Source organism: Ruegeria sp. AB7, assembly GCF_056542625.1.
In genome coordinates, this window is record NZ_JBQGAC010000005.1 from 168048 (window position 1) to 223243 (window position 55196).

Consider the following 55196-nt stretch of genomic DNA (forward strand, 5'->3'; position numbering starts at 1 on the left):
GCCCCCGGCAGGGCAGCCGGAACCTGGAACTTGCTTGAGTAGACCGCCCTAAGGGCAAGTATCCCGAAAAAACACGCAAAAACAGAGAGATTATTGCTGGATACAACCCTCAAACTTCTAAGGCACTGTAAATAAATATTATTATATGCCCAAATATTAGGCATACGCTTGGTATCAAACTGAAATTAGTAGTGGTGATCCGGGCTTAGCCCGGATCAGTGTTGTAGATCAGCCGTTCATCACAAGGGGCGATACGTAAGATGTTGGTGGTGCCAGGAACATTGAAAGGGACGCCGGCGGTGACCACAATCTGATCAGTCTCAGCGGCGAAACCACCCGAACGGGCGGCGCGAGCGGCGCTGACGACCGCACCTTTGAACCGCTCTTGTTCAGGGGTTAAGACGCAATGACAACCCCAGCTCAGGCAAAGCCTGCGGGCGGTGCCGGTGGCGGGGGTCATCGCGATGATAGGCACACCGGGACGCTCACGGGCGGTGAGCAAGGCGGTGGTCCCGCTTTGAGTGAAGCAGCAGATGGCTTTGATGTCAGTCTTTTCGGCAATCTCGCGTGCCGCAGCCACGATACCATCAGCGATGGTCGTACCCTTGGCGGTACGCGACGCGGCAATAATTTGAGTGTAGGTTGGGTCAGCTTCAACTTCGATGGCAACCTTGTTCATCGTCTGAACCGCCTCGATGGGATAAGAACCAGCAGCCGATTCAGCACTCAGCATGATTGCATCGGTACCCTCGTAGATCGCGGTGGCCACGTCTGAAACCTCGGCCCGTGTGGGCATTGGGCTTTCGATCATGCTTTCCAGCATCTGGGTTGCGACAATCACAGGCTTCGCGGCTGTACGGCATTTACGCACCAGACGTTTTTGGATCGGGGGGACTGCCGAAACAGGCAGTTCGACGCCCAGATCACCCCGCGCAACCATGATCCCGTCTGAGGCGTCAAGGATATCGTCAAAAGCTTCGACCGCAGCAGGTTTTTCGATCTTGGACAAGATCGATGCTCGGCCATCCGCCAGTGCGCGCGCCTCGAACACATCCTTGGCACGCTGAACGAAGCTCAGCGCCAACCAGTCCACACCCAGTTGGCAGACAAATTCCAGATCGTCGCGATCCTTGGCCGACAGCGCTGCCAATGGCAGCACCACGTCAGGCACGTTCACACCCTTGCGGTTCGAAATCGTGCCACCGACTTCGACCGTGCAATGTGCAAAATCCTGACCGCAATCCTGCACGATCAGACGAATCTTTCCGTCATTGACCAGCAGGCGCGCACCTGGCTCCAATGCGGCAAAAATTTCGGGATGTGGCAGGCAGACCCGGGTGATATCCCCGGCTGCCGGATCAAGATCCAGACGGAATGCGGCGCCCTCCTCCAGTTCTTCCGCATCATTTGCAAACACGCCAACGCGCAGCTTTGGCCCCTGCAGATCAGCCAGAATCGCGATCGGGCTTTCCAGATCCTTTTCGATCTGCCGGATTATACGGTGCCTCTCGCGAATCTCATCGTGGCTGCCATGGCTCATGTTCAGCCGGAATACATCGGCCCCGGCCTCATGCAGCGCACGGATGGTGTCATAGTCATTGGACGCCGGTCCCAGCGTCGCCACGATTTTCACATTTCTCAGGCGTCGCATTGATCAGGCTCTCCTCAAACGCGTAAATGTTACCGCAAACATTGCTCAGGCTGCTTATTGCGCAATTCCCTTTCCAACGCAACTGTCCTACACCTGCGACAAACAAGATGACAGGCTCATGACATACTCTCCGTTTTTTGTTCACGGCGCGGATCGCCCGTCGCGTTGGCTGATTACCTGTGACCATGCAACCAACATGGTGCCGCCCGAAATCAGCGGCGGAGACCTGGGCCTGCCGCGCGAAGATATGGAACGCCATATCGCTTATGACGTGGGCGCCTACGAGGTCTCAAAGCATCTGGGTGAGGTCCTGAACGCCCCCGTAATCGCAGCCAACTTCTCGCGCCTCGTGATTGACCCCAACCGGGGCGAGGACGATCCGACGCTGTTGATGAAGCTCTATGACGGCTCGATCATCCCCGGTAACCGACACGCAGATGCGACCGAGCGTGAGCGTCGTCTGACCATGTGCTACCGGCCCTATCACGATGCGCTGGCAGAGCTTGCAGCCCTGCCGCATGCGGTTATCGTCTCGATGCATTCCTTTACGCGCCAGCTCCGTGGCCGCGATCCTCGGCCGTGGCACATAGGCGTCTTGCACACACCGGATGAGCGGTTCTCGCGCCCGCTGATCAACCGGTTGAACGCCGAGGATGATCTGTGCGTTGGGGTAAATGAACCCTATACAGGTGTGCTACCCGGCGATGCGATCGACAAGCATTGCAGCAGTTTCGGCCGTCCTAATGCACTGATCGAGCTGCGTAATGATCTGATTGCGGATCATGACGGGCAACGCAGCTGGGCCGAACGATTGGCCGTTATTCTGCAGGATGCACTGAACGATAGCGGACTATGACGTAAGGTCACTTCATGCCGCTTCCGATCCTCGAAATATTGTGAGCCAATATACTGACACCCATATACTAAGGGAAAGGAGACGACCATGACTCAGGAATTCCTGACAACTGTCTTCGGCTGGATGACCGCCCTTAACATTGCGGTTTTGTTGTTCAGCACGCTGATGATCATCATCATGCAGGACTGGATCGCAGGCGTACATGGCAGAATGTTCCAAATGGAGCGGGCCGACGTTAAGAGGGCCTATTTCAGGTATCTTGCGAACTACAAAATCCTGACAATCATTTTTTGCCTTGTGCCGTGGCTGGCCCTCAAACTGGCATAAAGCATCCAAACCTGACGTTCCAAGGGGCCTTAAGGCCCCTCCTGTTCGTTGTAACATGGCCCACGGATTGCTAGGTCAGGTTCAGAACGCAAGACAATCATTCGGAGCCCGACAATGGACAAGCAAACCGAAATCGAACTTCAGGCCGCAGCGTTTCGCCGTTTGCAGCAGCATCTGATGCAGGATCGCACCGACGTACAGAACATCGATATGATGAATCTGACCGGGTTCTGCCGCAATTGCCTGTCGCGCTGGTATCAGGAAGCCGCCAATGCCAAGGGCATCGACATGGACAAAAACGAAGCGCGCGAGATTTTCTATGGCATGACCATGGATGAGTGGAAGGCCAACTACCAGACCGAAGCGAACGCCGAGAAACAAGCCGCCTTCAAGGTCGCGTTTGAAGAGAACGTCACGAAAAAAGGCTGACGCCCCGAAAACGAAAAATGCCCGCCATACTGGCGGGCATTTGGTTTAGATTGCAGCCTTTCGGCTTTCGTCCAGATAGATCTCGCGAAGGCGTTTGGCAATCGGGCCCGGCGTGCCATCACCCAGTGCCACGCCATCAATCTCAACAACCGGCATGACAAAGGCGCTGGCCGAAGTGGTGAAGGCCTCATCCGCCTCTTTCGCCTCGTCGATGGTGAACAGGCGCTCCTCAATCTCCATCTGCGCCTCGGCTGCCATGCGCAGAACCGCCTTGCGGGTGATGCCGTGCAGAATGTCGTTGGACAGCGGGCGGGTGACGATCTTGCCGTTCTTGACGAAATAGGCGTTGTTGCTGGTGCCTTCGGTGACATAGCCGTCTTCAACCAACCAGGCATCGTCACAGCCAGCCGCTTTCGCCATCATCTTGCCCATGGACGGATACAGCAACTGTACGGTTTTGATATCGCGTCGGCCCCATCGGATGTCGTCGATCGAAATAACCTTGGCCCCTTTCTTCGACGCGGGGCTGTCGGCCAGACCTGGCTTATTCTGCGTGAACAGAACAAGCGTAGGCTTGGTATCCGCTGACGGAAACACAAAATCCCGGTCGCCGTCACTGCCGCGCGAAACCTGTAGATAGATCAGACCTTCTTCGATGTCGTTCAGCTCGACCAGTTTGCGATGGATTTCCAGAAGTTCTTCTTTGCTGCAGGGTTCAGCCATCTGTAACTCGTCCAGCGAGCGTTTCAGCCGCACCGCGTGGCCTTCGAAATCGACCAGCTTACCATCCAGCACACTGGTTACTTCATAGACGGCGTCTGCAAACAAGAAACCCCGATCAAAGATCGAGACGCTTGCCTCGGTTTCAGGCAGGTATTCGCCATTCACATAAACGGTGCGGGTCATGTTCTTCTCCTCAGCCCCAAAGTGCCGCTTTGGGCGGATGCACTCCGGCGTCATCAAAAATCAGGGGTGTGTCGCGGTCTTCTGCCAACAAAAGCGGTCCGTCAAGGTCCGTCACCATCGCGCCCTGCGCCACCAGCGTTGCAGGTGCCATGGCCAGCGAACTTCCAACCATGCATCCGACCATGATGCCATAGCCCTCTGCCAGCGCGGCCTTGCGCAGCTCCAGCGCCTCGGTCAGACCGCCGGTCTTGTCGAGTTTGATGTTCACCACATCATATTTGCCTTTTAGCGCAGGCAAGCTGGCCCGATCGTGACAGGATTCGTCGGCACATACCGGCACCGGACGATCCATGCCGATCAGTGCATCATCCTCACCGGCTGGCAGAGGTTGTTCAACCAGAGCAACGCCCAGTCGCACAAGATGCGGCGCAAGATCGGCGTACACTTCAGCAGACCAACCTTCATTGGCGTCGATAATGATTTTGGACTCCGGCGCACCGGCCCGCACGGCCTCAAGCCGGGGCATGTCGTCCGGTGTACCAAGTTTGATCTTCAACAAGGGTCGGAACGCATTTTCTGCCGCCTGTGCCTGCATTGCCTCGGGAGTGTCCAGGGAAAGAGTATAGGCCGTAACTTCAGGCCCCGGTGCGGCAAGTTCCGCCAGCTCCCACGCCCGTTTGCCGGAGCGTTTCGCCTCAAGGTCCCAAAGCGCGCAATCCACTGCATTCCGAGCCGCGCCGGCAGGCAGCAGATCCATCAGGGAATAGCGAGAGAATACGTCGGGCAGGCCGGCAATCTCGGCCTCGACTGAATCCAGCGTTTCGTCATAGCGCGCATAGGGCACGCACTCGCCCCAACCATGATGCACACCATCCGAGATCCGAACCGTCAGGACCTTTGCCTCAGTCCGTGAGCCGCGCGAGATAGTGAATACCTGCGCCAGCCGAAATACATCGCGGGAAACGTCAATCTGCACGCGTTCAACCTTTCATCGAAAGTGGTGTCTGTTGCCGACAGCAAGGGGCGATCGGCAACCTGCTTAGATCACAGTGCGGCCAGCGCATCCACCAGTTTACCGGCACCAAACCGGTAAGGATCGGTTGCTGGGATACCCATCTCGGTCTCAACCTTGGCGATGTATGCGTGTGCGTCGTCTTCGCTCAGATGCTGGGTGTTGATCGACACTCCTGCAACCTGACACTCTGGGTTTGCCACGCGCGCCAGCGGCAGTGCTGTGTCGCGCAACTGCTCCAGCGTCGGCAGCGAATACTCAGGCAATCCTCGCATATGGGTCCGGGTCGGCTCGTGGCACAGGATCAGCGCGTCGGGCTGACCGCCATGAATCAGCGCCATGGTGACGCCAGAATAGGACACATGGAACAACGAGCCCTGCCCTTCGATGTGATCCCAGTGATCCGGATCATTGTCTGGTGTCAAATACTCAACGGATCCCGCCATGAAATCGGCGATAACCGCATCCAGCGGGACGCCCTGACCCGTGACCAGAATTCCGGTCTGACCGGTGGCCCGGAAGGTGGATTTCATGCCGCGTTTGCGCATTTCAGCGTCCATGGACATCGCAGTGTACATCTTGCCGGCAGAGCAGTCGGTTCCAACGGCCAGGCACCGCTTACCGGTACGCTTGCGGCCGTTTGCGATAGGATATCCTACGGTCGGTACACGGACGTCGTGCAATGTGCAGCCGTGAGTCTGCGCCGCAGCAACCAGATCGCCTTCGTCGCGCAGCAGGTTGTGTAGGCCCGACGCCAGATCATAACCCATTTCCAACGCTGCGATCAGAACCTCTTTCCAGGCCTCACTGATGACCCCACCCCGGTTGGCAACACCAATGACAAGAGTCTTGGCACCAGCAGCTTTACCTTCGGCAAGTGTCATTTCGGTAAGACCCAAATCAGTCTTGCAACCATCCAGCCTTATTTGACCCACTGCATTCTCAGGACGCCAGTCCCGGATACCAATGGCCACTTTGGCCGCCAACAAGTCGGGCGCATCGCCCAAAAACAACAGGTACGGTGTCTCGATCATTGCGGTGCACTCCTTTGATTCTGGCTTAAGCTAGAGAACCGTTTTGACGAGGGTTTCTCAAATTCTTCTTGCCTGCCCGCCCGCAGCGGGAAGTTTTTGCGCATTTAGGCATTCTTACACAAGATTGTTCGAAGTTTTTAAACTGATCAAACTTTAAGCACCCCATTTTGCCAGTATCTTCAATCATGCTGCATTCGCATTGCCGCATATGCACAATCACGCTTGCGCAGCATTGCGCAATTTAATATCCCATGACCAACCCTAAACGCAATTTCCTTACTCTCATGAGGTCCAAATGAGCTTCCGCATCCAACCTGCCGCTCCGGCCCGGCCCAATCGCTGCCAACTGTTTGGCCCGGGCTCGAACACCAAGCTATTTCCCAAGATGGCTGCATCAGCTGCAGACGTCATTAATCTGGATCTAGAAGATTCGGTGGCTCCTTCCGACAAGGATACCGCTCGCGCTAACGTAATCGAGGCGCTGAACACAGTCGATTGGGGCAATAAATACATGTCGGTTCGGATCAATGGGCTGGATACACCCTATTGGTACCGTGACGTGGTTGATGTGCTGGAACAGGCAGGCGACCGTCTGGATCAGATCATGATCCCCAAGGTAGGCTGCGCGGCGGATGTCTATGCAGTTGACGCGCTGGTCACCGCGATCGAGCGCGCCAAGGGCCGAACCAAGCCCATAACCTTTGAAGTGATCATCGAGTCCGCCGCCGGACTGGCGCATGTCGAAGAAATCGCAGCCTCATCCCCGCGCCTGCAGGCCATGAGCCTTGGTGCCGCAGATTTTGCAGCCTCAATGGGCATGCAGACAACCGGCATCGGGGGTACGCAGGAAAACTACTATATGCTGCGCGAAGGCAAAAAGCACTGGTCCGATCCGTGGCACTGGGCGCAGGCCGCAATAGTCGCCGCCTGCCGCACCCATGGCGTGCTGCCGGTGGATGGTCCGTTCGGCGATTTTTCGGATGATGAGGGCTATATCGCGCAGGCCAAACGGTCTGCCACACTGGGGATGGTCGGCAAATGGGCCATCCACCCCAAGCAAATCGCATTGGCCAATCAGGTCTTCACACCGTCGGATGAAGCAGTGTCCGAAGCGCGCGAGATTCTGGCCGCCATGGAACAGGCAAAAGCCAACGGAGAAGGCGCGACGGTCTACAAAGGGCGTTTGGTCGATATCGCTTCGATTAAGCAAGCCGAGGTTATTGTGGCGCAGGCAGAATTAATAGCGGCGGGTAGCTAAGAAAAAAGGGCGCTCAGCTGAGCGCCCCAATCGATCTGATCAGCGTCCAAATACATTGTTTGGTGTCCATGTGAAACGCTCACCCTTCTTTCCTGATTTCATCATCAGGCACGAGGTACCGTATTTCTGAAAATACTTGATTTTGATTGGATACCAACCCGCCTGCGGCACTTCGACCTCGGTGCGTTGGTTGGCTTCGCAGCCCTGACGGCCGTTGACATAGCCGATCTGCTGACCACCGACCCAGGCATCAATCCCATCGTTCGACCAGGTCTCAAGCTCGTAAACTCCGGGTGAATCAAACCGGATATATCCGCTGATTTCCGCGGCAACATTGAACGCCTGATTGTAGGTCAGGACAGGATCACCTTCGTTCGTGTCTCTGTAGTCCAAACCTCGGAGGGGCTGACCCGGCTTTGCCTTTTTCAGCAGATGATTGACCTTCGAGAGGTTCTGGATTTTGCGAGGCGGGTTACCTTCCCAACTGTATTTTACGTTCAAACCGGCTTTTGGGCTGGGCTGAGGGCTAGCTGGCTGTAACTTCAAAGGTGCTGCTGTCGCAGCGCCGGCAAACATTGCCAAGGCAGCCACCAGCGCTCCGGTGCGGAAAAATGTCATGGTCTACTCCCTGAATTTGCGCCTGCTTCGGGGTTAATCCCTGCCGACGATCCTGTTGAGATGACACTAGGCGCTGAACTTTGACCTCGCAAGATGGTTAAAAATCACTTTTTGATGGTCACGCACGCATATCCTTAGGCGATCCCATCACAACATATGAGGTGATCGAGGTCACATGCGGCAGTGTACCCAGCACCTCGGTGTGGAAGGTTTTGTAGGAGGGCAAATCGGCACATTCGACCCGTAGCAGGTATTCGATCGTGCCGGTGATATTGTGACATTCCACCACTTCGGGTGCTTGTTGCAGGGCTTTTTCAAACCCTTCCTGCGCCACCTTGGTGTGCTCGCCCAAACCAACGCCGATATAGGCAACGAAACCCACCCCCAGCGCCGCCGGGTTCAGCACCGCTCGGTAGCCGGAAATGACCCCTGCCCGCTCAAGCTCCTGCACCCGGCGCAGGCAAGCGGAGGGCGACAGGCCCACCCGCTCGGCAAGATCGAGGTTGCTGACGCGACCGTCCCGCGAAAGCTCTTGCAATATATGTTGGTTGATCTGATCAATCTTCGCCATTTGTTGCGACAATAGCCACTGAACGCACGAAAACGCAATTTCATTTGCCGGGTTCAGCGAGAAAATGCAGCCATGACCTACGATATCCTGATGGCCCTGATCGCGTTTGCTTTTGTCTCGTCGATCACGCCGGGCCCCAACAACCTTATGCTGATGGCATCGGGCGCGAATTTCGGCTTTCGCCGGACCATCCCGCATATGCTGGGCATTGGTTTGGGCTTTACCTTTATGGTGCTTCTGGTGGGGGCGGGTCTGGTTCAGATCTTTGACCGGTATCCGATCAGTCATACCGTGTTAAAAGTACTGTCGGTTCTGTATCTGCTGTATCTGGCCTGGAAAATCGCCCATGCAGCGCCCGCCAAAGGTGCCGATGCTGCAGGCACCCCGATGACGTTCCTGCAAGCTGCAGCCTTCCAATGGGTCAACCCAAAAGCCTGGGCGATGGCGCTGACCGCGACAGCCGCCTACGCGCCCGACCAAACGATCAACGCGATTCTGCTGGTCGCGCTGGTGTTCGGAGCCATCAACCTGCCCTCGGTCAGCACCTGGACGGTTCTTGGACAGCAAATGGCGCGAATCCTGACGAACCCGCACCGATTGCTGGCATTCAACTGGACGATGGCGGCCCTGCTTGTGGCCTCGCTCTATCCGGTGCTGTGGCCGAATTAGGTTACCTGAGCGGCAGGTAAATTTCGGTCAACAGATTCTCGGGGGCCGTTTCTCGTGGATCGTTGAGATAGATCTCATAACACGGATGGTCCGCAGGTTCTTCGCCAGACTCGGGCAACCAATTGCCAAATAATGTCTGATACGCGCCGTGAAGGCCGGAATAAGGGCCCTTGAAGGTCAGCACCGCTGTTTTGCCACCCGGAATTTCAAGGTCTTCCATCCCCTCGGGCGTATCATCACCGCAGAATTCAGCACCTGCAAAACTGCGCAATTCATCCTCGGGCACATCGTCCGGACTGTCGAGATACAGCCCGATCATCGGGCCGACTTGCGGCCACAGTTTGCGGGATTCGCACAGGGCACCAAAGGCCTCAAAGCTGCGGCCAATCTCGGCATACGCCCCTTTATGTGGCAGCGCTATGACTCGGCGAGACGGTTCGGTTCGGGTTGTTACGGGATGCATCGGATATCCTCCGGTTTTGAACATTGGATGGGCCGGCAGTATTTGCCCCGCACGTCGAAACGCGGTGGGGCTGCTGCCGTAGGCCTCGGAAAAGGCCCGCGCAAAGGATTTTTGGTTCGGATAGCCAATGTCGGTCGCGATCCGCGTAACCGGTCTGTCTGTTTGCACCAGCCAGCAGGCGGCACGGTGCAGGCGTATCCGACGGGTGGCCTGCGCGCAGGTCTCGCCAGTAATGGCGCGAAACACGCGATGCCAGTGAAACCGCGACATGGCCGCAACCTCGGCCAGGGCGTCCAGAGACAAGTCTCTGGCGGGGTTGTCATGAATGTAGGTCAACACACGCAGCACGCGATCTTCATAGCTGGCAGCCATCAGTATCCTTCCTTCACTTTGCCCAACGGTGATCGCATATTCCACAACCACAAATCTTGCTGAGTTGCATCCCGGACAAGCATTAGTCATATAGCAGGGAACTTCCGCGTTGAGAGGCGTCATGACCCAGTATCTGGATTTCGAAAAACCGCTGGCCGAGATCGAAGGCAAAGCTGAAGAGCTGCGCGCGCTGGCCCGTGCCAATGAAGAAATGGATGTGACCGAAGAGGCCGCCGCGCTGGATGCCAAGGCCGCCAAGCTTCTGGATGAGCTGTATGCCGATCTGACACCATGGCGGAAATGTCAGGTTGCACGGCATCCTGAACGTCCACACTGCAACGACTACGTGGACGCACTGTTCACCGAATTCACTCCTCTGGCTGGTGACCGGAACTTTGCCGACGATCTGGCGGTAATTGGCGGTCTGGCGCGGTTCAACGATCAACCCGTCATGGTGATTGGCCACGAAAAAGGCAGCGATACCAAATCGCGGATTGAACGCAATTTCGGCATGGCCCGGCCCGAAGGGTATCGTAAAGCTGTGCGCCTGATGGAGATGGCGGGCCGCTTTGGCTTGCCGGTGATCACTCTGATCGACACTGCGGGTGCCTATCCCGGCAAGGGGGCGGAAGAACGTGGCCAATCCGAGGCGATCGCGCGCTCAACCGAGATGTGCCTAAAGATTGGCGTTCCTTTGGTGTCCGTAATCATCGGCGAAGGTGGTTCTGGTGGCGCGGTCGCCTTTGCGACTGCGAACCGCGTAGCGATGTTGGAGCATTCGGTCTACTCGGTGATTTCGCCCGAAGGCTGCGCGTCGATTCTTTGGAAAGATGCCGAAAAAATGCGCGAGGCCGCCGAAGCGTTGCGCCTTACCGCTCAGGATCTGCACAAGCTGGGCGTTTGTGACCACATCATCACCGAGCCCAAGGGCGGTGCACATCGCAACCGCCCGGCGGCGGTCGAAGCCGTGCGGTCTGCAATTGCCTCGATGCTGGAAGAGCTTGATGGGAAAGACGCGGCAGCCCTGATCAAGGACCGCCGTCAGAAGTTCCTGGATATCGGTTCGAAAGGGCTGGCGGCTTAACCCGTCAGCCACCCAACCGCTGCAACAGAGCCACCGAAGGCTGGCCAGTCACGGACAACCCGTTGGCGCGCTGGTAGGCGCTAATTGCCGCCTCAGTATTCTTGCCGATAACACCATCTGCGCCTTGTGTGTCATAGCCCGCGGATGTCAGGCGGCGCTGCAGTTCTTTACGATCCTCCAGTGTCAAACCGGTCGCATCCGGCCCGAATGACGCTTGGAACGGCGCGCCGCCAGCAATGCGATCAGAAAGATGACCTACGCCGATCGCGTAGCTGTCCGAATTGTTGTAGCGCTTGATCACCTGAAAATTGCGGAACACAGCAATACGTGGGCCGGGCGTCTGCGGTTGCAGCACTGCCGCCGGCGTGCCCGAAACCGCGCCGACTTCACCGCCCCAAGGCTGCCCTCGCACCCAACCGGCGCGTGCCAGATAAGCCGCCGTTGACGCAAGTGAATCTGCTGGGTCATCGGACCAGATATCGCGCCGCCCGTCGCCAGTGAAATCGACTGCATAAGCAAGGTAGGACGTCGGAATGAACTGTGTGTGGCCCATCGCTCCGGCCCAGCTGCCGGTCATGTTAGCCGGGGTCGTATCGCCCTCTTGAATGATCTTCAGCGCCGCCACCAGTTGCTTCTCAAAAAACGCTCCGCGCCGCCCGTCATAGGCCAGAGTCGACGTTGCTGAGATCACCGGCACATCGCCCCGCCGTGCACCATAACGGCTTTCCAGGCCCCAAACAGCCACGACGACCTCCTTGTCGACACCGTATTGGGCTTCGATCTGCGACAGGGTTCCTGCATGCCGCACAAGCATTTGCTTGCCAGTGCTGATCCGTTCATCCGAGGCAGCAATCGCCAGATAATCCTCAAGCGAGCGTTTGAATTCGACCTGATTGCGATCGCGTTCGATCACGTCGGGTAGATATCCGGCGCCTTGAAACGCTCGGTTAAGGGTCGTCTGTGAAATGCCCTGCGACGCTGCCCGATTTTTGAAACTGGCCACCCAGGCATCCCATCCTGCGTTCGGAACCGCACGCATCCGCGAAGCCGGGGCACTGTTGGGTGCCGTGCCTGTGGAGCAGGCCGCCAACAAGGTTGACCCAAGCCCTAAGGAAAACACTCTTCGATTAATCATGGTTAAATCTGCTCTTGTTGTGATTTGCGCTTAGAATAGCGCAGCCCGGTCGCTCAAGCCAGCAAAGCGACATCCGAAATCAACTGAATTGGAAGATGGGCAACATGCCGCTCAGGTCACAAGCAGGCGCAAGCCCTGGGTCACATCCGAGCGCACTGCTAGTCGCAACCCAGGCTCATCCCCTGCCTTGAGTGCTGCGATGATCAGGCGATGGTAGTGCGGTGGCTCGGTCCTCCGCAACCGACCGTATAGGGCACGCATCGTGGGACCCAGCTGCAGCCAGACAGTTTCGGCCATGGCAAGCATCGCGGGGGCCTGTGCGCGTAGATACAGCGTGCGGTGAAATTCCAGATTTGCACGGATATATCCCACCGCATCGCGTTTCGTGACCATCTCGGCCACTGCCATGTTGATGCTTTGCAACCGGTCAATCAGCGCCATATGCGCGCGCGGCAGGGCCCGGCTGGCCAGTTCAACCTCAAGCAGCGCGCGCAGCGCCGCCAGCTCTTCGATCCGATCGCGCGTGAGTTCCGGCGTTGATACCCGACCGGAGGTGGACAGGAACAAAGCACCTTCTGCCGCCAGACGCCGCACCGCCTCGCGCGCCGGAGTCATCGACACACCGAATTCCTTGCCAATCCCGCGCAGCGTCAACGCCTGCCCCGGGGCAATCTCTCCATGCATGATGCGGGATCTGAGGGCGCGATAAACGCGATCATGGGTTGCCGTATGAGACTCGGCGGGGCGTGAGGTTAACATGAGTTTATGTGATCACAAATCGCGCTGAGGTCAAGCGACGGAGTCGAAGCGATATCTGTGCAGTTCAGCCCCGTTGTCTCGCAGCCAGCGGCGTGGTTCTTTGTAAGGGCCAAAAATATGCTCGACCTGCGCCCAGAACGCAGGTGAGTGGTTCATTTCGGCAAGATGCGCCACTTCATGCGCGGCCACATAATGGAGAACCTCTGTCGGGGCGAGGATCAACCGCCACGAGAACATCAACCCGCCCGCAGAACTGCACGACCCCCAGCGCGAACGCGTATCGCGCAAAGTAAGGCTACTGTACGACCGCCCCAGCATCGCCGCGTAATCATCGCACGCACCGGTCAGACGATCACGGGCAAGCTCTTTTAGAAACCGCGCTAGTCGCCGTGCTTCGGCACCGGGCGGAACCCCGATCGCATCGCCACTCAGCAAGACCCTCCGACCCGATGCAGAAACGATTCGCCGAGCCGTACCCTCGATCGGAATGAACTGCCCTACGCCGACTGCTTCAAGGCTAGGTCGATCCTGCAGGTGCCCGCGGATCCAGCCCTCTTTCTGCTGTGCGAAATCCAGCGCTTCGGCTTCAGCCACCCCTGTCGGGTAGGTCAGCGTAACCCGCCCATCCAATTGGGAAATTCGCAAACTGATCCGCCGTGCGCGCGCCGATCTGCGCAGTGTCAGTGGCACCGGAGGCGTTCCGGGCAATGCGTGTCGCCCCATAGGTGGGCCTCCTTTGCGCAAAGGCTTTGACAGTGCCTGCCGCATGTGGCAGGTGACCTGAATCATTGATGAGATTCACCTGATATCAAGGGGATTTGATATGCCCAAGGAAGAATGGGGCGTAAAGCGTGTCTGCCCGACAACCGGCAAACGGTTTTACGACCTGAACAAGGACCCGATCGTCAGCCCCTATACGGGCGAGGTCGTGGAGCTGGACACCGGAAAAAGCCGGATGATCGCCGCGGATGCTGAAGATGCCGCATCGGTCAAGGCGCGCGAAGCGTCGTCGGACGAAGACATCGTTCTGGATGATGACGACAACGTCGATGTCGAACTGGACGATGATCTGCTGGACGACGATGACGATGACGATAACGTTTCACTCGACGATATCAAGGACATGTCGTCAGAAGACGAAAACTGATGGATCCCGAGGCGGCCCCGCCGCCTCGACCCGGTCCGCGAAGTCGGTTTGAATTTTTTGCCGATTCCGATTTTAGGACTTGCACTCATCGACGGCGTCTCATAAACGTCCGTCCACCGTTACGACGGTACCTTTATGGGGCCTTAGCTCAGTTGGGAGAGCGCTTGCATGGCATGCAAGAGGTCAGGGGTTCGACTCCCCTAGGCTCCACCAAAACCTAACAGAACAACTAGATAGCAAGCATTAGAGCGGTGTGACACACAGGTGTGACACAAAATGAAGCTGCATGCGTATCTCTCACTGTCCAGACACGGCATCTATTACTTCCGTTGGCCACTGCCCGACACAAGGCCAAAACACCACAACGCGCATATTGTTTCGCCACTAGCCGCCAGCAACTCGCTCAACAGGGCAGATGCAACACGGTCCTCAAGTCCCACGATAGTCCAATCCTATGAGGAACTGCCAACTCTCCCATGGTCCAGCGCAGTAACAACGGATGAGTTCTTGGATGCCGGTGAATATTCTGAACTCCTCAATACTGCCTATGGGGTTGCTGTTGAGACCGAGATTTGGGTTCATGAATTAGCTGGAACCGTACCCTTTGGATCAGTGGTTTATCAAATTGGAAAGTACGCCGGGTTTCAAACCATCGCCGCGTTCACACAGAGTGAATATGCGACCCAAAGAGCCAATGAAGAGTTTCTCGGAATTGGCAATGCAATCATTAATCATGACATCGAGGCAATTTCGGAAATGGTTGCAGGCCGTGCTTACGCTGTCTTCATAGGCCAACTTTTGTCCCCACGAATAGCTGAGTGAAAACCACCGTCGTACGCCATACCTCCTTCCGATTGCGAACTAGTTTCACGACCTTGTAGTTTTCGTGCTGGTCGTAATTGCTTCCGCAATGCCCGAAAAGAAGGCCTCTATTTCGGTCCCGCCAATTGAGACCGACGCGGTTAGAGCGCAGCTGCTTTCCAAACGCCGTCACTTTTCAGTTGAGAGTTTAGTGCGCGAAGCAAGAGGGCTGCTCAAGCGGTGGAGCCCATATCTTTTGGCAATTGCCTTTCTTTCTGGCGCTGGTTGGTTGGTATCTCTTGTTTTCCAGAATGAATACTCTGGAGCGTGTAAACGAGTGCTTGAAACACGGATCGAACTTATGGAAGTTCAAGCATCTTATATAGGCAATGACATCGACCTAAGTGATCTCCACAGCTTCACCTATGGGCAGCTTGTAATCAAATACGGCGCTAACATTGCGAACAATCGTCATCGCTATGGTGACGTTGAACGAGACGCCATTTACGCCGAACAACGCCTCAAATGGCCTTACCTTTGCCCTTTGACATATCCATCGATGGTTTCTGATTGTGTCAGGCAGTCGCGCGGACTTGCAATAGGGTTAGTCTGCTGATGATCATCCCCAATTGAACCCCCGAAAGCCCTTTAGTATGAGCCTGTACTGTGCATGTAGTGCAGGTCATTGATTATCGATGCGTACTGATCTCATCGTACAGCAAATCGAACCAGTCATCCTCCGCATCACCGCCCTTTCGGCGCAACGGAAAAGGAGCCCAGCGCTCGTTGTGCATGATCGCGATCAATGCGCCAGCCGTCGCGGCCATCTGCGGCAGATCGGTCAGCCTCTGGCGCGGGTCATCAATGATGCTATCAAGTGATGCGCGCATGCGATTGTGGAATGGCGCGTTCTTGGACATCGTCCAACTTGGCGGGTTGTCCGGATCATCGCGCGGCTCCGACAGATACCCGCTGACGTCCTCTGCCTGAAACGTACAGGGCCACTGGTCGTGGGGCTTGCGGTCAATCTCGGCAAAGGGATCGCTGACACCCTCGTAAGCGACGTAGGGTTTGAAGCGACGCACATCGTCGCTGATCTGATCGTACAACTGCCCGGCAACCGCATCGCGCGTGCCTATCACATAGGCCGGATCGCTGGGGCCAATGGCCATCATGATGCCGGGACAGCTATTCCACACCATCTTGGTGAACCTGATGGTCTCACGGACAACCTGCGCTTTTCCCGTGGCCTCCACCTCGTTCATATGCGTGATGACAAAAACCGACAGGGCCTTAGCGCTGATCGTTTCCATCATGCCCGGCTGAGCCGTACCGATGTTCCGCTGCCACCACTGCCTCTGACCGCCCGCCAGAACAAGTTTGCCATCCCACCACGTCCAGTAGGAGCCAGTGATCGGAACCTGTGGCGGGGCCATCCAGCGGCCCTTTGACGTGACGACTGCATTGAAGCCCGCACTGATGCCCGCGCCGATGTCTGTGTTGCTCATTGGATAGGTACCTCCACATTTGTTGTCAGGCGATCCGGCCAGCGGTCGCGCATCCTTGCGATGTTGGCTTTCGTCCAAACCGTATCTGCCGCATGGACCGCCATGCTGACACTGTTCACGATGTCATCGAATTCGCTGAACGTGCTGTTTGGTTCATCAATCAGGATGCGACCAGATTTACTGATCTTCGTGGACAGGCTGCGCGCCTCTGCCTCCAGCGACGGCCCGTGTGCCAAATTGGCCGGGATGATTAGCCTGCCAGCCTCTGCTGCAGCGTTGAGACCCGAAAGGTGCTGCAATTTGCTCGCGTAGAACTGCATCAGGCTCTGGTCGAACCTGTCACTCAAACCATCTTGTGACCCTGTAGCTGTGAACCCCACGACCACGTTCTCTTTGAACGCCGCCTGCGCACTTTCGAACACACCTCTGCCGACGCCATTGCAATCGACCAGAATGACCGGTGGCGGCGTGTGTTTCTCTGCCTCCAGCCAACAGACGATCTCCCTCAGTCGACCGATGATATCTGCCTGCCGGACCTTCTGCGCGCGTTCGAGGTGGCTGACCTCGACAACCGGCTGCTGCGTCTCCTCGAACCACGTGCCCGCGTGGCTCAGCGCGCAGATCGCTGAATAGTCACCCGCGACCGCTGACGCCGGGTCGCAGGACAGGATCACGGGCCGACCGGCCCAGCCCTTGTGACGAGCCATCTCCTTACCCCCATCCCGGCGAGGACGGAACGCCCAGCGCCTCTACTTCATCTGTTACCGATGCCTTCAATGCGCTAATCGAAAACAAGCCACGGCCATCCGTCCAGAATTCTGGCGGCTGGTCCGTCAGCATTGCACCAGTTTCAGCGTCAATCGGGCAATATTCCGAAGAGAAAAACAGATCGCTCAGGATCGCACGTTGCTGGCTCAGGAAATCTTCGGTGATCCTCGGGTTTTCACTGACGCTGGCCTCGACCAGATTGCAGCGCATCTTCTGTGGGTCCTGCACGCACCTGTAGAATAACCCCTGCGGATTTCCCGGCGTTGACGCCAGTATCGTGTGTGTCGATGACGGGCAAAAACTCGACATCATCGGAAAAATCACACCCGTCACGTCCTCGCCGCCACCTTCCAAGTGACCCGCTTCATCCACGACTGCCAACTGGATGGTCTCGCCGCGCGCTGTCGAACTGGCAGGCAAGGCGAGAAGCTTACTGCCGCTCTCTGTCACAATCCGATCAGACGATGACTGCTCAAAACCAATATCCGCTGCAGTCAGGAAGTCCCGGCCATAGGCAAGTGTTTTCTCCGCCTGCCGAACGCCCGCAGCAAATACCGCACAGGTCGGCTGCAGGTCCGTTACTTCCCTGCGTGGAGGTGATCCGGGTATCTTGATCTGACGGATTGGAACCTTGTTGCAAGAGAACCATGCCAAGGCCAAACCGGATGTCTGGCTCTTACCCATTTGGCGGCTCGTCCTCCAGCAACTGAGATTGGTCAGCGCTTGGGTGATCGCGTCAACGGGAGGATCAGCTACCAAGCGCAGGGCATGCTGTTGCCAGCGATCCAACGCGAGGCCGGGGAACTTCTGGCCGGACCACGCAACCGGGTCACGCAACCCGCGCAGATAGCCCGTCAAACCGTGGTTTTTGTCGGGGTGTATGGGCTGCGCTGGCACGTTCATTTTTTTGTCTCTGCACCCAATTCGCCCTGAAATTTCAAGGGTGTCAGAGCTGGCTCTGTGGGGTTGAGAGCCGCGGAGCGGCCCGCTGAGTGGGGGTAACGGCTTTCAGGTGCCGATGTACCAGAAAACTTGGCCTCCCCACGCCCCTCGGCGAGCCTGCGGCGCGCTGGGTGCTTTCTGGCATGTCCCCTTGCACTGGTTCTGTCCGCTTCGCTCACGGATGCGACGGCGTTGCCAGCCAGATCATACCGCTGTGACGCGGGATCGGCCAACGCCGCCCGGTACTCTTTGCGACGGGTCCATCCCCGCAAAACATTGGACACCTGCTTTCGGGACGCGCCCAACTCCTCTGCGAGGATGCGGTGAGAGCCTTGGGCCAGCGGCTTGGGAGCCTTCAGGTCGAAGATGAGTGGGTACTTCTCCACCATTTTCCAGAACAGGCGTTTCTGGGCACGCTGGCGTTGCATACGGGCATCATGCGGGTTCTGTTTGCTCGCAAGCTTGTGACGCAGTTCCTCTGTCCTGCGTGCGCTGCCGAGAGACAATGTGCCGCCTATTCTTCGATCAGCCATATTGGCTCCTCCACTTGCGTCGGCGCGCGCCGGAGGGTGTCGTCTCCCTCCAACTCCAGACCGATGTAGTCCAGATGCCTGCGCTGCCGGTCCAGCACGATCTCGGGCATCTCCTCCGCGATCATGCCCATTGCCGCATCGCGCACATGATCGGGAATGCCGCTGTTCTTGGCCGCGACCCGGAGCAGGATTTCCAAGATCGTGACGTTGATGTGCTCGATCACACTGCCACACTGCACCAGATACTGCGCAACCAGCCGCACGCCGTCTTTCAACTGGCCGACATCCTCTGCCCGAATTATGTGATCCACCGCCGCTGTGGCCGTGGACCGGACCAGTTGGCCCTCATCCCTGTATTCGTCCTGCTGGATCATAGAAGGGGGCCTCCGTGCTTTTCACGCAGCCACGCGGTCTCTTTGCCGAACCGTGACCACTTACCGGGTTTCTGCTTGCGGAGGGCGCGTAGGTACCGTTGGGCTGGTAACTGGTTGAAGAGGGCGGAACCGGGAACAGGTCTTGGAGATTTTTGAATAGCGCTAATTATAGTATTCGCTTCGAGCAAAGAGACCATGGGGGTCATCCGCATCTGGGCCTCCAGACGTAGGTAGGCAGGTAGGCTTCCCGGCATCCACGTTGTTCTGGTCAATTCGGCAATACGTCTACTGAGCAGGGCACGTGTGACATGGTCCTTTTCCCCCTTCCTCAAGTCTATGAGTGCATCACGATCCAAGGCATTCGATATCTGTTCTGGTGTCACGGAGCCGCTGCCTGCCTGCTGCTCGCTGGTCATGATCAGCCCTCCTCATCGAGGTGCATTTGGGGGCGAGTGTGGGGGTATTGCCCAGCGCAGGATGCAATAGCCCAATGAAACAAGGGCGATGGTGCGTGGGGTTGGGTAGAGTATCCCACAATCGAACCCCACACTGTCAGGTATGGCTCTGTCATTCTCCGGCCTCCAACGCCTGCGCTTCGATGACATCGCTGTCCGGCGTGATGTCCTTGGCCGCGTCCCCGTCTAGCTTACTGATGGCACGTTCCAATGCCTCGACCGCGCCCGGTATCGGTGCAAGCTCGGCAACTGCGTATTTCAGCAGGCTCTGCAGCCGTGCGTCGTTGCCATCTGTAATGTTGACGTTGTCACTCAGCCAGCCGCCGATCTTGCCGAGCGTTAGTGCATGGTCATCCAAGGATCGCGCAGCAGCGATCAGAGCGCGCGTATCATCGTCGGATCGCGCCAGATCGAGTGCTTCGTGTAGCGCATCACCGGACGCATGTACTGCAGCTTTTGCCGCTTCTTTGCTGGCAACGTCTATCTCTATCGCGTGTTCCCGTTGGTAGAACTTGCGGAAGCGAGCAACAGCGCTTTTGTCCAGCCCACCGAACTGTCTCGCGATGTCTCTAACGGATGCATCGGACATAATGGCATCAATCAGGTTGTCTCGTTCTGGGTGTTTCAGAACGCTGAACGTGTGGGGCATTATGCTTTCCCCTTCATCTTTTTCACCCGTTTGACCAGCAGCCGCAGGAAGTGAGGCGACTTGATGAAGTAGGCCACATCCCTCCTGACCAGACCGAATTTGTCAGCCGTGATGGTGTAGTCTGGCTCATCCAGCAGTCCTTGGATGATTTGCTTGCTCTTGGGATGATCAAGGATCGGATTCCACAATTACCTCACCAACTTTTTCTGACGGTCGTGACACTTCGTCGAGAAGTTGCCGAGCGGCTTCCTCGATGCTTACACCTCGTTCCGCTGCGATAATTCGCAGACGTCCATAAACTTCGACCGATAAGTTTTTGACAATCAAATTCGCCATTGGAACCTCCACTTCGGAACCTACTAACATATCCTAGACGGCCAATCGAATGGCCGCCGGTGATTTTCAAAGAAATCATGGCGTTCGTAGTAGCGTTCGCGGGTGATTTCACAGCGACCGGAGAGACGCGGGCCATCCTGCCCTGGTCAAACAGGCACGATGTCTACCGGCCAACGTGTAAACTGCCAAGTGCGGTTTGGAGTCCGTCGACGGTGGTCAATGCCGAGAATGTAACACTCTTTATCAACCTCGGGAGAAGAAACGAAAGGACCAGCCTGATCGAAGTGCAGCGCCGTTAGTTTAAAGCTCTTGGGGTCAAGAAAGATTGCAAGCCAGCCTTCGCGGGGGCCTAGCCCTTGCCAAAGATCGTCTGGCAAATGGTTACAGTTGATTTGTGCCAAAAGTTGCGTCGGAGAATTGATTTCTGGCCAACTCAAACCAACTGGTAAACGAGCCCCCTCCGATCCAACCCGCCGCGGCATCCGCATCCCGTACTGGCACTTGGGGGACAAGACGAACGGAGATCGGCTCGTTCCCACGCGCGGCGCGCATATTCGTTTCGTGCTGAATTTGTGCCAACATTCCCGCGGCTGCGCTGCCGACGAAATTTTCGTCCTCATTCGATAACCTGTGACTATTGCGCTTACGGCCAAGTGCTTTTTGGAAGATATGCGTTAATCTCGATGTCATTAATTTTTCTCAGGCATAATGCTTTGTTGCCTCCGCCCAATCCGTGCCTTCGAGGTTGATCATTTTCGCCAACCTGTTCGGGCAACTTAACGCCAAGGTGGGTGTTCGTCGAGCGATGTGGGAATCTGAGCAGCGACCTAATAGAAAATCCAAATTTGTCAGGTTTGAAGGTCAACAACACCAAATTGCACGATCAAATTACCTGTTCTGGTTCAAGCATAGCTCACTGAACGGATAATACGACTATTAGATAAGCAGACACCACCACAGAAAAGTTGAACCCCAGATTTGTCCTGCATCTTGCCCATTCATACGACGCGCAGCAAAGGGAGCTCCATCCAGGAGCGGTCGTTCATGGATCTTGCGACGAAGGTGCCAGAAGAGCCCAACTTTGACGTTCACAAAATAGGAAGAAAAGCGGCTTCGTTCTCCTTATTATCCTCAGGAAATGGATCTATAAAGTAAATCTGCTCGAGCCGAAACGAGCCGTCCACGCTTTCCTTGTTATGTGCAATGTACTCATCAGACCAATCCCCGTGCACGCTTTTGATTAAAAACGGTTGCTTCAGACGAGAGCCTTCGATTCCCGCAGTTCCGCACGTCAGCCTGCTTGGGTCGAAGGATGCATCTGTTCCGAAAGATATCAATTGTAGCTCGATGTCGGGAGTGGCGTATTTGCCAACGAAATCAGAGTAAGCCTTCGATAACTCTGACATCATTTCTGGACGTTTGAGACACTCGGTTGCGGTGCTTATCGCCATGCAATGATCATTCCAGGCTTTGTAGTCCTGACAAAAGCTGCGTATAAATGCTTCCCTGCTCCTGTGATCAGACCCAGCGAATTCCGGTCGCTTGAACGTTCTCATAAGCCTTTTCCAAAGGGTCAAAACTACTCCAAGTACAGCTATGTGCGATTCACGCCCTTTTACACTGGACGACCCGTCGAAAGCGTTCAACGAATGAATGTTGGCTTCGTCCGCCCCTTGGTGATTGAGGTTGGTCGCGGCGAAAGGTCGGATTGAAAGCCGACTAACCGAATGGGCTTCATTGTCCGGTCTCGTGAAATTTTCTGCACCAACGAGAGGACGCTGCCGCAGATGCGAGGAAATGCTGCGTGAGCAAAAGCGGCGTCAACAAAAGGCGACTTTGTCCCGCAATCCAGACACTCCGCCAGATTCCCACAACCGCAGTGCAGAGAATGTTCGGTTTGAGCCCATTTTGCCGATTCCTGCAGTGTGCACGAATGACCGCATAACAGATGCGGTCAAGGGCCCAGCATTCGCTTGGCAGCTAAACGCAGTGCTTGATGGGTTAGTACGGTGTCCCCGAAAGCCAAATGCTTAGCGAAAATAATCAAACTAGCGGCTGATTAAACATAGCTTCGAATCCCACGCGCAATAGATTTAACCTAACATCGGAGACGCTATCATGACTGATTCAGGTGCAATTTTCTTTGGCTATCATGCTGACCCATCACGCTCCAGCTCATTGCAAGCCGCTGCCTACACCGAGCGCAAGTGGTTTGACGCAGACCTTCGCTCCATCGTCTCCAAAACTTGGCAATGGGTGTGTCATGTCGAGAAAACACGTGAGCCGGGATCATATGTAACGGTGGATGTTGCCGGTCAGCCTATTGCGGTCGTGCGTGACAAAGAGGGTAAGCTTCGCGCCTTTTACAATGTATGCAAACACCGTGCCCATGAACTGCTATCAGGCGAAGGCAATACCACACGGATTATGTGCCCCTATCATGCCTGGGTCTATAAGCTTGACGGGCAATTGGCGCGTGCGCCACATACTGAAAACCTCGAAGACTTCAACAAGGATGAGATTTGCCTCGACGAAGTGCAGGTCGAAGAGTTTTGCGGCTTTGTTTTTGTCAATTTGGATCCGACGGCTGCCTCTTTGTCAGAGCAATCCGGAAACCTGGAAACCGAGGTGCGCCATTGGGCACCGGATGTGGATCAACTCACTTTTGGCCACCGTCTGACCTACGACATCAAGTCGAATTGGAAGAACGTCGTGGACAATTTCCTTGAGTGCTATCATTGCCCTACGGCCCATAAGGATTTTTGTGATCTCGTGGATATGGATACCTACAAGGTTACAACCTACGGCATCTACTCCAGCCATATGGCTGACGCAGGCAACAGTCCAAATACCGCCTATGACGTTTCGAACGCCACGGTGAAAACTCACGCGGTTTGGTGGCTCTATCCAACCACTTGCCTAATGCGATATCCCGGACGGTCCAGCATGATCGTGTTGAACATCATCCCTGTTGGGCCAGATCGGACGCTTGAGACCTATGACTTCTTCCTTGAGACGCCGGAACCTGACGCGATGGAGCTGGATGCAATTCGCTATCTGGACGAGGTACTTCAGGTCGAAGATATCAGCCTCGTCGAAAGCGTACAGCGCGGGATGAAAACGCCTGCGTTCACCCAAGGTCGGATCGTCAATGACCCGGATGGGTCTGGCAAGTCCGAGCACGCCGTTCATCACTTCCATGGCTTAGTCTTGGACGCTTACGCAAAAGGTGCCACGTGACGCGGCCAAACATCCTTTTGGTCATGGCGGACCAATTGGCTCCGCATTTCACAGGGGCGTACGGGCATAAGGTCGCCAAGACGCCACATCTTGACGCGTTGGCCGCGCGCGGCATGCGCTTTGATGCAGCTTACTGCAATTCCCCTCTTTGTGCGCCTTCACGGTTTTCCTTTATGTCGGGTCAGCACATCAGTCGCATCGCAGCTTACGACAATGCATCCGAGTTCAAGGCTTCGGTGCCGACATTTGCGCATTATCTGAAATCGCTGGGCTATCGTACATGTTTGGCAGGCAAGATGCATTTTGTCGGACCGGATCAGATGCATGGATTTGAGGATCGTGTGACAACCGACATCTATCCTGCTGATTTCGCGTGGACCCCGGATTGGGAGGCCCCGGACGAGCGGATCGACAAGTGGTATCACAACATGCAAACGGTGAAGGAAAGCGGCGTTGCCCACGCGACTTTCCAGATCGACTATGACGACGAGGTCGGTTTTGCTGCCAAACGCTGGCTGTTCGATGCGGCCCGAGACAAAGCGCTTGGCAATGACGCGCCTTTTGCGATGGTTGCAAGCTTCATTCACCCGCACGATCCATATGTAGCCCGACCAGAATGGTGGAACCTGTATGCGGATGATGAAATTGACTTGCCCGCGTTTGTGCCCGCGTTGGAGGATCAAGACCCCTTTTCACGACGTTTATTGGATGGGATCGAAGCGTCTTATGTGCCACTGACCGAGGAAGAAATCCTGCGCGCGCGCCATGCCTACTTGGCAAACGTCAGTTACTTCGACAGCAAAATCGGAGAGCTGGTTCAAACCCTCGAAGAAACGGGCGAGTTGGACAGCACCATTGTGATTGTCACAGCCGACCATGGCGACATGCTGGGTGAACGTGGGCTGTGGTACAAAATGAACTTCTTCGAGCACTCAGCACGAATTCCATTGGTCATGGCCGGACCAGGCATCGCTGTTGGGGCCGCTCAAAATGCAGTGTCACTGGTTGATCTATTGCCGACATTTATCGACATCGGTGGCGGTGATGAGACGATGATCGGAGAGCCGATCGACGGTCGTAGCCTTATGCCTCTGGCTCGGGGTGAAGATGATCCAGTTGATGAGGCGATCGGAGAATACTGTGCCGAGATGACGGGCTATCCTGTGATCATGATCCGGCGCGGGCCCTTGAAATATATTCATTGTGATAGCGACCCACCGCAGCTCTATGACCTGAGTGCTGACCCGATGGAAACGAAGAATTTAGCTTCGGACCCAAGCTACTCCGACGCGAAAACTCGTTTTGCAGCTGAAGTCGTCGAGCGTTGGGACGGCAGTGCTTTGCGAAAGAAGATAATCGCCACACAAAAATCGCGCCGTGCATTACATGCCGCGATGGAGGCCGGTGCCAGCGAGCCTTGGGACTACAACCCGCCGTCCGATGCAAGTCAGCAGTATGTACGCAACAATATGGATTGGACAGTGGCTGCACGCCGCTACCGCTATCCGCCATTGAAGGATTGAAACCAATGATGCTGAACGGAAAAGTTGCTCTCGTGACTGGTGCCCGCGGTGGAATCGGGCGCGCGATTGTCGCTCGGTTTCTAAGAGAAGGCGCAACGGTATTTGCCGCTGACCTCACACCGGAAGGGTCGTTAGATCAGCACGACGATGATGGCAGTCATTTTGTTAAGCTGGATGTGACTCAAGAAGCAGACTCGGTTGCGGCGATGGATCATGTGCGCGCCGCACACGGAAAGTTGGACATCCTAGTGAACGCGGCGGGGATCGAGATCGAAAAAACGGTTGAAGAGACCACGTTGGAGGAATGGAATCAAAGCTTTGCGGTTAATTCCACGGGCACGTTCCTGACCTCGAAATACGCCATCCCATTGATGCGCGAAGCGGCGAAGACAGGGAATAGCGCAAGCCTTATCAATTTTGGCTCCTACGACGGGTTCATCGCAGATCCAGGGCTTGCGGCCTATTGCGCGACCAAGGGTGCAGTTCACGCTTTGACCCGCGCAATGGCTTGCGATCATGGCCCAGAAGGTATCCGGGTGAATGCCATCTGCCCTGGCTATATCGACACTCCAATGCTGCAGAGCTTCTTCAACGGCGATGGATCCGGCGGAGGAGGTGGCAACATTGAAACGCTGCAAAAGGCCGTGCGTGATGTTCATCCGATGCGCACCTACGGCACGCCCGAGGATATTGCAAATTTGGTCAACTGGCTTGCCTCGGACGAGGCGCGCTATGCCTCTGGCCAGTTGTGGGTTCTGGACGGGGGGCTGTCTGCACAAGTGCAGCAGATGAAACTCTGATGCCAAAGCCAGTCATTATCACTTGCGCGCCGACCGGAGGCATCCATACGCCGTCAATGTCACCGCATCTGCCGATTACACCGGCCGAGATTGCGACGGCCAGTATTGAGGCGGCCCAGGCAGGGGCATCAATCATTCACCTGCACGCACGGCACCCGGAGACAGGAAAACCCGATCCCCGACCTGAGCTGTTCAAGCAGTTTCTACCCGTAATCAAGCAGTCCACCGATGTTGTGATGAATGTCTCGACCGGCGGCGGCTTGGGGATGTCGATGGATGAGCGGCTGCTGGCGGCGACATCTACCAGCCCAGAGATGGCATCGCTCAACATGGGATCCATGAACTTTGGTATCTTTCCGATGCTGCAGAAATACACCGAGTTTCAGCACGACTGGGAACGGCCATTTTTGGAGATGACGGAAGACTTTATCTTTCCCAACACTTTCAAAACAATTCGTTACGCCATCGAAAAACTTGGTGGAGATCACGGCACCAAGTTCGAGTTCGAATGCTATGATCTTGGACATCTCTACAACGTCAAATGGTTCGTGGATCAGGGCCTGATCAAACCGCCATTTTTCATTCAGATGGTATTTGGCATCTTGGGTGGCGTTGGCGCAGATGCGGACCATCTGACTCACATGCACAACACAGCCGATAAGCTGTTCGGAGCAGAGAATTACGAATGGTCGGTCCTTGCCGCTGGTCGTCACCAAATGCCATTTGCGACCCAAAGCGCCATGCGGGGCGGTAACCTGCGTGTCGGTCTCGAAGACAGCCTGTTCATCGGCAAGGGTGAGTTGGCAAAATCTAACGCGGAACAGGTCACGCGCATCCGATCAATCGTTGAAAACCTTGGCCTTACGGTCGCGTCGCCAGCAGAAGCCCGCATGCGGCTCGCACTAAAAGGCGGCGATCAGGTTGGCTTCTAAGGAGATGCATATGCAGACGAACATGTTGATCAACGGTGAAATGGTCGAAGGGATCGGAGAGGCCTTGGACGTCCTGAACCCTGCAACAGGCGAGGTAGTCGGTGCTGTAAAAGAAGCCAGCGATGCACAGGTCGAGGCGGCGGTGCGCGGCTCAGCAGAGGCATTTGAGACCTTTTCGGTTACGACCCCTGCAGAACGCGCTACAATCTTGCTTCAGATAGCTGATGTTATCGAGGCGAACAGCCAGGAGTTGGCAGAACTTGAGAGCCTAGATGTGGGAAAACCCTGGCCATCGGCTCATGATGATGAAATGCCGCTGACGATTGATGTCTTTCGCTTTTTCGCCGGGGCTGCGCGCACCATGATGGGGTCTGCCTCTGGAGAGTATGTCGCGGGTCATACGTCGATGATCCGGCGCGACCCCATTGGCCCTGTCGCCGCCATCGCCCCTTGGAACTACCCGCTGATGATGGCGTCCTGGAAGATTGCTGCACCAATTGCGGCAGGATGTTCGGTGGTGTTGAAACCGTCCGAGATCACGCCGCTATCTACTCTGCGACTTGCAGAACTGTTACAAGATGTTCTGCCAAAAGGCGTGCTAAATGTGATCCATGGTCGCGGGCCCGGCGTGGGGAATGCCCTGATGAACAGCCCACAGATGGAAGGGATCAGTGTTACGGGTTCTCCGGCGACAGGCATGGCTGCAATGCGGGCTGCTTCCCAGAAAATTAAACACGTTCATCTGGAATTGGGCGGCAAGGCGCCAGTCATTGTCTTTGATGATGCTGATCTCGATGCTGTGGCCGAGACGATCCGATATGGCAGCTACTTCAATGCCGGTCAGGACTGCGCACAGCCTTGCCGCGTGATGGTTGCAGACAGAGTTTACGACAAACTTGTGGCCGCGATTGCCGGTCAGGTTGGCCAGATCCAAATCGGTGCACCGAAAGCTGAAGGAACGGAAATGGGCCCGCTTGTCTCTGCGGCTCAGCGGGATCGTGTAGCGGGTTTTGTTGATCGCGCACGCAGCAGCTCTGAAATCGTTTCCGGTGGGGCGTCTGGCGAAGAAGACGGCTTTTTCTACCAGCCGACAGTCATCGCCAATGTCGACAATACAGCAGAGATTGCCTGCAATGAGGTTTTTGGACCCGTTGTAACTGTCTCTCGGTTTTCTGAGGCAGAAGATGCGTTGAAGACCGCCAACAACGGACCTTACGGGTTGGCCTCATCGGTTTGGACACGAGATGTTGGGAGAGCAATGCAAATGACGTCCAAGTTGCGCTATGGATTCACCTGGGTAAACACGCATGGGGTTGCGACCCCCGAGATGCCATGGGCCGCGATGAAGGGCTCGGGCACGGGCAGCGATATGTCGGTCTATGCGCTGGATGCTTACACCGCAGTCCGTCACGTTATGGTGGCACACTGATGCGGTTAGCTGGGAAACGCGCCTTTGTTACAGGCGGCAAACAGGGCATCGGTCGCGGCATCGTTGAGGCCTTCATGGCTGAGGGCGCGGCTGTCGCCACTTGCGGGCGCGGCCCTAAGCCAGATGATCTACCGGACCAAGTAACCTGGTACACGCTGGATGTATCCAATCCCGAAGCGGTTGCACGTACTGCCCGAACAATCGGCCTGGTAGATATCCTGGTAAACAACGCCGGCGTTCAGGTCGAAAAAACAGTGACCGAAAGCTCAGACGCGGATTGGGATTTGGTGATGGGAGTAAACGCACGAGGCGTTTTTAACTGTTGCCGCGCCTTTGTTCCGAAAATGTCTCAGGGTGGTTCGATCATCAACATTGGTTCGATCTCGGGCAATGCCGCTGACCCGTCGATGGCGCTCTACAATGCTTCAAAAGCGTTTGTGCATGGGCTTACACGCTCTATCGCAGTGGACCATGGACCTGCGGTGCGCTGCAATGCAATCTGCCCGGGATGGATTGAGACGGGCATGCTGGACGCAGCATTCGAACTCGCCCATGACCCGGAAAAGGCTAGATCAGACGCGCTGGCACGCCATGCGGTCAAACGCTTTGGTAAGCCCGCAGACATTGCTGCGATGGCTGTTTGGCTAGCTTCTGACGAGTCGTCTTTTGCGACTGGCCAACTGTTCACTGTGGACGGTGGTATGACTGCGGCATCCCCCCTGAATCCGGGACTGTTCTGATGTCGGAAATCGAAAGAACCGCCATTCTCGGAGCCGGTGTCATCGGGGCAAGCTGGGCAGCGCTGTTCCTCGCGTCGGGTCGCAGTGTGACTGTATTTGATCCCGATCCGAACGCTGAGGCATCCGTCCGTAAATACATTGAAAAGGCGTGGCCTGCGTTGGAAGAATTGGGCCAAGTTGGCCACGCCACCCGAGATGCGATCACCTTTGCACCGACCGCAGCTGAGGCCGTGCGAAACGCGCAGTTCATTCAGGAGAATGTGCCGGAGCGGTTGCCGATCAAACATTCCATCTATGCGGAAGTTGAGCCAGAGTTAAGCGCTGATGCAATAGTTTCAAGCTCAACATCCGGCCTAACACTCGATGCTCTCCAACAGGGATGGCGCGATCCGAGTAAGCTCATCTTAGGTCATCCGTTCAACCCGCCACATCTCATTCCGCTGGTCGAGTTGACGGCGAACGACGCCACCGGTTCAGATGTTCTGAACCGAACGGAGACGTTCTACGAAGACCTGGGCAAAGTCACGATCCGGATCAAGAAGGGCATGCCCGGACACGTCGCAAACCGCTTACAAGCTGCAGTATGGCGCGAGGCCGTCCATATGGCGATTGAAGGCGTTGCCAGTGTCGAAGACATCGATAAAGCGATGTGGGCCGGCCCCGGATTGCGGTGGGCCGCGATGGGTCCGACGACGCTTTTCCACCTGGGTGCAGGCGACGGCGGTCTGCGGGCCTTCTGTGACCATTTCAGGGATACATTCAATGGCTGGTGGGACGACCTGGGCAACCCTCGTCTTGATGAGGATGTCATCAATAAACTGGTCGATGGTATTAACGATCAAACTCAGGGGCAAAGTACCGAAGAGTTATCAGCGCAACGCGACAAGATGCTTACGGCGATGCAAAAAGCTACCCAACACCTTCGGACTTAATATCAGGCTTGAACATTGGCCAAGCGCGGAACTCGAATGGCGTGCGGCCTTCAATACGGTCTGCAGTTGGTGTGAGGCCAAAACGGCTTCGATATGCCCGGCTGAAATGAACTTGCCCGTTAAATCCTGATGCTTCTGCAATCTCGCTGAATTTCAGCTCTGTTTGGGTTACTAGTCCACGCGCGCGATCAAGGCGTATGTCACGGTAGTACTCGATCGGCGACTTCTGGACATATTGCCGAAACAATCTGCTAAGTTGTCGTTGCGAAATCTTCAACCTCGCTGATATTTCAGGGATCGACAAAGTGGCTTCCAAATGTGCCTCCATCAAGTCGATCGCGTCCCTTACCACCCCAGAGGTGACATACCCCAGTGGCTCCACGTCTTTGGGGTTCTGTGATTGGCCCTCACCGCGTACATTGTGATGAAAAAGATATCGCGCAGATGCATTGGCGATACTCTCACCATCGACAGAGTGCACAAACCGCAAACCCAGATCAGTCGCTGCGGAACCCCCGCAACAAGTGAACATCTTTCCATCCATAACAATCATGTTCTCTGACACTGTGGTATCATGGGCCATTTCAGCAAAGGCATCGATGTGCTCATAGTGAACCGTCGCTGTCTTGCCTTTAAGCAGTCCAGCAGCCGCAAGAACAATCGCACCAGTATCCAAGCCGCCAACGATTGCTCCGCACGCCTCCCACTTCTGAAGGGCCACCTTAAACTGAGATGTTCCGAGACGTTCAGGTGACCAACTTGTACTCACCAGAACCAACCAGGGCTTGCGCCCCGTCACGGCCGCCAATGGGGCAGTGTCAACGACAAGGCCGCTGCTAGACTCAACTGGTCCACCGAGGTCCGAGACATAGGTCCAAGAAAATCGAGCCGAACCTGTCAGGTAATTGGCTATTCTGAAAGGATCCACGAAAGACGTAGTCGCCGAAACATTGAAATGCGGACTCACCAGGACAACGATATCTAACTTGCGATCAATTGGATGGATCATGGCCGATTCTGTAAAATGGCGTCCAAAATTGTCAATAATGAACTTATCACTGGTTCAAAAAAGTCCAATTACTAAGGCAAACACAGCATAAACAAGGGGAAAATACCGGGGGAGATCAGCGCTCATTAAGTTTCTGAAATCCAAAAACCGACATTCGTTCTACCGCGGCGAAAGTCCGTTTTGGCCGCTAGAAACTTAGTGTTGTTGCGAGACAAAGAGATTACAATTCGGGATTCCGCGTCCAAGCGCAGTCATATCAATCTTTCACAGGCCAAAGCTTCTGATTTGCAAGGCATTCTGCAAGGCTCACATCATTAGCGCCAACCCATCAAATCTTAACTGGTCTCCCATCCGCCTGGATCATCTCATCACCGCCTGAGAGGCCTTCAACAATTACGCTACTTGTGGCTGTTTCGATTGCTGTTCCATCGACAAAGCATACGTAATTCATCTTTTTCGGATTGTTTGTGCTTATGCTGGCTAATGCAAGCGGAACGCCTTCTAGCAAGGCCCGGTCGTCGAAAAGAACCAGCTACTTGCCCCGCCATAATAGTCACCCGCTGTCGTCGATACCTCTAAAGGGTAGAGGACATAGTTATCAGTACCGTCTATAGTGGTGAACGTGGCCTTATAAAAAACTCGTTCTCCGCCAATCGTTTGCTGGGTTGTATCGCTTGAGATCTGCTGAGGTAAGTCACCGGATAACTTTGCACGATTTGCCCGATAGTTTGCACACGCACCATTTTGGTGCCAGATCAAATCCTTCCGAAAGTCTCTTTGAGTTCTGCGACTTGTTCTGCATCCAGTAGGCGGGTTGGCAGGCCGCGCAGTGTCACGAGCAGCTTGGCTGTTTCTTCCAGCTCTTCTGCTGCAGAGACCGTTGAAAACAGATCCTCTCCCGATACGACGGGACCGTGATTGGCCAACAGAACCGCACTATATTTGCCATCCAGATCGCGGATCAAATCACCAGATTTCGGATCGCCCGGCTTGACGTATGGAACCAGTTTGACTGTGCCGACACGCATAACCACATATGGCGTAAGCGGTGGAATACAGTCGTCTGGATCGGTGTCTTCCAGACACGACAGTGCAGTGGCCCAGGTCGAATGCAGATGCACCACTGCACCAGCTTCTGGCCGCGTCTCATAAAAGGCTTTGTGCAGAAAGACCTCCTTGGTCGGCTTGTCACCGGAGACGTGGTTGCCATCCAAATCAATCTTAGCGATGCGCTCGGGGTCAATATCGCCCAAGGTGGAATTGGTTGGTGTCAGGAGGATGCCGTCGTGCAGACGTGCAGAGACGTTGCCCGCAGTGCCGACGGAAAATCCGCGCGCAAACAGAGATGCACACAGGTCCGACATCTGCTTTCGCAGCGCCTGTTCTTCGGAACTCATTTGCCAACCTCCATCATTCTGAGGGCCTTAGTGAAGAAGTCAGGAGCGCCAAAGTTCCCAGACTTTAAAGCCAACGCAATGGGTTCAGTTTTTCCAACGCTTAGGACTGGCACGCCCGGGTCAATCTCTGGCCCAATTGACATGGCCGGTGACCCCAGTGCCTCAGAGACAGCCTTGGCGACAGCTCCCGACGTCTCCCCTCCGGCAACCACCAATCGCTTGTAGCCCTTTTGGACAAGTTCTCGGGCGGTATCTTCAAAGAGACTATCCAGTTTTTCTGCAACCGCTTCCTGACCGAATTGGTCTTGGATCGCCCGCACATCCTCCGGGCTTCCCGATGAATACGCGAGCGGTGCCTGACATAAATGCGTTTCAAAGAAATCCAGAAGCGTTTGCTTAGTCACATCCCCGGACATTACACCCGGAACGTCAATGGCGAAGGTCGGATGGGATTCCGCATGAACATCGATCTGACCACGGGTCGCACCTGAGCAAGACCCTGCAAGGATAGCGGCAGGCCCAGCGATACCTGTAAACACACTGCCACCTCTTTTGGACGAAGCTTTTCTGACGAAGTTCTTGGGTAGCCCCAGCGCTATCCCAGATCCCCCAGTAATGAGCTGGGCATCCTTCAGAGCCTCGCCCCAGGCCAGCAAATCCTCGTCCGAAATCGCATCACCGATCACAAAGCGTTCGTCGACGTTCCGCAAAGCAGTAGCAATCGCCTCTGGTCCTTGCGTCACGGCGTCAATTGAAACCAACCCAACCGCTTCTTGGGTCTGATACTGCAACCAACGCTTGATGTCGGCATCCGTCATCGGAGTAAGAGGGTGATTTTCCATCCCGGACTCGTTCAACAGCTTGCCGAACACAAATAGATGGCCGTGATAGATGGTGCGCCCCGTCGTCGGAAAGGCTGGACAGAAAACCACCTTTTGCGCGCCCAGTTCGTTGGCCAACGCTTCCGCAACCGGGCCGATATTTCCCTGCCTAGTGGAATCAAAAGTCGAGCAATACTTGAAGATGAACTGGCGGCATCCTTGATCTTTAAGCCATCGCAGGGCTCGCAGGCTGTCCGCAACAGCTTCTTCGACAGGTGCAGTGCGGCTCTTGAGTGAGACGACACCCGCTTCGATCTCTTTGTCGGCTGGGGTATCCGGAATACCTGGAAACTGCGCGGTTCTTAACCCACCTTCCGGCTCGACGCCCTTTGCTAAGGTGTTCGCAATGTCGCTCGCACCAGTGAAATCGTCCGCTATGACGCCGATTAGCATATTTTAATGTCCTTCGTCGGCCCTGGATCCAGCCTATGGATGTGCGGTGCTGCTCCGACGGGAAAAATCTCGCGCACAAGTGGATCATGGCCGGGCACGATAAGTCGAGGATGTGAGGCTAACTTCTCGAGTGTCTCGAAACCATCCATCATGTCCTGCAGGTCGACGACGATGGGAAAGGCTTTGCGCGCCATGAAATTCTCGTAATAGTGTGAGGCATCAGAGGCGAGTACCATCCACCCGGCTGCTGTTCTTACACGAACACATTGCAACCCCCGCGAATGCCCGCCGATACAGTGTACGGTCACCCCATCTGCTATCTCGGCCTCTCCGTCGTAGAACACGACCTTGCCTGAATAGAGACGCTTTACAACCTCGCAGATATGGCCCGCCGAGAAAGGCGCGCGTAAGTGGTCGTGGCACATGCAGGGACCTGTGGCGAAGGCCATTTCCGCCGATTGCATGTGCAACTTCGCATTTGGGAACATATGCAGCCCCCCAGCGTGGTCATAATGAAGATGGGTCACGATAACCTCGGTCACCGCTTCAGGCATGATGTCTAATGGGCGCAAAGCCTCGCGTGGGTCCATCGCAATGGGACGACCACGGGCGGCTGCCTCGTCGCTGTCGTATCCGGTATCGACCAGTATAACTTTGTTGCCACGCTTGAGCACCCAAACGAAATAGTCCATCGCGTGAGGTGCATCGTGATTGTCATCCAATATGAAGCTGTCGCGTCGAGTGCGGGCATTGCGATCCGCGTATTTCACGGCGTGAATTTCCCAATCGTTCATCGGATGACCTCGGAATACTGTTGAACAGTCTTGGTGGCGATCATATCAGCCACAGCCGTATCGAAGGACTGGAAATGCGCGCTTTCCAGGTGGGCGGAGAACGCCACGCTGTCATCATAAACCTCATAGAGAAAAACTGTCTCGGGATCGTCGCCGAAGCAAACGTCAAACTGCTGGCATCCGGGTTCTTCACGCAAAGAGGTTGAAGCGTTTTCGACCATTAGCGGCAAAAAGGTTTCTCTCGTACCGGGCTTGAGAGTGAAGGTGACGGTAACCACAAACATCAGACGGAAAGTCCTTTCAAACGTGAGAAAGCGCGCTTTGCCATGGGCAGTTGGCTGAGGATCAGACCAACGTTGAGCACAAGTAGAATGGCCGCACCGGGTCGCGAAAAGAAGACCGAAAGATCCCCGTCCGACAAGAACAGCGATCGGCGGAAAGTTTCGTCAAACAGGCTTCCCAGTATAACCCCAATGACCAATGGAGCGATTGGGTACTTCATCAGGTTCATAAAATAGGCGACGGCGCCGACACCAAGCATCAGGTAGAGATCATTGATGCCACCACCGACGCTGAAGGACCCGATTGTTGTCAGAACCATCACAACCGGCAAGAAGATGGTCTGCGGGATCGCGAGTATCTTGATAAAAACCCGGGCCGTGAAAAGCCCCATCAGGAACATTGTCAGGGATGCCAGCACTAGGATTGCGACTACGCGCAGAATAATCTCGGGGTCTATCGTGGGACCTGGGATCACGTTGTTGATCTTGAAAGCCCCCATCAAGGCGGCGGCGGGTGGCGAACCGGGAATGCCCAACACCAAAAGTGGGATCAGCGCGCCTCCAATGCAGGCGTTGTTTGCTGTTTCAGAGCACAGCAGACCTTCCAATGACCCTTTTCCGAACTTGTCGCCCTCGGCAGATACGGTCTTGCCGACACCGTAGCTGACCCAACCGGCGACATCTTCGCCGACGCCAGGTAGCGCTCCTACCCCGGTCCCAATCACTCCTGACCGGCCAATGGTGGGCAGGTAGCGTCGGATGGAGCGTAGGTTCGGAAGGATGCGACCTTTCAGGGCCAGAACTTTCCCGGCCTCAACATGCCTCAAGCCGTCGATGATTTGGGGGATGGCGAAGGCCCCCATCAAAACGGGCACAACCTGAAACCCGCTCAACAGGTAAGACCAGCCGAATGTATAGCGCGGCTCAGACAGAAGCGGATCGAGCCCCACCATAGACATTGCAAGCCCGATCAGACCGGCGATCCATCCCTTGATCACCAGATCCTCGCTCATAAGCGTGCCAGATAGAAGGATGCCAAACAAAGCCAAGAGTGCTTTTTCCTGACTCGCGATGTTCTTCGAAACCAAAAGCAGTGCCCAGACAAAAATCAAAAGCGTGATAGTCCCGATAACCGTACCGATAAAGCTGGCCGTTGTGGTCAGACCAAGTGCTTCGCCCCCTCGACCTGCTTTGGCCAGAGGGTAGCCATCCATGGCCGTCGCCGCGCTGGCTGCTGTGCCAGGTATGTTCAGCAGAATAGACGGGTAAGAGCCGCCGTAAATCGCGCCGACATAGGCCCCGAGCAAAGCGATAAGCGAATAGTCCAATGGAATCTTGTTGCCGAAAAATCCCGTCAGGATCGTCACTGCCAGCGTTGCGGTCAGGCCGGGCAATGCGCCGAACGTGATGCCTAGGAACACGGATGCAATCAAATACAGATAGGTCAGCGGGTCCACTGCCAGACCAACGAATGCGGTCCCAAACCCAGCCAGTTGCGAAAGGATAAAGTCCATCCGGTCAGTCTTTCCAAAACGGACGAAGCGTCACGTAGTAGTGGTATTCGATTTGCTTGAAGATCAGCCCCCCGCGCGCGGGCACGTTCTGTCGGAAAATAAAGGCCATCGCGCAAACGAGGATCAGCGGGGCCAATATTGCGACGACTGGCACAAACCGCAAAACGCGTTCGGAAGCCGCTTTGGTCAACACCACAAGTGATAGCGAGACCCATAGGGCCAGTGTAAACCAATCATCACTGTGTGCATTCCATTCCGCCTGCGCGGGAAATACGGCGAACGCAAAAAGCCCGGCAGAAACAACTGCGATACAAGCTACCAAAGCACGCCGCGCGTGACCGCCGTAGTAACCGTAAGTCAAAGCTGTAATCAGTAACCCCGAGCACAAAATAAAGTCCACTCTGGGAACCAGTCCGACGACGTATGCAAGAAGGATCAGGCCTATTGTTGATGCTCGATAGGCTTCCGACTTATCCCATCCGATCCCCAAAGCCGTGAGCGCGTTCTGGGCTCCACCTGAGCGGATCGAAATAGCCAGCAAGACGAAGGACAACACAAGCAATCCACCGAAGATGAACAACGGTACAATTGCAGCCGAGTTATACCAGTCCGACCCACTTACACCTGCGCGGTTTTCACCCCAAAGTGGGATGTCCAACGTCTTCCAAAGGAAAAAGACGGACACTGTTATTAGAACAATAGCAGCCCAGAAATCGCGGGTCCGCATGACCAGTGTTTCGTCGATTTTGTCCATGCCTGCCTCCTGGAGGAAAGGGCGCGATCAAACGCGCCCTTCCAAAATTGATCGGATTAGGGCTTCTCGATACCCAGCGAGGCTGGATCGACCGTGGCAGCACCCAAATCTTGCAAGGTATAGGCAAAAGTAGCCTCAAGGTTCGCAAACAATTCTTGAGCTTCTTCGCCGTGTTGACCACCGACATCATAATTGTTTGCCTCAGCCCATTCAGCGACGGTATCGGATGCAATCGCCTGCTCGAACGCATCGCCGAGGGCCGCCTTCACATCATCTCCGGCCGAGCTGTGAACGGCAAATCCGATGGCTTGTTTTAGCGGCAGATACTTGTCGAGACCGTCATAGATGCTAAAGGCAGATGGCACTGTAGCTCCGGCAATCTGCGCATCTTCCGGTGTCAACATCGCAAGTGGCTTCAACTGTCCGCCTTCGATCAAAGGAGCTTGTTCAGCCAGCGAAGTCACAACCAACGCAACCTCACCTGCTATCGCCGCTTCCTGCCCGGGCGCTGAGCCTTTGTATGGAACAAACTTGAACTCTGCACCGGACCCTTTCTCGATGGCGAGAAGATTCAAGTGGTGGATCGAACCCGCGCCGGACGCGGCAGCGGGAATAGTGCCAGGAGCGGCTTTGGCAGCGTCGACCAGTTCTTCCAGAGTATTGTAAGGGCTGTCCGCCGGAACCGAGATCAGATCGGGTGATCCGCCAACAATAAACGGATACCAAAAGTCAAATTTCTTATCCCAACCACCCTGCACAGCAGCGGTGACGTTCGATTCAGACAGACCAACCAATGTGTAGCCATCGTCTGGTTGGTTCATGACGTAGACCATGCCGTTGGAGCCTGCGACCCCACCGGTTTGGTTGATCACATTGATCGAGACTGGAAGGTGTTTTTCCATTTCGGCCATGATCATTCGGTTGATCGTGTCCGTGCCGCCACCGGCCCCCCAGACCACAGCTGTGGTGATATCACGGTAAGGGTAATCCTGCGCGGTAGCAGCCCCTGAAATCCCGGTTGCAATCACGGCTGAGGCCGCCAACTGCCCTAACTTCAGTTTCATTTCCAAGTCCTCCCAAACATCTTTGCGTTTATTATTGCATTTATTTGCGTATACATTAAAGAATGCGTTGTCAACGGACTGTAGTGAAAGCTGCTATCGCGCTATGAATGCGAAACGGGAAGGAAGCGGGCTAAGATGAAGAAAAGTTATGATGTGGCAGTGTTCCACGGGGACGGAATCGGCCCGGAAATTATGGCCCCTACGCTTGAAATTCTGCGTCAGCTCTCGCGCGGCAGTCCTTCCTACGAACTGGTGTTTACAGACGCTCCGGCGGGCGCAGCCCACTACGCCAAAACTGGAGAATCGTTTCCGACTGGTTCACTTGAAACTGCACGCAAGGCTGATGCGATTCTGCTATCTGCAATGGGTTTGCCGGATGTTCGCTACCCTGACGGAACCGAAATTTCACCACAGATCGACCTGCGGAAGCAGCTCGGCCTTTTTGCCGGCGTGCGTCCGGTAAAGGTTAGCAGCGGACAAATGACCCCGTTGGCGCTGCCTCCCGGAAAAGAGATCGACTTTGTCTTGATTCGTGAAAGCACTGAAGGGTTGTTCTTCACTCAAGGCGCGGGGGAAGTCACCGAAGACGAGGCACGTGAAACCCTTTTGATCACGCGCGAGATATCTGAAAAGCTATTCCGGTTCGCGTTTGAACTTGCCAAAAACCGAAAGGCTTCAGGGCGTGGCAAGGGGCGGGTTACCTGTGTCGACAAGGCCAATGTGTTCCGCGCCTTTGCATTCTTCAGATCGATGTTTGACGCTGAAGCCGTTCGCCATCCCAAATTGCGGGCAGACCATGCTTATGTTGATGCCACTGCGCTTTGGATGGTGCAGAAGCCTTGGGAATTCGATGTTTTGGTGACTGAAAACATGTTCGGCGACATCCTTTCTGACCTTGGCGCCGGCCTTATGGGCGGTCTTGGATTGGCTCCTTCAGCAGATATCGGGTTGAACCACGCCGTGTTCCAACCCTGTCACGGCTCTGCTCCGGACATTGCGGGACAAAACACTGCCAATCCTTTCGCGATGATCCTGTCTGCAGCAATGATGCTTGAATGGTTAGGGTTGACCCATAATCATCCAGAACTGTCCAAAGATGGCGAACGTTTACGGGAAGCCGTGGAAAAGGTGACTGAGAGCGGTCAAAACCTGACGCGTGACCTTGGTGGCACCGCCGGAACGCAGGACGCAGCCTCATCGGTATTGGAAGCATTGCTGGCATGAATACTCAACAAGCCATCACCGTCGCGTGCGTAGGTGCGGGGTATTTCAGCAAGTTCCACTACGAAAGCTGGTCTCGAATGCCCGGAGCGGTTCCGATTGCATCCTGCAACCGTGACATTAAAAAGGCGAAAGAAACAGGACTGGCCGCTTACGATGATCTATCAAAAATGCTGGAGGCGGAACAACCAGATCTCGTGGACATCATCCTTCCGCCTGTTGCGCAGGCCGATGCCATCCGAACGGCGCTGCACTCTGGAATAAAGTGGTTGATCTGCCAAAAACCTTTCTGCATGTCGTTGCATGAAGCTGAGAAAATTGTTTCAGAGGCCGAAGCGGTAGGAGCAACTATTGTTGTACACGAGAACTTTCGCTTTCAACCTTGGTATCGCGCGATCAAAGAGGCGATGACCGAGGGTCGAATTGGTACACCTTTGCAAGCTACTTTCCGGCTTCGGCCCGGCGACGGACAGGGACCACGAGCCTATCTTGACCGGCAGCCGTATTTTCAGGACATGCCGCGTTTCCTGGTTCATGAAACAGCGGTTCACTGGGTCGACACATTCCGATTCTTGTTCGATGCGCCCAGCGCAGTTTATGCGGACTTGCGCCAAGTGAACCCCATTATCGCGGGTGAGGATGCCGGCTATATCCTGTTTGATCACCCCAACGGTTTGAAAGCTCTGTTCGATGGGAACAGGTGTCTTGACCACAGCGCCAAAAACCTGCGTCAAACTATGGGTGAAGCCCTCATTGAAGGAACAACAGGATCATTGGTTCTTAACGGCGATGGTTCAGTTGAACTCCGCGCTTTTGGAAAGCAGGCGCAGCAGCAAATTCTACCTCCAAGCGATCATAATGGATTTGGCGGCGATTGCGTCCACGCCTTGCAAAGTCACGTCGTTTCAGGCCTTGTAAAGGGCACGCCGCTGGAAAACACGGCTCGAGACTATTTGGACGTGATCCGCATCGAAGAGAGCATCTATCTCTCGGCTGCGGAGGGACGAAAGATCAACCTGGAGACGCCGTGAAGGGTCAAGACGCAAAAACTCTTTCCAATACGCAACGCGCCGTTAGGGATTTGCGGCAGATGATCCTGTCCGGCGAACTTGCAGCCGGAACTGACCACCTGGAGTCGGAACTTGCCGAAACCCTTGGTATGTCCCGCACCCCGATACGGGAAGCTGCGCTGATGTTGGAAAGCAAGGGGTTGTTGGAGATGCGGCCCCGCAAAGGCGTGCGGATACTGCCGGTTTCATCAGACGATATGCGTGAAATCTACGACATCCTGACGGAGCTCGAGAGCCTCGCTGCACAACGCGCTGCCGAAGCGGGTTATTCAGAAGATGAACTTTCGGTACTTGCTGGATCAATTGCGAAGATGGATCGAGCCATCGAAGCCGAAGATCTTGAAGCATGGGCCGAGGCCGATGAGTTATTTCATCAAGAGCTCGTTCGGTTGGGCGGCAACAAACGGGTCGAAGCGATTGTCGCCATGATGAGCGACCAGGTGCGCCGCGCGCGCGCAACGACCTTGTTCATCAGACCCCTGCCCGTCAAATCCAATGAAGATCATCGGGTTGTTTTCCAAGCGATTAGTGAAGGTCGTCATGATGTCGCCCGTGAACGTCATCGAGAACACAGGCTGCAAGCCAAGGCTATGCTTTGCAAGATACTCGAAAAGCATCGGCTCAACAGCCTCTGATCTTCTCGTATCCGGCCATTAATCATCTAAATTAACTGCTTATTTCCGGTACTAAAGGCGCTCCGAATACTTGTCGATAACGGCAACCCGCAGTTGCCTCCGGCTGCTCTGATTTTCTTTTTTCTAGTCGCTCAAACAATCACTGCATCGATTGGGGTTGAAATAGTACGATTTCGTATTATTATAGTTCGATATCGTACTATTGGAGAGTCAAGATGCCAAACCGAAGACGTTTTCTCAAGATTCTAGGCGGAGGCACAATACTGGCGGCAACGGGCGCGGCTGGGTTTCTCGCGACACGTACGCCCTATGAAGCTTTAGCTCCGTGGACGCCAAAACCGTATGATGACCCACGCAAGGCTGCTTTGTCCTACGCAATTCTCGCCCCCAATCCGCACAATTTGCAACCTTGGCTGATCGAGTTGGTTGGGCAAGACAAGGTGCGGATCCACCGTGATACAGATCGCGAGCTTCCGGAAACCGATCCTTACCACCGCCAGCTCTATATTGGCCTCGGTGCATTTGTTGAAACGATGGTTCTGGCAGCAGGTGCTCACGGGTTTGATACTGAGGTCGAGTTACTGCCAGATGGGAATGACGGACCTATCGCAGAAGCGATGTTTGTATCTGGCGGGGCATCCGATCCACTCTCAGATCAAATCCTCAACCGACATTCAAATAAAGAACCGTACACTGAACAGCGGCTCTCTGAGGCGGAAATGTTGGTCCTTGAAAACTATGCCACTCTGATTTCCGATGAGGATCTAGTGGCCCGTATTCGAGACCTCACAAAACGCGCTTTTGAAATCGAAATGCGAACTCCACAGACCCTTAGAGAATCCGTCGACCTGATGCGGATCGGCAAAGCAGAAATCAACGCAAACCCAGACGGGATTGAACTGCGTGATCCCATGCTGGAAACGCTGCGACTTACCGGCCTATTGGACAATGAGACCCTGATGAACGTTGACCACCCAGGCACTCAATCACACATGCGAGGATACTTCGCCATGCTAGACGCGACGCCGCAATACGCAGTCCTCGCGACAGCCACAAATACGCGAAGCGATCAACTTGATGCAGGACGTCAGTTGATGCGTTTCTACCTGAAGACAACCGAAATGGGCCTAGGCGTTCATCCGGTCAGCCAGGCACTTCAGGAGTATCCTGAGATGGCCGATGAATACGCTCTGGCGCATGAGCTTCTTGCGTCACCGGGCCACACGGTGCAAATGTTGCTGCGTTTGGGGTATGGACCTGAACCAATTGCCACACCCCGCTGGCCGCTGGAGACACGAATTCTGAATGAAGCCTGAAGATGAGACCAAAGAAGTTTACCGGTTCTTCACCGAAATCGGGATCATCAATCAGTTGATCTCGACCAAGCTGGAAGCGTTCTTGCCTGGTAGAATGACGGCGACTCAATTCGGAATTTTGGGCCATCTCGTACGGCGTCCCGAGGGTGAAACTCCACAGCAACTTTCGAACGCGTTTCAAGTGCCTAAAACTTCGATGACGCACATGCTTTCCAGTCTTGAAAATCATGACCTGATTACTCTTGAAGCCAACCCCAATGACAAGCGTTCGAAAATTGCTCGGCCTACACCGCAAGGCGCGGAGTTTTTGAAAGCTTGTATGGAGCGGATGTCGGAATCCCTGGCTCCAGTTTTGTCCGAACTCGGGCCTGAACCGTTCCATGAATCATTGCCTAATCTGACGCTCATACGCGAAACTTTGGACAGCGAGCGCGACTAGCCGAAACCTGCGCCAGCCGAATCAAGCAACCAAATTTTCAGAACATCATGCAATCCGCGCCCGGCGGGAGCGGCGGCGATCCTTCAGGCAAAGTGGGCGTGTAGTCAAATGTCACAATCTTCGCGCCACCGTCGAATGCAACGAACAGTTGATTGGACCCCGGCCTAATGGCGATGCCTTCTGGATCGGTTCCGAATTCCAACAAACTTTGCTGGGCGAGAAGTTGGCCATCTGCCGTGAACTCATACAGGCTGTTTGACCCTTCCCAGTCATCAACAATCAACATGTGGCCGGTACGCGGATCAATCGCGATGCCCTGCGCCTCACTCAAGGGAGGAGAGAGCTTCATGGTATCCAACCTCGCCGTCAAAGCACCCTCTGAAGTGAACCACGACAACCGTTCGGGGTCATCCTCTACGGTCACGATCTGTCCCTTGGCGTTGATCGCAATTCCTTCCGTATCCGCGAAACCACCTTCCAATTCGAAGGGTGCTCCCAGGCGTGATCCGTCCTTGGTGACACGTTGAAGACTGCCGAGACCATCGCCCAGCAACAAGTGATCCCCTTCAACAGCAATTGCTTTGATCCGAAAGAGATCGCTGGATATACGGCGCAATTCATCACCTTGCAATGTAACGAGAATTGCCTCGGGCCCCTCGTTCGCAATCCACAACCCACAAAAGGTCGGATCGTAGTCAAGACTTGCGGGCTGATTAAGTTCATAACGCCCTGTTTCGCGAAGCTGCAATGCCGTGGCCGGGGTCGACACAGCAAAAATCAATAAGGCGGTTGTCCTCACAAACACTCTGGATGCTCCGAAAATCTGCGTCAAAACTGTGGGGTGGAATCGTAACACGTCAATGCTAAGAGCACCTAAACTTCCAAAATCAGAGCATCATTTTACCTGATCAGAGACCTATAACACGGAAACTGGTTACGAGCGGTGTGGTTCGACGCATCTGGGTACTGCCATAGTCCGTTGGAACTAGGGGTGTGCCGAAATCGCAAACCAACAACATGGCGCTTGTGAGAGTTACGAAATCAACACTAGCGAACGAAACAACCTCAGGCTTCATACAACAAACTTGCAATCGCGTGCTCGGGCGTAGTCACCTAGGGCATAGGGTTGGAGAAAGCCAATGGCGCTGTGGAAGTTCGTGATTAGTGTTTGTTGCGCGCTGTTTCTTGTCGCTTGTGCTCCGAAAACCCGCACGTATGAAAAGACTGTATCAGCTGCGCTACCGGCAAATTCCAGCACGGCACTGGGTCAGGCGGCCAATCGCCTTGGGGATCCTAAAGACGGTCGGTCAGGCATCAAGCTGATCAGTGATGGAGAAGAAGCGCTCGTATCACGGCTGTTGTTGGCCACGGCGGCCGAGCGAACGATAGACGCGCAATACTATCTTCTGCACGACGACCCAACCGGTCACCTGTTCGCTGCCAGCCTCTTGCAAGCGGCGGATCGAGGTGTTCGTGTCAGGCTGTTGTTGGATGATATGGATACGTCCGGCTACGACGCGATGACCGCTGCGTTGGACAATCACAAAAACATTGAAATAAGGCTGTTCAACCCGTTCTGGCGAGATCAGAGCATTTTGATCGCGGGTCTGACTGATTTCAAACGCATCAATCGCAGAATGCACAACAAGTCCATGACAGCAGACAACGTGTTCACGATTGTAGGTGGGAGAAACATCGGTGCCGAGTATTTTTTGGCGCGGGAAGAAATGAACTATGCTGATCTGGATGTGCTGGCCGCAGGCCCAGTTGTACGCGAAGTGTCACGTAGCTTTGACGCTTACTGGAACAGCGAATTCGCTGTTCCGGCTCGCGTTGTTGTCGGAGAACCCGAAGAATTTGACCTGAGCGATGCACGCAGCAGGTTGAATGAACTCGTCGAGGAAGCGAAGCAAACGCAGTACGGCGCAGCGCTCAGAAAGTCGGCAAAAGAGAACTTCGCGGATGGCGCCCTGTTACTGGATTGGCTGCCAGCGAAACTTTATGCTGATCCGCCTTCAAAGGCCGCGGGCCTCGAGAACTCAGGTCCCGTTCTTGCATCTCAATTGCTTCCGTACTTTGAGAATGCCAGCAGTGAAGTGAACATCGTGTCCGCCTACTTCGTGCCGCGCAACAACGGTGTGAAATGGCTGACCGAACTCGAGAACCGTGGGGTCGACGTAAAGGTTGTAACCAACTCACTTGCATCTAACGACGTCGCACCCGTTTACGCACACTACGCCAAGAAACGCCGAGCACTACTACGCGGTGGAGTAGAACTCTACGAGCTGCGACCCGACGCTTATCAAGTCCAACGCCGCGGTATTAACTGGGCTCAATCCAGGTCAGGCCTGCACTCCAAGGCATTTGCAATTGATGACCAGTACTTGTTCGTGGGTTCATTCAACTGGGATCCGCGATCTGTCAACATCAACACCGAGATGGGAATTCTGATTGACTCGCCAGCATTGACTGCGCAGACGATGGGAGCCTTGGACGACGCACTACCCGCATACACATATAAAGTGACGCTCGAGCAAGCTGGCCAGCTTAAATGGACGACAAGAGCCAATGATGGCACCATTCTTGAGTACCAATTCGAGCCGACAGGATCGGCCTGGGATCACATAGTTGCCGGGTTATTAAGTATTTTACCAATTGGGTCCCAGCTTTAGGTTTCTGCAAACTACCTGATCGCTTGGCCGTCACCGACGCCTGCGAAGATGGCGGCAGAAAAGACATAGGTCATCAGTCGCAGATATTTCCCAATATCCAATTCTTAATACAGACTAGATATTCATTTTATCAACTGCTGGCGGGAAAATGCCTGCTACCAAAGTCAATGGCCATGTTCATCATTCCAGGGAAGCTGAACGACAACGGGCAAGTCCCGTTTTCCGGTTACTCAAACAGTTACGTTCAGCTTGCCGTGCCTTAGTGGATTTTTGCGCTTTGTGTTTCATTTCTAGCGATCATCTAATGTCGTAAGATGCCGAAGGTAGATTGTTTTGAATAACTATAGCTGATTATTGTGCATCTTCAGTGAGAAAGAACAATTCAATGGGCTGCGCAAGGCCACGTATTTCGTGATCCCCACAGCTAACGAACATGCTCGGAGCAGCACTTGCAACGGCTGACGTCGCCAACACCCTCCGACCAATTGCTTTTGTTAAACCTTCAATTCGGCTTGCAACGTTCACCGCCCCGCCCAGAACTGTGAAATCAAGCCTGCCGGGGCTGCCGATATTACCATAGCTGACCTGCCCGACGTTAATTCCAATACCAACATCCAAAGGCGGTTTTTGAAACCCGTCTCGTCTGGTGTTGAGATCGTTCAAACCACTCAGCACACTCTGCGCTGCAAGAGCCGCCATTCTGCAGCGGTCGGCATGGTCTTTTTGCGCTTCAATAGTAAAGATCGACAGGATGCCATCGCCCATGAACTTGAGGACGTCTCCACCGTTGTCCTCTACGGCTTTAACCACCAGATCAAAATAGTCGCTAAGCGTGTCGAAGATATCTTCTTCCGGAGAGGTCTCGGAAAGTGCTGTAAAGCCTCGCAGATCAGAGAACATAACCACGGCATCCAAAGTTGTTCGCTCTCCGCGCTTTATATTGCCGCTCCAGACGGCCTCGGAAGGTCCATCTCCTAAATAAGTTCGAAGCAGACCTTTAGACGATTTTCGCATCGTGACAGGTTCCAAGGCGGAAGAAAGGGCCGGTAAGGCCGCTTCAATCAGCCTAAGATGTTCGGGCGAGAATCCATCCTTTGCCTGAGTAACGAACGTACATCCATGCAGCGATCCATCGCCGTAATAGAGCAAAGTAGCGTAGTAGTCAGTGCCACCCTGCTCTGCAAATTCAAGATAGGATGAATGCTCTGTTTCCGAGTCCAGTCGCCGGAGACTTTTGTGAAGTGGCTTTCTGTTCGCAAGAATATACTCGAATGAACTCCCGACATAACCATCTGTCAACATCGTCTCATGCGTGACGTCGTAGCTGTCGGTGCCTTCAGGCGTCCAAACTACCCCCCAGGCAATAAGCAATGGGTTGGCAAAGCGCTGGCCAATGTTTGCCCGCCATAGCGGCACTCCGGCTTCGATCAAGGAGGAACAAAACTGTGACACCACCTTTACAGGATCACCGGAGCGACGACCTTCTGTAATCATCCATTCGGTCAGTCGAGTGACTTCTTCCATGGACCCAATTTAGTCGTTGGGAAACGATGAGCAAAGACAATTGGATTGGCAATGTCGGTTGCTGTTGTTGAGCAGGCTAATCAGACCTGTCCAAGTTGATGCTTGGGCATCTACGGAAGGTATGTCATCGGGAAGATGGTTTGGTAAATTTAGATTCCGCGCGGTTCCAAACAGACCAATTTGAAGATTGCAGCCCTCTCTTGGGAAACCTTCAATAGAAACCAATCTCGTTGACATCTACGCGGGCCTCGTGATCTCTCCCGTAGGCTACAACTCCAACTGAGGTGATTTCGTCAGCAACGGGAATACCGCGCAACATGGCACCTGAAGCCTTGAAGCCTGAGAGAGGTAAAGAGACTTCGGTCCAGTTGTCAGAAGTTGCGAATGCGGCCTGATAGTATTGCCATGGAAGCACCGTGCCACGTGTTCTGAGGTGAACGAAGTATTGCTCGCCGTTCCCCCGTACCAATAGCCTGACGCCTGATACACCCGCATCTGGTCGATCAGGCAACTTGCGTCGGAACTGGATGAAGCCCCCGTTGTTTTCTGTACTCACGGTTCCGGTCAGCCGCGCGAATGCAACATCACCTTCCGAACGAAACTGCACCTGCCCTGAAGAAACCCCTCCCATGACGGTGTCGGCAACGTAGTCCCAACTCGTCTCCGGAGACTTGGAGAAGTCTTCTGCAAGATTTTCATCAGCCTGTGCCATTGTGCATCCGATGATTACAAGACTTGAAACAAGTCCAACAAAGTTGGCACGCATATTGTTCCTGCTCAGTTCAGTATCGCAATGGAAAGGTTCAACGCAGCGGCAAATGCAACCCACGCAAAGTACGCAAGGAAGCCCAGTACGGAGATCCGATCTGAGTTCCTAACCTGAGCAATGAACATGACGATGACAGCCAGCAACGCGGCAATTACCACAAACGCAAACCACGGTAGTTGCAGTATGAAAAAGATTGGGGACCACGAAAAGTTTAGACCCATCTGTGCCCACCACAGCTTCATGGCAGTCGAGCTTCGGTCTGTTTCAAACTGACGCCAACCCGCCATGGCGATCAAGACATAAAGCACCGTCCAAACCGGCCCAAAAATCCAATTTGGTGGATTGAAAGCAGGTTTAGAAAGCTGCGCATACCAATCCCCGGGCGCGGTCAATATCCCAATCAGGATGCCGCCTCCCAACACGAGCGCAAGAAATGCTATGCGGACCATCCAATTCGACATTGTGGGATAGCTTTCAGCAGCCTTTGGTCGTCACGTTGACAAGCGCTTCGGAAGAGAAGGTCGCAGTACTGGTCTCATCCGCGTCGGTATATGACACCGTGGCGCCTTCGATCTCCGACTCCGTTACGGTGATTTCGCGTTTCCCGATCGTGTCGTCCACATCGATGGTAAAGGCTAGTTTGTCCCCGGCTGCGAGGGAAACGATCTCAAGTTCAATTGTATTCTGCCCGTCCACGACCGAAGGAAATTGACGCAGTGCATCCGCACCCTCAACGAATTCGAGCGGTTGGAATACCTCTACACCCGCACCTTTTTCGGTAACATCGAAAATCAAACGTCCGGCAGATTGCGACAAGTCAATTTTGACGGTCGAGGTTTCTAATTCGCACGATCCGACATTTGTCAGAACAAAACGGTCTTTGGGTGCGCCTTCTATGAAGCGAATTTGAACTCCGGCTTGAAGCGAAGTAGCTACGAATAATCCAAGGGTCGCCGCAAGAATGCTGGTCGGGAGCATATTTATCTCCTTCCTTATTGGTTCTTGATAGATACGCTTCGGCGGATCTCTTGGATCAGACTTATGCCCTTTGACTATGGTGGTTTAGCTGACAGGCCCTTTCGAAGTTCCATGCACCGCTGTCAGAACGACGAAGTCAAAACATACCATTGTCATTCTCGCTGTTTGCTGGAACTTCCTGAAGAACGTCCCAGTGTTCGACAACCTTGCCATCAGCATCCAGGCGAAAAATATCGATCCCTGCGTACTCGAGACCATCGGGCCAGATTTGATGGCAAAGCAGAACAACGTGATCGCCTTCAGCAAACGCACGTTTGATGTCCACACGCTTTCCCGGGTATTCGGCGGCCATGCGCTCGAAGTACTCAACAAAGGCTTGCTTTCCGTCGCCAACATGCGGGTTGTGCTGCGTATAGGTATCACCAACAAAGGTTGCTATGGCCTCCGCAGGTCGACACTCGTTGAACATCATTTCGTAGAAAGCGATGACGTTTTTCTTGTTTGTTTCGAGGTCCGGCATGCTGATCTCCAAATCGACGTTTGTACCACCCAAAAATGTTGGCCCACGCAATTCCGGGGAGCAACCCGGCAAGAATCTCAATCACTAATCGACAAGAAGTTGCGAGCTTGATTTTGTGCTCCGACTATTTCGAGAGTTGGCCAATTACTCGGCGTCATCGAAGTCAATATGAATATGATTCCCATCAGGATCGGCCACATGGATTTGGACCATTCGAGCCCCAGGGACTTCAGTTTTGCGATACTGGATCTGACTCGAGATCAGTTTTTCTTCGAATGCGCTCAACCCCGTGGCTGAGAGCGCAAAATGCTCGAGCTTGAGCTTCACTTCGGAGCCAACGTTAGGTGTTCCTTCGTGACCCACAAGATGAACCACGGCGTCATCACCCGTATACAACCATGCTCCGGGAAACGGAAAATCGGGGCGGGCCCCGGGTTTCAAACCCAGGACATTTTCATACCAAGTAACCATCTCAGGCAACCTAGTCGTCACAATATTCACATGATCCAGCCGTTCAATTCTCATTAAAAACCCTCAAGCACAAGCTTACCTTTGGCTTTTCCGCTTTCGAGGATAGCATGCGCTTTCATTAAGTTTGTAGCATTGATCCTACCAAGTGTATCGGTCGCTGTGGATCTGATCTTTCCATTGTCTATCAAACCGCCGACCTGATTCAGGATTTCGCTTTGACGGTTCATATCTTCAGTCCCAAAAAGCGACCGAGTGTACATGAACTCCCAATGCAACGAGATCGACTTGGGTTTGAACGGCGCGATGTCGAAGGTCTCGGGATCATCGATCAACCCAAAGCGACCTTGGGGCGTCATCACCTCTCCAGCTTGAGACGCATAAAGCTGGGAGTGGTTTGTTGAATAGACGAAATCCACACTTTCGATACCGAGAGCCTCGAGTTGCGGCGCTAAGGCTTCCGAATGGTTGATGACGTGGTGTGCGCCCAGCTCTCGAACCCAGTCTTGTGTCTCGGGTCGGGACGCTGTCGCGATCACTGTCAATTCAGTGAGAGCCCGGGCCAATTGAATGGTGATTGATCCGACACCGCCTGCGCCACCAATAACCAGCAACGTATTGGTCCCGCCGGAAACGGCATTTTGGACTCGCAAGCGGTCGAACAGCATCTCAAAGGCAGTAAGCGTCGTTAGCGGCATCGCCGCAGCTGCTTTCGCCGGTATGGATTTTGGCGCTGATCCGACAATACGTTCATCCACCAGATGAAACTCGGCATTGGTTCCCGGTCGGTTTATTGCCCCGGCATACCAAACTGCATCTCCCGGACGGAAAGTCTCAACCGTTTCGCCAACTGCTTCGACGATCCCTACTGCGTCCCATCCCAGAATATCAGGTGCTGGACCCGCGGGAGCACGTTTTTGCCGAATTTTCGTATCGACTGGGTTCACTGACACGGCCTGCACCTTCACCAACAAGTCGTGCCCTTTCGGCGTCGGTTTATCGGCCTCGAAGTCGATTAAGGCGTCCGCCCGATCAATCGACCCTGTCTTAAGGTATCCCACGGCTTTCATAACGTGCTCCTTTGTCCGGTTCTTTATCAACCGATGACTGTCATCTCATTTAGCGTGAATTCTGCAACGGCGCCTTCTGTTGCTTCCAGGTAAGCCGCAAGGTGCTGAGCACCCATGTGGGTTTGCCAAAGCTCTCGGCTTTCCCAATTTTCGTAGAACACGAAATGAGCCGGGTTGTCGTTGTCCTGGTGCAGGTCATAGTTGATGCAACCCTCTTCGGCTCGGGTTATGTCGATGAGCTTGATCAGCTCGGCCTTTACGAGGTCAATTTTGTCAGGGTTGGCTTTGATGTTGGCGACGATTGTCAGCTTGGCCATTGGAATAGATCCCTTGTGTTATTGAGCGATGCGCAAGATTTACGCCGCAGCTCCTTCGGGATAAACAGGGCAAGATCGAACATATAATCCGGAAATTCCGTTTAATGCTTTTAGACAATCTTCGCTTGTTTCTGACCATAGCCGAGAAAGGCAGTCTTGTGGCCGCAGCGCGTGAGACAGGGTTGTCGAGTACGACAGTGTCCGAACGGCTCGCGGCTCTGGAGGCACATTACGGCGTGGTTTTGTTCAACCGCACCACCCGTTCCATTAGCCTGACCGAAGAAGGCCGGACACTCGCTAATGGAGCAAGAAACGTTCTCAGTGAGGTTGCGGACTTGGACACACTTGTTCGGTACGGCGCCGAAACTCTGTCTGGTCCAATTCGCATAAGCGCGCCCATTGACTTGGGACGGAGCATTGTCTCCAAGGTTATTGCCGAATTCACCGAAAAGAACCCTGCCGTCTCAATCGAACTGTCCCTATCGGACGGTTATGTCGACCTCGTAGGCCAGGGTTTTGACCTCGCCGTTCGCTTCGGCAACATCACAGACAGCTCGCTCAGGTTGAGAAATCTGGGAAGCTACCAACGTTTCGTTTGTGCGTCCCCAAGTTACCTGGCCTCATTTGGAACGCCTGAAAAACCAGAAGATCTATTAAACCACAACTGCTTGATCATGAGGTTTGGCGACATGATCGACAACGTTTGGGAGTTTGGATCAGGACCAAATGCCCAGCGCGTTTCGGTAAAGGGAAATCGAATAGTCAATGATGGTTCACTCATCCGCGATTGGGCGATTGCAGGCCATGGGGTCGTCTTGAAGTCCGAACTGGATGTCGGCGACGATGTTCGATCTGGCAGACTTGTTTCTGTCTTGCGCGACTTCCTCCCACCGCCGAAACCTTTGCAAATGATGTTTCCACCGAGCCGGGCCCAACCACGTCGCATAACAGCCTTAGCTGAGCATTTGCGTCGCAAATTTGGTGTGAGTTGAGGCCGCAGGGGAAGACACTAATCTGATAGCCGCTATGTCTGCTCAATGAATTTCAAAGTCGCATGTGCTAGCTCTGTGCCGGCATCTTCTTGAATGAAATGCCCGGCTTTTGGCACAACTGTATGATTTTGACCAACTGCCCCAGGGATCGACTTTTGGAACAGTTTGTCTACTCCCGCCATGACCCTGTCATCTTCTCCAAAAACAGTCAGAAACGGAGTGTTGAGGGTCTTGAAGGTTTTCCATGCGGCTCGGTTGGCTTCTGAAGCTGGATTGTCGGGCGAGTCGGGCACCAACACTGGAAACTCTCGAGCGCCTGCCAGATAGCGCGCATCTGGGAACGGTGCGTTGTATGCTGCGACTTCTTCATCGGAAATCTTGGATGATGTGCCGCCGAATACAATGCGTCCCGAATTAAATTCAGGCACGGACTGCGAGTATTCCCGCCAAGAAAGAAATGCCTCACTCAAGGGTGCGTCACCGGTGGGCAAGGCCGTGTTTGCCACAACTACGCGCGAGAACCGCTCGGGCATACTCGCAACCAACCGCAAGCCTATTAGACCACCCCAGTCCTGGCAAACCAACGTGATGCCCGTCAGGTCAACCTTCCGCAACCACTCGGACATCCAGTCTACATGGCGTTGGTAGGTGTAGTCGGATCGCTCTGTTGGTTTATCCGACCTTCCAAACCCAATCAAATCAGGAGCCAGAACTCGATGGCCAGCGTCCTTGAATAACGGAATCATGCGCCGGTAAAGGAAGCACCAGGTTGGCTCTCCATGCATCAACAATACTGGTGATGCATGAGCCGGTCCCTCGTCCAAATAATGCAGTCGGAGAAGACTTCCCTCGGTGTCATCCACATCAAGATAGTTCGGGCCAAAGTTGAAATCTGGCAGCCCGTCAAACCGATGGTCCGGTGTACGAAGGAACTTCATCGTGAACTCTCCAAAAATGCCGACGGTCTTGGTCCAATAACAGTGATCGATAAAACAAGAACGGTCCAGTTCCAGCGTATACCAACTTCAGGTTTGGTTGAGTTGGACACATTACTTCGGTCCCTCGCGGAGGAGGCCCTTTTTGCAGACGTTTTGAATCCGCGCCCAAAAATTTGGTCTCAAAAACCTTATATTGCGAGTTCTTCTGTACGGATCGCCGAGAGGCGGCTCAGAAGAAAATCGCAAGCCCGGTCATTGAGACAACCAAGAAAAGGAGAGTCATAATTCCACCGGAGCGAACGAAATCCACCACCCGGTAGCCTGCCGGGCCCATGATCAACGCGTTCACCTGGTGTGTTGGGATCAAAAATGAGTTGGACGTTGAAATTGCTACTGTGAGGGCAAATACAGCCGGATTACCACCCGCCGATACCGCAATAGAAACCGCTAACGGCACCAGCAGGACGGTCGCACCTACGTTGGACATGACCAGGGTGAATGCCGTTGCCAAAACGGCTATTCCTGCTTGCAACGACCAGATCGGCCAACCCTTCAGGAGGGCCAACACATGCGCGGCAATCCAATCCGCAGTGCCGGTGTTCTGGACTGCCTGGCCCAACGGGATCAGTGAAGCGAGTAGAAAAACTGTACTCCAACTAATCGACTCGTAGGCTTCGTCAATCGAGAGCACCCTGCTCAACACCATGCCAACAGCGCCAATTAATAGGCACAACGACAAGCGCAGATCTGAAAACAGAATTAGGCTCAACGCTATTAGGAAGAAGGCGAGCGCCCATCCGACCTTGTGGGGCCGCAACTCTTCCTGGGGAAAGTCCGAGGTGACAACGACGAAATCCCTGTCCGACTTCAGTCGTGTCAGACGGTCCCACTGCACGTGAACCACACACGTATCACCGGCCTGCAAAGGGACTTGCCCGATATGCGTGGCTGAATGATCCTCGGTTTCAACGTGGCTCAGTGTTTCTTCTCCGCGCTGAATGGCCAGCAGAGACAAACCATGTGTCTGACGGAGGCGCAAATCAATCGGAGTCTGGCCGATCACTGAAGAACCGGGCGGAATAACAACCTCGGCCACCCCGGATTGGGTCGCGGCGAAATCATCCGCAAAGACATCTAGTTGGGGCAGGATCTCTAATCCGTAAGGCTCAGCAAACTGATGCTCAACCACCCGACGCAGGCCAAGCACTGCGAGCCGCGCCGGGGCTTCGATCTTGGTATCAGCCATCGGCGCGATGACCTTGTGGCCACGATAGGACGTGCCAAGAATGTACATGTTATGGGCTACCATTAGATCCGCGAGCGTTTGCCCAATGATGATCGAGCCTTCAGGAACACGTATCTCGAACATATCAGCCCTTAGCCCATAGGTGTTTTCGACATAGGTCTGCATGGACCGCGCTGAGCTTGCGTCTTCTCCACGATCCCGCTGCGCAGGGAGAACCCAACGACCAAAGAGCACAAAGTAAAGCACCCCAGTCAGCACCAACATCACACCGATAGGCGTGACTGAAAATAACCCAAATGTCTTCATTTGCTGGTTAGCAGGAAGGGATGAGTTTGCCGAAACAATCAGGTCATTCAACAGGATGAGGGGCGACGACCCGACTAATGTGATGGTACCACCCAGTATCGCGCAAAACCCCATGGGCATCAGCAACCTGCTCATCGGGATTTCCGTACGTGCTGAGATGCGGCTGACAACAGGCAGAAAAAGCGCAGCAGCTCCCACGTTCTGCATGAAGGAACTGATGACACCAACCGTTGTTGATATTATGGGGATTATCCGGGCCTCTGTCGTGCCACCATTCTTGAGGATCAAGGCCGCAACCTTTGACATAAGTCCAGTCTTATCAAGCCCCGCCCCAATTACCATAACTGCGATGATGGACATCACAGCGTTGGAGGA

At 54.6% G+C, this 55196-nt stretch carries 62 protein-coding genes and 1 tRNA gene (1 of these 63 only partly in view); 24 read left to right on the forward strand and 39 right to left on the reverse strand.

Translation table 11 applies throughout. The features are described from left to right. Nucleotides 1-205: 205 nt before the first annotated feature. On the reverse strand, nucleotides 206-1651 hold the full coding sequence (gene pyk / locus ACR0EN_RS14390; RefSeq protein ID WP_170395584.1) for a pyruvate kinase: 1446 nt from the start codon (nucleotides 1649-1651) through the stop codon (nucleotides 206-208). Nucleotides 1652-1769: 118 nt separating this feature from the next. Between pyk and ACR0EN_RS14395 the strand changes: the two genes are divergently transcribed. The 3 genes from ACR0EN_RS14395 (at nucleotide 1770) to ACR0EN_RS14405 (ending at nucleotide 3263) form a co-directional block, all read left to right on the forward strand. Next, nucleotides 1770-2507, forward strand: coding sequence for an N-formylglutamate amidohydrolase (locus tag ACR0EN_RS14395; protein ID WP_480587356.1), 738 nt, complete (start codon nucleotides 1770-1772; stop codon nucleotides 2505-2507). 87 nt (nucleotides 2508-2594) lie between these two features. After that, nucleotides 2595-2834, forward strand: coding sequence for a DUF6868 family protein (locus ACR0EN_RS14400; protein ID WP_170395580.1), 240 nt, complete (start codon nucleotides 2595-2597; stop codon nucleotides 2832-2834). Between the two features lie 114 nt (nucleotides 2835-2948). Further along, entirely contained in the window at nucleotides 2949-3263 is a 315-nt protein-coding gene (locus ACR0EN_RS14405) for a DUF1244 domain-containing protein (protein WP_170395578.1), read from the forward strand. Nucleotides 3264-3308: 45 nt separating this feature from the next. Here ACR0EN_RS14405 and ACR0EN_RS14410 read toward each other — a convergent pair whose 3' ends face one another. From ACR0EN_RS14410 to dgcN, 3 genes are all read right to left on the reverse strand, one after another. Beyond that, entirely contained in the window at nucleotides 3309-4169 is an 861-nt protein-coding gene (locus ACR0EN_RS14410; RefSeq protein ID WP_170395576.1) for a D-amino-acid transaminase, read from the reverse strand. Between the two features lie 10 nt (nucleotides 4170-4179). Continuing rightward, on the reverse strand, nucleotides 4180-5145 hold the full coding sequence (gene dgcA / locus ACR0EN_RS14415) for an N-acetyl-D-Glu racemase DgcA (protein ID WP_170401982.1): 966 nt from the start codon (nucleotides 5143-5145) through the stop codon (nucleotides 4180-4182). Nucleotides 5146-5213: 68 nt separating this feature from the next. Further along, nucleotides 5214-6215 (reverse strand): N-acetyltransferase DgcN, encoded by a 1002-nt coding sequence (dgcN, locus tag ACR0EN_RS14420; RefSeq protein WP_170395572.1) that lies wholly within the window; start codon nucleotides 6213-6215, stop codon nucleotides 5214-5216. Between the two features lie 295 nt (nucleotides 6216-6510). Between dgcN and ACR0EN_RS14425 the strand changes: the two genes are divergently transcribed. Continuing rightward, complete coding sequence (locus tag ACR0EN_RS14425) at nucleotides 6511-7473, forward strand: L-malyl-CoA/beta-methylmalyl-CoA lyase (RefSeq protein ID WP_480587359.1); 963 nt, start codon at nucleotides 6511-6513, stop codon at nucleotides 7471-7473. Between the two features lie 39 nt (nucleotides 7474-7512). Here ACR0EN_RS14425 and ACR0EN_RS14430 read toward each other — a convergent pair whose 3' ends face one another. After that, a complete protein-coding gene (locus tag ACR0EN_RS14430; protein ID WP_170395568.1) occupies nucleotides 7513-8091 on the reverse strand; it encodes a PA14 domain-containing protein in 579 nt (192 codons plus the stop codon). Between the two features lie 118 nt (nucleotides 8092-8209). Continuing rightward, nucleotides 8210-8662, reverse strand: coding sequence for an Lrp/AsnC family transcriptional regulator (locus ACR0EN_RS14435; protein ID WP_480587362.1), 453 nt, complete (start codon nucleotides 8660-8662; stop codon nucleotides 8210-8212). Nucleotides 8663-8734: 72 nt separating this feature from the next. Here ACR0EN_RS14435 and ACR0EN_RS14440 point away from each other — a divergent pair, with 72 nt between their 5' ends. Beyond that, a complete protein-coding gene (locus ACR0EN_RS14440; protein WP_170395564.1) occupies nucleotides 8735-9331 on the forward strand; it encodes a LysE family translocator in 597 nt (198 codons plus the stop codon). Between the two features lies 1 nt (nucleotide 9332). On the opposite strand, the gene ACR0EN_RS14445 is transcribed toward ACR0EN_RS14440, so the two are convergent. After that, nucleotides 9333-10166 carry an AraC family transcriptional regulator gene (locus ACR0EN_RS14445; RefSeq protein WP_170818548.1) on the reverse strand — a complete coding sequence of 278 codons (834 nt, stop codon included), beginning with the start codon at nucleotides 10164-10166 and terminating at the stop codon, nucleotides 9333-9335. A gap of 121 nt (nucleotides 10167-10287) precedes the next feature. Here ACR0EN_RS14445 and ACR0EN_RS14450 point away from each other — a divergent pair, with 121 nt between their 5' ends. Beyond that, nucleotides 10288-11250: an acetyl-CoA carboxylase carboxyltransferase subunit alpha gene (locus ACR0EN_RS14450; RefSeq protein ID WP_170395560.1), complete on the forward strand. Its 963-nt coding sequence runs from the start codon at nucleotides 10288-10290 to the stop codon at nucleotides 11248-11250. A 4-nt stretch (nucleotides 11251-11254) separates the two neighbouring features. Here ACR0EN_RS14450 and ACR0EN_RS14455 read toward each other — a convergent pair whose 3' ends face one another. The 3 genes from ACR0EN_RS14455 to ACR0EN_RS14465 all read right to left on the reverse strand — a co-directional run bounded on the left by ACR0EN_RS14455 (nucleotide 11255) and on the right by ACR0EN_RS14465 (nucleotide 13867). Then, on the reverse strand, nucleotides 11255-12385 hold the full coding sequence (locus ACR0EN_RS14455; RefSeq protein ID WP_170818547.1) for a lytic murein transglycosylase: 1131 nt from the start codon (nucleotides 12383-12385) through the stop codon (nucleotides 11255-11257). Between the two features lie 111 nt (nucleotides 12386-12496). Beyond that, a complete protein-coding gene (locus ACR0EN_RS14460) occupies nucleotides 12497-13144 on the reverse strand; it encodes a GntR family transcriptional regulator (RefSeq protein ID WP_170395556.1) in 648 nt (215 codons plus the stop codon). A gap of 30 nt (nucleotides 13145-13174) precedes the next feature. After that, nucleotides 13175-13867 carry a M48 family metallopeptidase gene (locus ACR0EN_RS14465; RefSeq protein WP_480439232.1) on the reverse strand — a complete coding sequence of 231 codons (693 nt, stop codon included), beginning with the start codon at nucleotides 13865-13867 and terminating at the stop codon, nucleotides 13175-13177. A gap of 100 nt (nucleotides 13868-13967) precedes the next feature. Between ACR0EN_RS14465 and ACR0EN_RS14470 the strand changes: the two genes are divergently transcribed. From ACR0EN_RS14470 to ACR0EN_RS14485, 4 genes are all read left to right on the forward strand, one after another. Beyond that, the gene (locus ACR0EN_RS14470; RefSeq protein ID WP_480587365.1) at nucleotides 13968-14291 is read left to right on the forward strand and encodes a TIGR02300 family protein; all 324 of its coding nucleotides are present in this window, start codon (nucleotides 13968-13970) and stop codon (nucleotides 14289-14291) included. 137 nt (nucleotides 14292-14428) lie between these two features. Then, nucleotides 14429-14504: transfer RNA gene (locus tag ACR0EN_RS14475), tRNA-Ala, on the forward strand. A 294-nt stretch (nucleotides 14505-14798) separates the two neighbouring features. Next, nucleotides 14799-15113 (forward strand): hypothetical protein, encoded by a 315-nt coding sequence (locus ACR0EN_RS14480; protein WP_480587368.1) that lies wholly within the window; start codon nucleotides 14799-14801, stop codon nucleotides 15111-15113. A 64-nt stretch (nucleotides 15114-15177) separates the two neighbouring features. Further along, nucleotides 15178-15708: a hypothetical protein gene (locus ACR0EN_RS14485; RefSeq protein WP_480587371.1), complete on the forward strand. Its 531-nt coding sequence runs from the start codon at nucleotides 15178-15180 to the stop codon at nucleotides 15706-15708. A 73-nt stretch (nucleotides 15709-15781) separates the two neighbouring features. Here the strand turns inward: ACR0EN_RS14485 and ACR0EN_RS14490 are convergent, their stop codons facing one another. The 10 genes from ACR0EN_RS14490 to ACR0EN_RS14535 form a co-directional block, all read right to left on the reverse strand. After that, a complete protein-coding gene (locus tag ACR0EN_RS14490; protein WP_170818541.1) occupies nucleotides 15782-16600 on the reverse strand; it encodes a hypothetical protein in 819 nt (272 codons plus the stop codon). Beyond that, nucleotides 16597-17307 (reverse strand): phage terminase large subunit family protein, encoded by a 711-nt coding sequence (locus ACR0EN_RS14495; RefSeq protein WP_480587374.1) that lies wholly within the window; start codon nucleotides 17305-17307, stop codon nucleotides 16597-16599. Before ACR0EN_RS14495 ends, ACR0EN_RS14490 begins: the two co-directional genes overlap by 4 nt. Nucleotides 17308-17311: 4 nt before the next feature. After that, complete coding sequence (locus tag ACR0EN_RS14500; RefSeq protein WP_170818539.1) at nucleotides 17312-18271, reverse strand: terminase large subunit; 960 nt, start codon at nucleotides 18269-18271, stop codon at nucleotides 17312-17314. Then, complete coding sequence (locus ACR0EN_RS14505; protein WP_170818538.1) at nucleotides 18268-18843, reverse strand: ProQ/FINO family protein; 576 nt, start codon at nucleotides 18841-18843, stop codon at nucleotides 18268-18270. The genes ACR0EN_RS14500 and ACR0EN_RS14505 overlap by 4 nt, the downstream gene beginning before the upstream one ends. Beyond that, nucleotides 18825-19217: a hypothetical protein gene (locus ACR0EN_RS14510; RefSeq protein ID WP_170818537.1), complete on the reverse strand. Its 393-nt coding sequence runs from the start codon at nucleotides 19215-19217 to the stop codon at nucleotides 18825-18827. Before ACR0EN_RS14510 ends, ACR0EN_RS14505 begins: the two co-directional genes overlap by 19 nt. A gap of 567 nt (nucleotides 19218-19784) precedes the next feature. Further along, nucleotides 19785-20321: a hypothetical protein gene (locus tag ACR0EN_RS14515; RefSeq protein ID WP_170818536.1), complete on the reverse strand. Its 537-nt coding sequence runs from the start codon at nucleotides 20319-20321 to the stop codon at nucleotides 19785-19787. Next, on the reverse strand, nucleotides 20321-20509 hold the full coding sequence (locus ACR0EN_RS14520) for a hypothetical protein (protein WP_170818535.1): 189 nt from the start codon (nucleotides 20507-20509) through the stop codon (nucleotides 20321-20323). The genes ACR0EN_RS14515 and ACR0EN_RS14520 overlap by 1 nt, the downstream gene beginning before the upstream one ends. Next, nucleotides 20490-20657 (reverse strand): FitA-like ribbon-helix-helix domain-containing protein, encoded by a 168-nt coding sequence (locus ACR0EN_RS14525; RefSeq protein ID WP_170818534.1) that lies wholly within the window; start codon nucleotides 20655-20657, stop codon nucleotides 20490-20492. The genes ACR0EN_RS14520 and ACR0EN_RS14525 overlap by 20 nt, the downstream gene beginning before the upstream one ends. Nucleotides 20658-20803: 146 nt before the next feature. Continuing rightward, a complete protein-coding gene (locus ACR0EN_RS14530; RefSeq protein ID WP_480587379.1) occupies nucleotides 20804-21277 on the reverse strand; it encodes a DUF1963 domain-containing protein in 474 nt (157 codons plus the stop codon). Between the two features lie 468 nt (nucleotides 21278-21745). Further along, on the reverse strand, nucleotides 21746-22108 hold the full coding sequence (locus tag ACR0EN_RS14535; protein ID WP_170818532.1) for a hypothetical protein: 363 nt from the start codon (nucleotides 22106-22108) through the stop codon (nucleotides 21746-21748). A 667-nt stretch (nucleotides 22109-22775) separates the two neighbouring features. Between ACR0EN_RS14535 and ACR0EN_RS14540 the strand changes: the two genes are divergently transcribed. Genes ACR0EN_RS14540 through ACR0EN_RS14570 form a run of 7 tightly spaced genes read left to right on the forward strand, consistent with a single transcriptional unit; the run spans nucleotide 22776 to nucleotide 30253 of the window. Next, nucleotides 22776-23897: a ring-hydroxylating oxygenase subunit alpha gene (locus ACR0EN_RS14540; protein WP_170818531.1), complete on the forward strand. Its 1122-nt coding sequence runs from the start codon at nucleotides 22776-22778 to the stop codon at nucleotides 23895-23897. Next, nucleotides 23894-25420 carry a choline-sulfatase gene (gene betC / locus ACR0EN_RS14545; RefSeq protein WP_480587382.1) on the forward strand — a complete coding sequence of 509 codons (1527 nt, stop codon included), beginning with the start codon at nucleotides 23894-23896 and terminating at the stop codon, nucleotides 25418-25420. Before ACR0EN_RS14540 ends, betC begins: the two co-directional genes overlap by 4 nt. Nucleotides 25421-25425: 5 nt before the next feature. Next, on the forward strand, nucleotides 25426-26220 hold the full coding sequence (locus ACR0EN_RS14550; RefSeq protein ID WP_170395498.1) for an SDR family oxidoreductase: 795 nt from the start codon (nucleotides 25426-25428) through the stop codon (nucleotides 26218-26220). Beyond that, nucleotides 26220-27152 carry a 3,5-dioxohexanoate:acetyl-CoA acetone transferase gene (gene kce, locus ACR0EN_RS14555; RefSeq protein WP_170597199.1) on the forward strand — a complete coding sequence of 311 codons (933 nt, stop codon included), beginning with the start codon at nucleotides 26220-26222 and terminating at the stop codon, nucleotides 27150-27152. The genes ACR0EN_RS14550 and kce overlap by 1 nt, the downstream gene beginning before the upstream one ends. A gap of 10 nt (nucleotides 27153-27162) precedes the next feature. Continuing rightward, complete coding sequence (locus ACR0EN_RS14560; protein ID WP_480587385.1) at nucleotides 27163-28581, forward strand: gamma-aminobutyraldehyde dehydrogenase; 1419 nt, start codon at nucleotides 27163-27165, stop codon at nucleotides 28579-28581. After that, nucleotides 28581-29321: an SDR family NAD(P)-dependent oxidoreductase gene (locus ACR0EN_RS14565; protein ID WP_480587388.1), complete on the forward strand. Its 741-nt coding sequence runs from the start codon at nucleotides 28581-28583 to the stop codon at nucleotides 29319-29321. Before ACR0EN_RS14560 ends, ACR0EN_RS14565 begins: the two co-directional genes overlap by 1 nt. Next, complete coding sequence (locus ACR0EN_RS14570; protein ID WP_480587390.1) at nucleotides 29321-30253, forward strand: 3-hydroxyacyl-CoA dehydrogenase NAD-binding domain-containing protein; 933 nt, start codon at nucleotides 29321-29323, stop codon at nucleotides 30251-30253. Before ACR0EN_RS14565 ends, ACR0EN_RS14570 begins: the two co-directional genes overlap by 1 nt. Here the strand turns inward: ACR0EN_RS14570 and ACR0EN_RS14575 are convergent. The 8 genes from ACR0EN_RS14575 to ACR0EN_RS14610 form a co-directional block, all read right to left on the reverse strand. After that, entirely contained in the window at nucleotides 30231-31262 is a 1032-nt protein-coding gene (locus tag ACR0EN_RS14575; RefSeq protein WP_480587393.1) for a GlxA family transcriptional regulator, read from the reverse strand. The genes ACR0EN_RS14570 and ACR0EN_RS14575 overlap by 23 nt on opposite strands. A gap of 755 nt (nucleotides 31263-32017) precedes the next feature. Beyond that, on the reverse strand, nucleotides 32018-32659 hold the full coding sequence (gene otnC / locus ACR0EN_RS14580) for a 3-oxo-tetronate 4-phosphate decarboxylase (RefSeq protein ID WP_480587396.1): 642 nt from the start codon (nucleotides 32657-32659) through the stop codon (nucleotides 32018-32020). Next, nucleotides 32656-33933 (reverse strand): 3-oxo-tetronate kinase, encoded by a 1278-nt coding sequence (otnK, locus tag ACR0EN_RS14585; protein WP_480587399.1) that lies wholly within the window; start codon nucleotides 33931-33933, stop codon nucleotides 32656-32658. The genes otnC and otnK overlap by 4 nt, the downstream gene beginning before the upstream one ends. Then, a complete protein-coding gene (locus tag ACR0EN_RS14590) occupies nucleotides 33927-34727 on the reverse strand; it encodes an N-acyl homoserine lactonase family protein (protein WP_480587402.1) in 801 nt (266 codons plus the stop codon). Before ACR0EN_RS14590 ends, otnK begins: the two co-directional genes overlap by 7 nt. Then, on the reverse strand, nucleotides 34724-35011 hold the full coding sequence (locus tag ACR0EN_RS14595) for a putative quinol monooxygenase (protein ID WP_170514139.1): 288 nt from the start codon (nucleotides 35009-35011) through the stop codon (nucleotides 34724-34726). Before ACR0EN_RS14595 ends, ACR0EN_RS14590 begins: the two co-directional genes overlap by 4 nt. After that, entirely contained in the window at nucleotides 35011-36522 is a 1512-nt protein-coding gene (locus tag ACR0EN_RS14600) for a tripartite tricarboxylate transporter permease (protein WP_480587404.1), read from the reverse strand. Before ACR0EN_RS14600 ends, ACR0EN_RS14595 begins: the two co-directional genes overlap by 1 nt. A 4-nt stretch (nucleotides 36523-36526) precedes the next feature. Next, a complete protein-coding gene (locus tag ACR0EN_RS14605) occupies nucleotides 36527-37276 on the reverse strand; it encodes a hypothetical protein (RefSeq protein WP_480587406.1) in 750 nt (249 codons plus the stop codon). Nucleotides 37277-37332: 56 nt separating this feature from the next. Then, nucleotides 37333-38340: a Bug family tripartite tricarboxylate transporter substrate binding protein gene (locus tag ACR0EN_RS14610; protein WP_480587408.1), complete on the reverse strand. Its 1008-nt coding sequence runs from the start codon at nucleotides 38338-38340 to the stop codon at nucleotides 37333-37335. Between the two features lie 135 nt (nucleotides 38341-38475). Here ACR0EN_RS14610 and ACR0EN_RS14615 point away from each other — a divergent pair, with 135 nt between their 5' ends. From ACR0EN_RS14615 to ACR0EN_RS14635, 5 genes are all read left to right on the forward strand, one after another. After that, nucleotides 38476-39564 carry an isocitrate/isopropylmalate family dehydrogenase gene (locus ACR0EN_RS14615; protein ID WP_170818521.1) on the forward strand — a complete coding sequence of 363 codons (1089 nt, stop codon included), beginning with the start codon at nucleotides 38476-38478 and terminating at the stop codon, nucleotides 39562-39564. After that, a complete protein-coding gene (locus tag ACR0EN_RS14620) occupies nucleotides 39561-40592 on the forward strand; it encodes a Gfo/Idh/MocA family protein (RefSeq protein WP_480587410.1) in 1032 nt (343 codons plus the stop codon). Before ACR0EN_RS14615 ends, ACR0EN_RS14620 begins: the two co-directional genes overlap by 4 nt. Next, on the forward strand, nucleotides 40589-41266 hold the full coding sequence (locus ACR0EN_RS14625; RefSeq protein WP_480587413.1) for a GntR family transcriptional regulator: 678 nt from the start codon (nucleotides 40589-40591) through the stop codon (nucleotides 41264-41266). The genes ACR0EN_RS14620 and ACR0EN_RS14625 overlap by 4 nt, the downstream gene beginning before the upstream one ends. A gap of 215 nt (nucleotides 41267-41481) precedes the next feature. Next, nucleotides 41482-42582: an Acg family FMN-binding oxidoreductase gene (locus ACR0EN_RS14630; RefSeq protein ID WP_480587416.1), complete on the forward strand. Its 1101-nt coding sequence runs from the start codon at nucleotides 41482-41484 to the stop codon at nucleotides 42580-42582. Beyond that, complete coding sequence (locus tag ACR0EN_RS14635) at nucleotides 42572-43021, forward strand: MarR family winged helix-turn-helix transcriptional regulator (RefSeq protein ID WP_480587419.1); 450 nt, start codon at nucleotides 42572-42574, stop codon at nucleotides 43019-43021. Before ACR0EN_RS14630 ends, ACR0EN_RS14635 begins: the two co-directional genes overlap by 11 nt. Nucleotides 43022-43058: 37 nt before the next feature. Here ACR0EN_RS14635 and ACR0EN_RS14640 read toward each other — a convergent pair whose 3' ends face one another. Further along, nucleotides 43059-43853 carry a hypothetical protein gene (locus ACR0EN_RS14640; protein WP_480587422.1) on the reverse strand — a complete coding sequence of 265 codons (795 nt, stop codon included), beginning with the start codon at nucleotides 43851-43853 and terminating at the stop codon, nucleotides 43059-43061. Nucleotides 43854-44160: 307 nt separating this feature from the next. Here ACR0EN_RS14640 and ACR0EN_RS14645 point away from each other — a divergent pair, with 307 nt between their 5' ends. Beyond that, nucleotides 44161-45693 (forward strand): phospholipase D family protein, encoded by a 1533-nt coding sequence (locus ACR0EN_RS14645; protein WP_480587425.1) that lies wholly within the window; start codon nucleotides 44161-44163, stop codon nucleotides 45691-45693. A gap of 351 nt (nucleotides 45694-46044) precedes the next feature. Here the strand turns inward: ACR0EN_RS14645 and ACR0EN_RS14650 are convergent, their stop codons facing one another. From ACR0EN_RS14650 to ACR0EN_RS14685, 8 genes are all read right to left on the reverse strand, one after another. After that, nucleotides 46045-47217, reverse strand: a complete 1173-nt coding sequence (locus tag ACR0EN_RS14650) for an adenylate/guanylate cyclase domain-containing protein (RefSeq protein ID WP_480587428.1) — start codon at nucleotides 47215-47217, stop codon at nucleotides 46045-46047. Nucleotides 47218-47428: 211 nt separating this feature from the next. After that, complete coding sequence (locus ACR0EN_RS14655) at nucleotides 47429-47929, reverse strand: CIA30 family protein (protein ID WP_480587431.1); 501 nt, start codon at nucleotides 47927-47929, stop codon at nucleotides 47429-47431. A gap of 65 nt (nucleotides 47930-47994) precedes the next feature. Next, a complete protein-coding gene (locus ACR0EN_RS14660) occupies nucleotides 47995-48435 on the reverse strand; it encodes a TspO/MBR family protein (protein ID WP_480454220.1) in 441 nt (146 codons plus the stop codon). A 25-nt stretch (nucleotides 48436-48460) separates the two neighbouring features. Continuing rightward, nucleotides 48461-48964, reverse strand: coding sequence for an aggregation factor core (locus tag ACR0EN_RS14665; protein WP_480587434.1), 504 nt, complete (start codon nucleotides 48962-48964; stop codon nucleotides 48461-48463). Nucleotides 48965-49100: 136 nt separating this feature from the next. Continuing rightward, nucleotides 49101-49484 (reverse strand): nuclear transport factor 2 family protein, encoded by a 384-nt coding sequence (locus tag ACR0EN_RS14670; RefSeq protein ID WP_480587438.1) that lies wholly within the window; start codon nucleotides 49482-49484, stop codon nucleotides 49101-49103. A gap of 144 nt (nucleotides 49485-49628) precedes the next feature. Next, nucleotides 49629-50009 carry a VOC family protein gene (locus tag ACR0EN_RS14675; RefSeq protein ID WP_170395454.1) on the reverse strand — a complete coding sequence of 127 codons (381 nt, stop codon included), beginning with the start codon at nucleotides 50007-50009 and terminating at the stop codon, nucleotides 49629-49631. Further along, a complete protein-coding gene (locus ACR0EN_RS14680; protein WP_170818515.1) occupies nucleotides 50009-51022 on the reverse strand; it encodes a zinc-binding alcohol dehydrogenase family protein in 1014 nt (337 codons plus the stop codon). Before ACR0EN_RS14680 ends, ACR0EN_RS14675 begins: the two co-directional genes overlap by 1 nt. Before the next feature lie 26 nt (nucleotides 51023-51048). Beyond that, complete coding sequence (locus tag ACR0EN_RS14685) at nucleotides 51049-51339, reverse strand: putative quinol monooxygenase (protein WP_170336714.1); 291 nt, start codon at nucleotides 51337-51339, stop codon at nucleotides 51049-51051. 104 nt (nucleotides 51340-51443) lie between these two features. Between ACR0EN_RS14685 and ACR0EN_RS14690 the strand changes: the two genes are divergently transcribed. Further along, nucleotides 51444-52331 carry a LysR family transcriptional regulator gene (locus ACR0EN_RS14690; protein ID WP_170818514.1) on the forward strand — a complete coding sequence of 296 codons (888 nt, stop codon included), beginning with the start codon at nucleotides 51444-51446 and terminating at the stop codon, nucleotides 52329-52331. 32 nt (nucleotides 52332-52363) lie between these two features. Here ACR0EN_RS14690 and ACR0EN_RS14695 read toward each other — a convergent pair whose 3' ends face one another. Next, nucleotides 52364-53269, reverse strand: coding sequence for a haloalkane dehalogenase (locus ACR0EN_RS14695; RefSeq protein WP_170647223.1), 906 nt, complete (start codon nucleotides 53267-53269; stop codon nucleotides 52364-52366). Nucleotides 53270-53498: 229 nt separating this feature from the next. Beyond that, nucleotides 53499-55196 carry the 3' portion of an SLC13 family permease gene (locus ACR0EN_RS14700; protein WP_480587442.1) on the reverse strand. 192 nt of this gene lie beyond the right edge of the window, so the window shows 1698 of its 1890 coding nt (coding positions 193-1890); the start codon falls outside the window, past its right edge; its stop codon occupies nucleotides 53499-53501.

Bases quoted from the DNA above. Each gene is read 5' to 3' on its own strand.
- pyk (WP_170395584.1), bottom strand. From the start codon at position 1,651: ATGCGACGCCTGAGAAATGTGAAAATCGTGGCGACGCTGGGACCGGCG.
- ACR0EN_RS14395 (WP_480587356.1), top strand. From the start codon at position 1,770: ATGACATACTCTCCGTTTTTTGTTCACGGCGCGGATCGCCCGTCGCGT.
- ACR0EN_RS14400 (WP_170395580.1), top strand. From the start codon at position 2,595: ATGACTCAGGAATTCCTGACAACTGTCTTCGGCTGGATGACCGCCCTT.
- ACR0EN_RS14405 (WP_170395578.1), top strand. From the start codon at position 2,949: ATGGACAAGCAAACCGAAATCGAACTTCAGGCCGCAGCGTTTCGCCGT.
- ACR0EN_RS14410 (WP_170395576.1), bottom strand. From the start codon at position 4,169: ATGACCCGCACCGTTTATGTGAATGGCGAATACCTGCCTGAAACCGAG.
- dgcN (WP_170395572.1), bottom strand. From the start codon at position 6,215: ATGATCGAGACACCGTACCTGTTGTTTTTGGGCGATGCGCCCGACTTG.
- ACR0EN_RS14425 (WP_480587359.1), top strand. From the start codon at position 6,511: ATGAGCTTCCGCATCCAACCTGCCGCTCCGGCCCGGCCCAATCGCTGC.
- ACR0EN_RS14430 (WP_170395568.1), bottom strand. From the start codon at position 8,091: ATGACATTTTTCCGCACCGGAGCGCTGGTGGCTGCCTTGGCAATGTTT.
- ACR0EN_RS14435 (WP_480587362.1), bottom strand. From the start codon at position 8,662: ATGGCGAAGATTGATCAGATCAACCAACATATATTGCAAGAGCTTTCG.
- ACR0EN_RS14440 (WP_170395564.1), top strand. From the start codon at position 8,735: ATGACCTACGATATCCTGATGGCCCTGATCGCGTTTGCTTTTGTCTCG.
- ACR0EN_RS14445 (WP_170818548.1), bottom strand. From the start codon at position 10,166: ATGGCTGCCAGCTATGAAGATCGCGTGCTGCGTGTGTTGACCTACATT.
- ACR0EN_RS14450 (WP_170395560.1), top strand. From the start codon at position 10,288: ATGACCCAGTATCTGGATTTCGAAAAACCGCTGGCCGAGATCGAAGGC.
- ACR0EN_RS14455 (WP_170818547.1), bottom strand. From the start codon at position 12,385: ATGATTAATCGAAGAGTGTTTTCCTTAGGGCTTGGGTCAACCTTGTTG.
- ACR0EN_RS14460 (WP_170395556.1), bottom strand. From the start codon at position 13,144: ATGTTAACCTCACGCCCCGCCGAGTCTCATACGGCAACCCATGATCGC.
- ACR0EN_RS14465 (WP_480439232.1), bottom strand. From the start codon at position 13,867: ATGGGGCGACACGCATTGCCCGGAACGCCTCCGGTGCCACTGACACTG.
- ACR0EN_RS14470 (WP_480587365.1), top strand. From the start codon at position 13,968: ATGCCCAAGGAAGAATGGGGCGTAAAGCGTGTCTGCCCGACAACCGGC.
- ACR0EN_RS14490 (WP_170818541.1), bottom strand. From the start codon at position 16,600: ATGAGCAACACAGACATCGGCGCGGGCATCAGTGCGGGCTTCAATGCA.
- ACR0EN_RS14495 (WP_480587374.1), bottom strand. From the start codon at position 17,307: ATGGCTCGTCACAAGGGCTGGGCCGGTCGGCCCGTGATCCTGTCCTGC.
- ACR0EN_RS14500 (WP_170818539.1), bottom strand. From the start codon at position 18,271: ATGAACGTGCCAGCGCAGCCCATACACCCCGACAAAAACCACGGTTTG.
- ACR0EN_RS14505 (WP_170818538.1), bottom strand. From the start codon at position 18,843: ATGGCTGATCGAAGAATAGGCGGCACATTGTCTCTCGGCAGCGCACGC.
- ACR0EN_RS14510 (WP_170818537.1), bottom strand. From the start codon at position 19,217: ATGATCCAGCAGGACGAATACAGGGATGAGGGCCAACTGGTCCGGTCC.
- ACR0EN_RS14515 (WP_170818536.1), bottom strand. From the start codon at position 20,321: ATGCCCCACACGTTCAGCGTTCTGAAACACCCAGAACGAGACAACCTG.
- ACR0EN_RS14525 (WP_170818534.1), bottom strand. From the start codon at position 20,657: ATGGCGAATTTGATTGTCAAAAACTTATCGGTCGAAGTTTATGGACGT.
- ACR0EN_RS14530 (WP_480587379.1), bottom strand. From the start codon at position 21,277: ATGAGGACGAAAATTTCGTCGGCAGCGCAGCCGCGGGAATGTTGGCAC.
- ACR0EN_RS14535 (WP_170818532.1), bottom strand. From the start codon at position 22,108: ATGGCGATAAGCACCGCAACCGAGTGTCTCAAACGTCCAGAAATGATG.
- ACR0EN_RS14540 (WP_170818531.1), top strand. From the start codon at position 22,776: ATGACTGATTCAGGTGCAATTTTCTTTGGCTATCATGCTGACCCATCA.
- ACR0EN_RS14550 (WP_170395498.1), top strand. From the start codon at position 25,426: ATGATGCTGAACGGAAAAGTTGCTCTCGTGACTGGTGCCCGCGGTGGA.
- kce (WP_170597199.1), top strand. From the start codon at position 26,220: ATGCCAAAGCCAGTCATTATCACTTGCGCGCCGACCGGAGGCATCCAT.
- ACR0EN_RS14560 (WP_480587385.1), top strand. From the start codon at position 27,163: ATGCAGACGAACATGTTGATCAACGGTGAAATGGTCGAAGGGATCGGA.
- ACR0EN_RS14565 (WP_480587388.1), top strand. From the start codon at position 28,581: ATGCGGTTAGCTGGGAAACGCGCCTTTGTTACAGGCGGCAAACAGGGC.
- ACR0EN_RS14570 (WP_480587390.1), top strand. From the start codon at position 29,321: ATGTCGGAAATCGAAAGAACCGCCATTCTCGGAGCCGGTGTCATCGGG.
- ACR0EN_RS14575 (WP_480587393.1), bottom strand. From the start codon at position 31,262: ATGATCCATCCAATTGATCGCAAGTTAGATATCGTTGTCCTGGTGAGT.
- otnC (WP_480587396.1), bottom strand. From the start codon at position 32,659: ATGAGTTCCGAAGAACAGGCGCTGCGAAAGCAGATGTCGGACCTGTGT.
- otnK (WP_480587399.1), bottom strand. From the start codon at position 33,933: ATGCTAATCGGCGTCATAGCGGACGATTTCACTGGTGCGAGCGACATT.
- ACR0EN_RS14590 (WP_480587402.1), bottom strand. From the start codon at position 34,727: ATGAACGATTGGGAAATTCACGCCGTGAAATACGCGGATCGCAATGCC.
- ACR0EN_RS14595 (WP_170514139.1), bottom strand. From the start codon at position 35,011: ATGTTTGTGGTTACCGTCACCTTCACTCTCAAGCCCGGTACGAGAGAA.
- ACR0EN_RS14600 (WP_480587404.1), bottom strand. From the start codon at position 36,522: ATGGACTTTATCCTTTCGCAACTGGCTGGGTTTGGGACCGCATTCGTT.
- ACR0EN_RS14605 (WP_480587406.1), bottom strand. From the start codon at position 37,276: ATGGACAAAATCGACGAAACACTGGTCATGCGGACCCGCGATTTCTGG.
- ACR0EN_RS14610 (WP_480587408.1), bottom strand. From the start codon at position 38,340: ATGAAACTGAAGTTAGGGCAGTTGGCGGCCTCAGCCGTGATTGCAACC.
- ACR0EN_RS14615 (WP_170818521.1), top strand. From the start codon at position 38,476: ATGAAGAAAAGTTATGATGTGGCAGTGTTCCACGGGGACGGAATCGGC.
- ACR0EN_RS14620 (WP_480587410.1), top strand. From the start codon at position 39,561: ATGAATACTCAACAAGCCATCACCGTCGCGTGCGTAGGTGCGGGGTAT.
- ACR0EN_RS14630 (WP_480587416.1), top strand. From the start codon at position 41,482: ATGCCAAACCGAAGACGTTTTCTCAAGATTCTAGGCGGAGGCACAATA.
- ACR0EN_RS14635 (WP_480587419.1), top strand. From the start codon at position 42,572: ATGAAGCCTGAAGATGAGACCAAAGAAGTTTACCGGTTCTTCACCGAA.
- ACR0EN_RS14645 (WP_480587425.1), top strand. From the start codon at position 44,161: ATGGCGCTGTGGAAGTTCGTGATTAGTGTTTGTTGCGCGCTGTTTCTT.
- ACR0EN_RS14650 (WP_480587428.1), bottom strand. From the start codon at position 47,217: ATGGAAGAAGTCACTCGACTGACCGAATGGATGATTACAGAAGGTCGT.
- ACR0EN_RS14655 (WP_480587431.1), bottom strand. From the start codon at position 47,929: ATGGCACAGGCTGATGAAAATCTTGCAGAAGACTTCTCCAAGTCTCCG.
- ACR0EN_RS14660 (WP_480454220.1), bottom strand. From the start codon at position 48,435: ATGGTCCGCATAGCATTTCTTGCGCTCGTGTTGGGAGGCGGCATCCTG.
- ACR0EN_RS14665 (WP_480587434.1), bottom strand. From the start codon at position 48,964: ATGCTCCCGACCAGCATTCTTGCGGCGACCCTTGGATTATTCGTAGCT.
- ACR0EN_RS14670 (WP_480587438.1), bottom strand. From the start codon at position 49,484: ATGCCGGACCTCGAAACAAACAAGAAAAACGTCATCGCTTTCTACGAA.
- ACR0EN_RS14675 (WP_170395454.1), bottom strand. From the start codon at position 50,009: ATGAGAATTGAACGGCTGGATCATGTGAATATTGTGACGACTAGGTTG.
- ACR0EN_RS14680 (WP_170818515.1), bottom strand. From the start codon at position 51,022: ATGAAAGCCGTGGGATACCTTAAGACAGGGTCGATTGATCGGGCGGAC.
- ACR0EN_RS14685 (WP_170336714.1), bottom strand. From the start codon at position 51,339: ATGGCCAAGCTGACAATCGTCGCCAACATCAAAGCCAACCCTGACAAA.
- ACR0EN_RS14690 (WP_170818514.1), top strand. From the start codon at position 51,444: ATGCTTTTAGACAATCTTCGCTTGTTTCTGACCATAGCCGAGAAAGGC.
- ACR0EN_RS14695 (WP_170647223.1), bottom strand. From the start codon at position 53,269: ATGAAGTTCCTTCGTACACCGGACCATCGGTTTGACGGGCTGCCAGAT.